This window comes from Bradyrhizobium iriomotense (assembly GCF_018130765.1).
Classification (GTDB): domain Bacteria; phylum Pseudomonadota; class Alphaproteobacteria; order Rhizobiales; family Xanthobacteraceae; genus Bradyrhizobium; species Bradyrhizobium iriomotense_A.
Genome location: NZ_JAFCJZ010000019.1, coordinates 1 through 56791, shown reverse-complemented (window position 1 = coordinate 56791; position 56791 = coordinate 1). Strand labels below are relative to the sequence as shown.

Sequence of the window (56791 nt, the reverse complement as noted above, 5' to 3'; positions counted from 1 at the left end):
GTCGACACCTGGGCCACCGTCGGCTCCTGCGCGCAGATCGGCAAGCGCGTGCACATCTCCGGCGGCGCCGGCATCGGCGGCGTGCTCGAACCGCTGCAGGCCGAGCCCGTGATCATCGAGGACGACTGCTTCATCGGCGCGCGCAGCGAGGTCGCCGAGGGCGTGATCGTGCGCAAGGGCGCGGTGCTGGCGATGGGCGTGTTTTTGGGTGCCTCAACCAAGATCGTCGACCGCGAGACCGGCGAGGTCTTCATGGGCGAAGTGCCGGAATATTCGGTGGTGGTGCCCGGCGCGCTGCCCGGCAAGCCGATGAAGAACGGCCAGATCGGCCCGAGCACCGCCTGCGCCGTCATCGTCAAGCGCGTCGACGAGCGCACGCGCTCGAAGACCAGCATCAACGAGCTGCTGCGGGATTAAGACTCTCTCCTCCCCCTCTCCCCGTTCTTGCGGGGAGAGGGTTGGGGTGAGGGGCCTCTCTCCACGGATGAGATGGCCGCGAGACCTGTACCCCCTCACCCGGATTGCTTCGCAATCCGACCTCTCCCCGCAGGCGGGGCGAGGTGAAGAGAGCCCTATCGAACCCTCCCTCCTTCCATCGCGACCAATATCCGGGCGGCTCCTCCCGCCCGGAGCCCCTTCGCATGGACTGGACCTGGTATCTCTTCCGCTTCGACGGCCGCATCAACCGCGCTTTGCTGTGGCAGGCGCTGCTGATCGTCGCGCTGCTGGCGGCCCTGCTTGGGGTGATCGGTCAGGTGATTCACCTCATCAGCGCCGAGGGGGCGTTGAAGCTATCCCTGAAACTCGATTTCGACTTCGGCCTCGACGATCTCTTCAAGCTGGTCGATCCCCGGGCCTATCGTTCGCTGGCGTCCCTCGACCGCACGGACCTGATCCTGAAGGCATCTGGCCTCGCGCTATTCTCATGGATCTTCCTGGCGACGGCGATCAAGCGGCTGCACGATCGCGACAGGAGTGGCTGGTGGATCGTTCTGTTCTTCTTCCTGCCCGGCCTGTTCAGCCAGTTCGCGGACCTGCTGCCCAAGTTGAGCTGGATTCTTTCGCTCAGCCTGCCCTTCTCCATCCTGTGGCTGTGGGGCTTCGTCGAAATGTTCTGCCGGCCCGGCACCTCGGGCCACAACCGCTTCGGCCCCGATCCGCTTCTCGAGATCGAGGACAGTTCGGCATCGGCCGCGCCATCCGCGAAAAGGTGGGACCAGAGCCACGAGATCGAAATTGTCCCGCCCAGTGCTAGCCCACCCGGCGGCATGCATGTTAAGCGGGGCGCATGACCGATGCTCTCTCGATTGCCCGCGATCTCATCCGCTGCCCCTCGGTAACCCCGGCCGACGCCGGTGCGCTGGGAGTGCTTGAAAAAGCCCTCGGCGCCGCCGGCTTCACCTGTCACCGCGTGACCTTCAGCGAGGAAGGCACCGCCGACGTCGACAATCTCTATGCGCGGATCGGCACCGAAGGCCCGCACATCACCTTCGCCGGGCACACCGACGTGGTGCCGCCGGGCGACGAGAGCGCCTGGAGCGTCGGCGCGTTCTCCGGCGAGGTGAAGGACGGCGTGCTGCACGGCCGCGGCGCGGTCGACATGAAGGGCGGCATCGCCTGCTCCGCCGCCGCGGTGCTCGAGCATCTCGCGGCCAACGGCGGCAAGCCTCGCGCCGATGGAAAAGGTTCGATCTCGTTCCTGATCACCGGCGACGAGGAAGACGTCTCCATCAACGGCACCATCAAGCTCTTGAAATGGGCCGCGGAGCGAGGCGAGAAGTTCGACCATTGCGTGCTGGGCGAGCCCTCCAATGTCGAGACGCTCGGCGACACCATCAAGGTCGGCCGCCGCGGCTCGCAATCCGGCACGCTGTATGTCGACGGCGTGCAGGGCCATGTCGCCTATCCGCATCGCGCGGCCAATCCGGTGCCTGACATCTCGCGGCTGATCGTTGCGATCTCCGACGAGCCGCTCGACCATGGCAGCGCCCAGTTCCAGGCCTCCAATCTCGAATTCACGTCCGTGGACGTTGGCAACAAGGCCTCCAACGTCATCCCCGGTGAGGCCCGCGCGAAATTCAACATCCGCTACAACGACAACCACACCCAGGCGAGCCTGCGCGAGCTGGTCGAGACGCGCCTCGCCAAAGCCTGTGGCAACCGCATCAAGGCCCGCATCGTGTGGGAGCCGTCGAACTCCAACGTGTTCGTGACCAAGCCCGGCCCGTTCACCGATCTGGCGGTGTCCGCGATCGAGGAGGTGACGGGACGCAAGCCCGAGCTGTCGACCTCGGGCGGCACGTCGGACGCGCGCTTCATCTCGAGCTATTGCCCGGTGATCGAATTCGGCCTGGTCGGCCAGACCATGCACCAGGTCGACGAGCGCGTGCCGGTGACGGATCTGGAAAAGCTGACGAAGGTGTATCGCGGGATCCTGACGCGCTATTTCGCGTAAGGCGCACGCGCCCTACAGAGCTGAATTCGCCGCCTACTTCTTCTTGCGCCCCTTCGGCTCGGGCGAGAGCGCCTGCGGGTCGAAGCCGACGTAGAAGATGTAGGAATCGGCGGTCGCAGCTGACGGCACCGGATAGACCAGATCCTCGACGACCATGGTGAAGGGCACGCTGCCGCCCTCCGACATCTCGACCGTGGTCCGGTAGGCCTTCGAGGCGATCACCTTCTCGCCGACGCCGCCCTGCACCACGGCGACGCGCAGGGGAACCTCGACCGTGGCAGGCGCCCCGGCGGGACCGGCGATGACGCGGCCCTGGATGCCGATCCGAGCCGTGATATCACCGCCGCTCCGGATGCATTCGCGTGCCATCTTGGTGATCGTGGCCTGGTAGCGCACGTCATTGCCGGCGGCCGGCTTGCCGCCGGCGCCGACCGCGTAGGTGGAGGCTCCGGCACGCACCGTGACCTGCGGGCAATCGACGTCGTCATCGGCCGCGGGCTGGCCGGGCGCGGGCGCCGGCTTGGGCTGGGCGGGCTGCTCGTCGGACTTGCCGCCGAACAGGCTCTTGAAGCGGTCGCTCAACGATTGGGCCGCCACCGGCGAGACCGAGGCGAGCGCAACCGACAACGCCAGCGCGACCGCCGTCCCCCGCCGCAACGTCGTCCGCGACGACCGAAGCTCCTTCACCATCAACGCCCATACTCCATGACAATGTTCCGGCCGGGTTATATCGCCAAAATCGGCGAACCCAAGGCAGCAAAAAGGGATTTGGCTACACGAATCGGGCGGCTCAGCCGCGGAAATCCTCGTGCAGCAGGCCGAACAGCAGGTGGTCCTGCCAGACCCCGTTGATGCAGAGATAGCGGCGTGCAAGGCCCTCGCGGGAGAAGCCGCACTTCTCCAGCACCCGGATCGACGGCGCATTGGTGGGGATGCAGGCGGCCTCGACCCGGTGCAAATTGAGCTCGCCGAACAGCGTCGGCAGCAACACCCGCAGCGCGGCCGTCATGTAGCCGCGATGGGCATGGGGCTGGCCGATCCAATAGCCGATGGTGCCGGCCTGCACGATGCCGCGCCGGACATTGGCGAGCGTGATGCCGCCGACCATGGCGCCGTCGAGCTCACGGAAGATCAGGAAGGGGTAGGAGCGGTCCGCGGCGATGTCCTCGGAATAGCGGCGCAGGCGGCGGCGGAAGCCGGAGCGCGTCAGATCGTCCGACGGCCAGATCGGCTCCCAGGGCGTGAGATAGTCGCGGCTGGTCTCGCGCAGGTGAGCCCATTGCAGGAAATCCGACATCTGCGGCGCGCGCAGCAACAGACCGTTGCCGCGGGGGGCGAGGGCAGCGGGTCCACTGGACGGCAGGCGAAAGAGGGCCATGGTGATGCTTCCCGGGGCGGGGGCTCCCTAACGCGGCTCCTAATGCAGCCGCGCCTTGGCACGCGCCCGAGTCAATCCTTCCGCAAAAGACACCGCCGTGTCCAGACCCCTGCCGCTGCCTAATGCGACAACTGCAGGGCGGCTGCGCGAAAGCAGTGCACGCGCGGCGTCCCGGGTCGATTCGACGCTGACGGCGTCGATCCGGGCCACCAGTTCCTGCACCGTCTGCGGCCGGCCATAGGCGAGCACGTGCCGGGCGAGCTGCTCGGCGCGGGACGAGCAGCTCTCCAGCGCCATCAGGAGCCCTGCCTTCATCTGCGCCTTGGCGCGCGCGATCTCGGCCTCGGTCAGCGTCTCCACCGAATCGTTCATGATGTCGACCACGACCTCCATCATCTCCGGCGCGTCGGCCGGATCGGTACCAGTGTAAAGGCCGAAGAAGCCGGTATCCGTATAGGGCGCGTGGAACGAGTAGATCGAGTAGCAGAGGCCACGCTTCTCGCGCACCTCCTGGAACAGCCGCGACGACATTCCGCCGCCGAGGACGTTGGTGAAAACCTGAAGCGAAAAAAGCGACAGGTCGTTCTGCGGCACGCCTTCCAGCGCCAGCGTCAGATGCGCCTGCTCGAGCTCGCGATGCACCACCTTGGCGCCGCCCTTACCGAACTGGGCGGATTGCGGCTTCGGGCCCGGCGTCGCCTCGAAGCTCGCAAAGCGCTTCTCGACCTCGGCGACAACCTGGCCGTGATCGACCGCGCCGGCGGCCGCCACCACCATGTCGGGGCCGCGATAATGCGTCGAGAGATAGCCGCGCAGCATGTCGCGGTTGAAGCTGCGCAGCGTCTTGGCGGTGCCGAGCAGCGAACGCCCCATCGGCTGGTCGGGATAGCAGAGCTCGTTGAGATGCTCGAACACGACGTCGTCGGGCGTGTCCTGCGCGGCGCCGATCTCCTGCACGATGACGTTCTTCTCGCGCTCCAGCTCATCCGGCTCGAAGGCGGGATTGGCCAGGATGTCGGCGAGCACGTCGAGCGCGAGCGGCACGTCGGCCTTCAGCACCCGCGCATAATAGGACGTGGTCTCGGTCGAGGTGCCGGCATTGAGGTCGCCGCCGACCGCCTCGATCTCCTCGACGATCTCGCGCGAGGAGCGTTTCGTCGTGCCCTTGAACGCCATGTGCTCCAGGAGATGCGAGATGCCGTGCTCGTTGGGCTTCTCGTCGCGTCCGCCGACGCCGGCCCAGACGCCGAGCGCGGCGGTCTCGAGATGAGGCATCTTGTCGGTGACGACGGTGAGGCCGGACGCAAGCTTGGAAATCTCGACGCTCATCCGGCAACTCCCTGCTTTGCGGCGCGGCTGACCGACAGCACGAACCGCTCGACCTCGGCCTGATCGTTCTTCATCACCTTGATGTGTTCGGATTTGGTCATGAGACCGTCGAGCCAGGCCGGCAGTTGCGGCCGCTGGCCGCAGGCCGCTTCGACCGCATCGGGGAATTTGGCCGGATGGGCGGTGGAGAGCACGATGCTGGGCACCGTGGTGTCGGTGGTGTCGCGGTCGGCGACGGCGAGCGCCACCGCGGTATGGGGGTCGACCAGTTCGCCTGCCTCGCGCCAGGCGGCGCGGATCGCGGCGGCAGTCTCGGTCTCGTCGGCGCGCCCGGCGTCGAACTCCTCGCGGATCCCGGCCAGCGTTGCGTCAGGCAGCACGAAGCGTCCGGACTGCTTCAGCGACTCCATCAGACGGCGCACGCCGGCGGCATCGCGCCGGCCGGCCTCGAACAGCAGCCGCTCGAAATTCGAGGAGATCTGGATGTCCATCGACGGCGACGCCGTCGCGTGCACCTCGCGCACCTCGTAGATGCCGGTCTTCAGCGTGCGCGCCAGGATGTCGTTGACGTTGGCGGCGATGCGCAGGGTGCGCACCGGCAGGCCCATGCGCTTGGCGACGTAGCCGGCGAAGATGTCGCCGAAATTGCCGGTCGGCACCACGAAATCCACCGCGCGCGCCGGCGCACCGACGGCGACGGCGGAGGTGAAGTAGTAAACCACCTGGGCGACGATGCGCGCCCAGTTGATGGAGTTGACGCCAGAGAGCGAGGTCGCATCGCGGAAGCGATGGTTGTTGAACATGCCCTTCACGAGTGCCTGGCAGTCGTCGAAAGTGCCTTCGATGGCGAGCGCATGGACGTTGGCCGCGCCCGTCGTCGTCATCATCCGCCGCTGCACCTCGGAGATGCGGCCATGCGGGAACAGCACGATGAGGTCGACGTTCTCGAGCCCCGCGAAGGCTTCGACCGCGGCGCCGCCGGTGTCGCCGGAGGTGGCGACCACGATGGTGGTGCGCTGGCCGCGCTTGGCGAGCACGTGATCCATCAGCCGCGAGATCAGCTGCATCGCCACGTCCTTGAAGGCCAGCGTCGGACCGTGGAACAACTCCAGCACGAACTGGTGCGGCGACATCTGGCGCAGCGGCACCACGGCCGGATGACGGAAGGTGGCATAGGCTTCGTTCGCCATGCGGCCGAGCTCGGCATCGGAGATCTCGCCTGCGGCGAAGGGACGGATCACGTCGACCGCGACCTCCCAATAGGGGCGGCCGAAGAAACCGGCGATGGTCTCGGCCGGGAGCTGGGGCCACGTCGCCGGTACATACAGGCCGCCGTCACGGGCGAGCCCGGTCAGCATCACGTCGCAGAAGCCGAGTTCAGGGGCCTCGCCCCGGGTCGAGATATAACGAGTCAAACTGCCCTCCAAAGGCCGGCCGAGCCTGAGCCAGATCCGTAAGCCTTTGATTTTACGAAATTACTTGTCAACAGCCAGAGGCCTCGGGCCACCATAAAGTGTTTTGCGGCATCGGGAAACCGCTTCCCGCCTGGGCTCTTCACGCGAAAAGGGCTGCGGCGATGCCGCAGCCCTCTCTTGGAAGGTCTGTCGTTGATATGTGCAGACCGGTTTGACTCGTCCGGGGCGCCTCCCCGCTAAAACTGTTGGCGCAAGCTTTCGTCGCCTGTCACGAAATCGTCAAGGGTCAAAACCGCGCATATTGGCAAATGTTCCTATTTCTCCCGGTGCGCGCGAATACCGCTGCTGCAGACGCGCGCAGACCAGAAGATGGTTTGCCGGTTTTTCCCGAATTTCCGATCAAGACAGGAACGAATGCCGCCTCGGCCCATTGTGTCGGCGGATGGGCGTCCGCTGCCGGCCATGCATTGCCCGCCGGCGGAGGCGCCGATCCGTCGGCCGAACCGCTGCATCCTGGAGCAGCCGGTTCGGTCGCTGGCGGCAGGTCAGCCCATCCCGATTTCCACTGCGATCCGGATCAGGTCGGAATGGTTCTTGGCGCCAAGCTTCTGCTTGAGCAGCGACGTGGTGTTGGCGACGGTCTTGTAGGAGATGCCGAGCGCCTCGGCGACCTCGACGATCTTGTCGCCACGGCCGAGCAGGCGGAGGATCTCCAGCTCCCGCGGCGTCATCTGCGAGGCCGGATTGGCCTTGATCGCGGCACCGGAGAAGGTCACGGCCTCCGCGAGCTGCGGCGAGATGAAATTGTCGCCCGCGACCACCTTGCGCACCGCTTTCAGCAGGATCCGGGGATCGTCGCCCTTGGAAACATAGCCCTGGGCTCCAAGCTCGACCGCCCGCACCACGAAGGCCGGATCGTCATTCATGCTGAACATGATGATCTTGGCCTCGGGATCGTCCTTGCGTATGCGTCGCATAAGCTCGAAGCCGGAGACGTCGGGCAGGCTGATGTCGATCACGGTGACGTCGGGCCGCTTGCTGACATAGGCGCGGTGACCGGATTTGGCGTCGCTTGCCTCTTCGATCCGGATCGAATTGTCGGAGGCAAACAGGGTGCGGCAGCCGGACAGCACCACCGGGTGGTCATCGACAATGAGAATCCGGGTCGCCGGCTTGGCAATATCTTGCATCGCGCGCTCTCTTGTTTTGCGACTCATAGACCGGCGGGAACAAATGGAAAGAGTAAATCACGCCGATGCGCGTTAGAATTGACCTAATGTGGCAACGACTTTCATTCAGGACGCAACTGTTTCTTCCGCTCGGCGCAAGTTTTCTCGCGGCGCTGGTCCTGGGCGGCATATTGCTGCAGATATTTGCAACCGGTCAACTGGCCGACGAGAATGAGCCGGCCCGACGCTCGACCAAGACGATCGCCGCCGCGCTCAATAACACGCTGCGCGCCTCGGACGATCCGCAAAAGACCCTTGAGGCGTTTGTCCAATCCCTGGACACCTCCTCCGATATCCAATTCCGCACGGTGGAGGCGGGTCCCGTGCCCTCCGCGAAGGACGGCCTGCACAACCTCCAGACGGTTCCGCGGTGGTTTCTCAACCTCTTGACCCTGCCGGACATTGACGCTGCGTCGCCGGTGGTCATTGACGGCAGGCATGTCGGCGACATCGTGTTCGTGCCGGACCTGTCGGCGGACCTGTTCGAGAAGTGGATCGGCTTCCTCGCGCTGACCAGCCTTGTCGTCGTGCTGATGGTGCTCACCGGCACCATCGCCTATCTCTTCGCGGGATCGGTGGTGGGCCCGCTGCAATATCTCGGCGAAGGACTGACGCGAATACGGCGCGGCGACTACGCGACGCCGATCCCGGTCGGAGGACCGCCGGAGATCCGGCGCAGCTGCGAGGCGGCGAACGCCCTGTCCGCAACGCTCGCGCAATTGAGCCAGGACAATCGCGACCTGTTGCACCGCCTGGTATCGCTCCAGGACGACGAGCGGCGCGATCTCGCCCGCGAGCTCCACGACGAGCTCGGCCCGCTGCTGTTCAGCATCCGCGCCGGCACGATCTCGCTGATCGAGGCCTCCCCACCGGCAGGAAATCTCGGCAATTCGGCGGAGGAGGTGCTGCAGTCGGTGGAGGCGCTGCAGCAGACCAACCGCCGCATCCTCGACCGGCTGCGCCCGCTCTACATCGAGGAATTGGGGCTGGAGACGAGCGTGCAGACGCTGCTTCAGAACTTTCGCAAGCAGGCACCGCATGTCGGCCTGACCGCCACGATTGATCCGGGCCTCAACGCGATCGACGGACCGCTGGCCCAGACTGTCTATCGCGTGATCCAGGAGGCGCTGACCAACGTGCTGCGCCATGCCGGAGCGAGCAATGCCGATGTGCAGGCGGCTATCGTCGGCGAGGCGCTCGTCATCGAGGTCTCCGACGACGGCGGCGGATTTCCCGAGGGCAATGTGTTCGGCCGCGGCCTGACCGGCATGCATGAGCGCGTGCGCGCGCTCAGCGGGTCGCTGTCATTGCTGCGCGCGGACGACCGAACCTATGTGCGCTGCCGCCTGCCCATGGAGAGGGCGCGAGACGCGCCCGCGTGATGCGCTAGCACGCGCAGCCGTCGTGCGCGTTCTGTCGCGAGGGCGTGCACAGCGTGCTGTAGATCTTGCCTTCGGGGCTGAAGCGAAACGAGGCGTGAATACGCAGTGCGCCCGCGACGGAATATTCGAGATCGACGCCGTGCGGCGCCGGCTCGATCTCCTCCAGACCGAAACCCGCCGCCAGGTAGGCGTTGAGCCGCGATCCCCAGTAGCGTTCGAGCTCGCGCCGGCCGCGATGATAATGCTGCGTGCCGTTGCACGTGCACTCGACCTCCGCGTCGTCCGCATAGAGGTCGAGCAACATCACAAGGTCGCCGTTCCTGCAGGCATCCACCCAGTCGACGACAATTCCCATCTGATCGAAATCGCTCACGCCGCATTCCCTGTCTGCCGCGGACAAACTCGAACGCGGCTTGGGATTACACTCGTGAATCCAAACTGAATAATAAACCCCGGACGATTCCGGGTTCCGTCCGGGAACCTACGGGCGTCGTTAACCTTCGCGCCGGGCTCTCACCCAAACGCCGAACGCGATCAGCACCGCTCCTGCGAGCGTGAACCAGGTGATGGCGTATTGCAGGTGGTCATCCTTCAGATGCACGTCCAGCGCACCGGGGCGCGGAATTCCGTTTTGCGGCGCCGGCTGCTCCAGGTCGACATAGAACGGCGCCACCGCGCCCCAGCCAAGCGCGCTTGCGATCGCGAGATGATCGCGCACGAACCAGAGCCGCTTGTCGCGATTCTCCGCCGGCGTCATCCAGCCAGGTGCCTCGGGGAAGCGGAGATAGCCGGTGAGCGCGATCGGCTGTCCGGTGACGAGCTTCTTCACCGCACGATCCTCGACGCTGCGATCCTGCATCGTGTTCTCGATGAAGCCCGCATCGATCACGACCATCTCGCCGGCCGCAAGCCGCGCCGGCAGGAAGGCCCAGGTGCCGGGACCTGAAGCGTCCTTGCGTACGGCCGAGCCGGACGAATAGACCATCGCGTCTGGCAGCGGGGCATAGGTCGCGGTGAAGCTGACGCGGCGGAATTCATCGCGGGCGGGATTCAGCGCAGCCCATTGTCCAGCCGGCGGCAGCGCAATGGGAGCCGCTGCCAGACGCTCGGTGAGCGCCGCGATCAGCTCGTGCTTGGCGGTCCGGCGCTGCAATTGCCAGACGCCGAGCGCGACGAAGGAAGCGGTCAGGGCCAGCGTGAACAGCGCGAAGCCGGCCACGCGGGGCTTGCGCGCAGTCTCTCTCATTTCGCGCGGTCGATCAGCCGGCCCGGCGCCGCCTTGTGGTGGAATTGCAGCGCGATCAGCAGCGACTTCATCGAGCGCAGCGGCAGCAGCGTGGTGGCGAGGATCAGCGGCAGCCAGAGCACCGCATGCAGCCAGAACGGCGGCTGGTACTTGACCTCGACGACGAGCGCGCAGCCGACCACGATGGCGCCGGCCAGCATGATGATGAAGATCGCGGGGCCGTCGCCGGAGTCGATGAAGGCATAGTCGAGGCCGCAGCGATCGCAAGCGGGGGCGAGGTTGAGGAAGCCCGCATAGAGCTTGCCCTGGCCGCAGCGCGGACATTTGCAGGCAAGCCCGCGTAGCGCGCTTTGCAGGACGGTGGTTTGGGGCTCGGATGGACCGGCGGTATCGTTCATGACGGCCTACTTTATCACATTTTCCGCAGAATCTTTCGGCGACCGGAAAGCGAAAGGGCGGCCCTGCGGCCGCCCTTTCCAATCAATCCATCACAGCTCAGTGCGCGCCGTGAGCCATGGTCTCGGCACCGTGTCCCCACACATAGATGCAGAGGAACAGGAACAGCCAGACCACGTCGACGAAGTGCCAGTACCAGGCGGCAAACTCGAAACCGAGGTGCTGCTTCGGCGTGAAGTGGCCGGCATAGGCGCGCGCAAGGCACACGATCAGGAAGATGGTGCCGACCAGCACGTGGAAGCCGTGGAAGCCGGTCGCCATGAAGAAGGTCGCGCCATAGACGTTGCCGGCGAAGGAGAAGGCCGCGTGGCTGTACTCATAGGCCTGCACGCAGGTGAAGAGCGCGCCGAGCACGACGGTGAGGATCAGGCCGTATTTCAGGCCCTGGCGATCGTTCTCGAGCAGCGCGTGGTGGGCCCAGGTCACGGTGGTGCCCGACGTCAGCAGGATCAGCGTGTTCAGGAGCGGCAGGTGCCAGGGATCGAAGGTCTCGATGCCCTTCGGCGGCCAGGTGCCGGGGACCGCGCAGGCGCCGGCCTGGGTGCCGAGGCCGCAGCCGAACACGGCATCGCGGGTGGCGTGGACGGCGTCGGCCGGAAACAGCGCCGCGTTGAAATAGGCCCAGAACCAGGCCACGAAGAACATCACCTCGGAGGCGATGAACAGGATCATGCCGTAGCGGTGATGCAGCTGCACGACGCGGGTGTGGTCGCCCTTGTACTGGGCTTCCTTGATCACATCGCCCCACCAGCTTGCCATGGTGTAGAGCACGCCGACGGTGCCGACGCCGAACACGATCGGGGCGGCCGCGAACATGTGATGCATCCAGGCAATCGCGCCGACCGCCATGATGAAGGCCGAGAGCGAGCCGACCGCCGGCCACGGAGAGGGATCGACGAGGTGATAGTCGTGATGCTTGCCTTGCGCCGTAGCCATTTCCGTCTCTCTCCTCAATCCCGTGCCTATCAGGCACTTATCCCCTTGTTTCCAACCTTTCGGGCGTAAGCCCGGCGGTCAGAGATTTCCCTTGCGTCTGTCGGCTTCGCCCGATGCGAGCGGCTTCACCACCGGATCCTTCACCGGATAGAACGTGTAGGACAGCGTGATCGTGCCCAGCCCGTCGTTCTCGTGATCGTCGGCGATCGAGGGATCGACGTAGAACACGACCGGCATCTCGCGCTTCTCGCCCGGCGCCATGGTCTGCTCGGTGAAGCAGAAGCAGTTGATCTTCTGGAAGTAGGAGCCGACCGTCAGCGGCGCGACGTTGTAGGCCGCTTGCCCTGCGGTGGTGCGCGCGGCCTGGTTGGTCACGGTGTAGAAGACGGTTACGACCTGGCCGATATTGACCTCGATCTCGTTCTGCTCCGGCTCGAACTTCCAGGGCAGGCCGGGCGCGACGTTGGAATCGAAACGCACCGCGATCTTCCGTGCGATCGGCCCGGTGGCCGGTGCGGAGGTCGCGACCTGCGTCGTGCCGTTGAAGCCGGTGGCGCGGCAGAACCAGTTGTAGAACGGCACCGCCGCATAGGAGGCGCCGACCATCAGCGCAACCACGCCGCCGCAGATGGACGCAACCACCACATCACGGCCCAGCCCGCGGCCTTTGGCCGGCTTGGCGCTGACGTCCCGCGATATGGTCGGCTCGTGATCCATGTTTCCTACATCGGCCGGACTAGCACTGCCGGTCCCTTGACCAGGGTGACGGCAAAGAACAGCACCACGAGCACGCCGAGCGCCAAAGCAATGGCAATGGAGCGCTGACGACGGCTCTTCTGCTGCGCCTCGGTGAGGACGATTCCATCTGGCTCGGGTTTGTCAGCCATTCCTGCCTCATGCGCCCCCAACCATCGGAGCAAGCGCCCGGTAGACGACCTCGGCCAGCAGGGTCGCGAACAGCGCGAACAGATACAGGATCGAGAAAGCAAACAGTTTTCGCGTCGCACGCAGCGACTGGCTGCGCTCGCGGCGCAGATAGACGTTGATGGCGAGCACCAGCATGCCGGCGCCGAGGATCAGCGAGACCACGCCATAGACGGCATCGAAATAGCCGAGCGCCCAGGGCGCAGCGGCCACCGCGATCAGCACGATGGTGTAGAGCAGGATCTGCAGACGCGTCGCGTCGGGGCCGGCGACGTTGGGCAGCATCGGAATGCCGGCGCGCGCATAATCGTCGGAGCGGAACAGCGCCAGCGCCCAGAAGTGCGGCGGGGTCCAAAAGAAGATGATGGCGAACAGCAGCAGCGGCTCGACGTCGACCGTGCCGGTCACCGCGGCCCAGGCCACGACCGGCGGCAGCGCGCCGGCGGCGCCGCCGATCACGATGTTCTGCGCGGTCCAGCGCTTCAGCCACATCGTGTAGATTACGACATAGAAGAAGATGGTGAAGGCGAGCAGCGCGCCCGCGATCCAGTTGACGAGGATGCCGAGCGTCATCACCGAGAAGAAGGCGAGCGTCGTGCCGAACGCCATCGCCTCGGGGCGGGTGATGCGGCCGCGCGGGATTGGCCGGTTAGCCGTGCGCGACATCTTGGCGTCGATGTCGCCTTCGAGCGCCATGTTGAGCGCGCCGGAGGCGCCGGCACCGACTGCGATGCAGAGCAGCGAGGTGATCGCGAGCACGGGATGGAAATGCCCGGGCGCCATCGCCATCCCGACCAGCGCGGTGAAGATCACCAGCGACATCACCCGCGGCTTGAGCAGCGCGATGTAGTCGGCAACCTCCGCTTCGGAGATGCGGGGATTGATGTCGGCGGCGTTGTGGTCGAGGACGGACACTTAATTCAACTCGCTTCGTTATAGAGCCGCGGCGCCCGTCACGGGCGCCGCGGGAGATCGATCACTGCACGCGGGGCAGCACTTCGAACTGGTGGAAGGGCGGCGGCGAGGGCAGCGTCCACTCCAGCGTGGTCGCGCCCGCCCCCCAGGGATTGGCGCCCGCCGGCACCTTCTTCATGAAGGCGTCGATCACGCAGTAGAGGAAGATCAGCACGCCGAAGCCGGAGATGTAGGAGCCGACCGAGGAGACCAGGTTCCAGCCTGCGAACGCGTCGGGATAGTCGACGTAGCGGCGCGGCATGCCCGACAGGCCGAGGAAATGCTGCGGGAAGAACACCAGGTTGACGCCGATGAAGGTGACCCAGAAGTGCGCCTTCGCGAGGCTCTCGTTGTACATGTAGCCCGTCATCTTCGGGAACCAGTAGTACCAGCCGGCGAAGATCGCGAACACCGCGCCGAGCGACAGCACGTAGTGGAAGTGCGCGACGACGTAGTAGGTCTCCTGCAGCACGCGGTCGACGCCGGCGTTCGCCAGCACGACGCCGGTGACGCCACCGACCGTGAACAGGAAGATGAAGCCGACCGCCCAGATCATGGGAGCGCGGAATTCGATCGAGCCGCCCCACATCGTGGCGATCCACGAGAAGATTTTGACGCCGGTCGGAACCGCGATCACCATCGTGGCGGCGACGAAATAGGCCTGCGTCGCCGAGGACATGCCGACCGTGTACATGTGGTGCGCCCACACCACGAAGCCGATGCCGCCGATCGCGACCATGGCGTAGGCCATGCCGAGATAGCCGAACACGGGCTTGCGCGAGAAGGTGGAGACGATCTGGCTGATCATGCCGAAGCCGGGCAGGATCAGGATGTACACTTCGGGGTGGCCGAAGAACCAGAACAGGTGCTGGAACAGCACGGGATCGCCGCCGCCGTCGGGCGCGAAGAACGTCGTGCCGAAATTGCGGTCGGTGAGCAGCATGGTGATCGCACCGGCGAGCACCGGCAGCGACAGCAGCAGCAGGAACACCGTCACCAGGATCGACCACACGAACAGCGGCATCTTGTGCAGGGTCATGCCCGGCGCGCGCATGTTGAAGATCGTGGTGATGAAGTTGATGGCACCGAGGATCGACGAGGCGCCCGCCAGATGCAGCGACAGGATCGCGAAGTCGACGGCCGGGCCCGGATGGCCGGAGCTCGACAGCGGAACGTACATGGTCCAGCCGGCGCCGACGCCGTTGGCACCCGGCTCGCCCTCGACGAAGGTCGACATCAGCAGCAGGCCGAAGGAGGCCGGCAGCAGCCAGAACGAGATGTTGTTCATGCGCGGGAACGCCATGTCGGGCGCGCCAATCATCAGCGGCACGAACCAGTTGCCGAAGCCGCCGATCATCGCGGGCATGACCATGAAGAAGATCATGATCAGGCCGTGCGAGGTCACGAAAACGTTGTAGGTGTGCGTTTCGTGGAAGATCTGCACGCCCGGATACATCAGCTCGGCCCGGATCGCGATCGACATCGCGGCACCGATGACGCCGGCGATGACCGCGAAGATCAGGTACATCGTGCCGATGTCCTTGTGGTTGGTCGAATAGACGTAGCGCCGCCATCCGGTCGGATGGGCGTGCTCGTGGTCATGTCCGTGGTCTTGCGCGTGATCGCCGTGTGCCGCTGCGCTCGTTGCCATTTTCAAATCCTGCCTTGCGTCCCAATCGGACCTTTGGAGGTCCCGCCCTTTTATCTCGCTTTCAGTCCCCTCGAGCCTTGCCCGGCGCTTACTGCGTCGGGCCGGCCGCGGAGGCGTAGGTGCTGGTGCCGCCGCTGGCGAACTTCTTCTTCGCCGTCTCGACCCAGGAGGCGAACTCCTGGTCGCTGACCACGCGGATCGCGATCGGCATGAAGGCGTGATCCTTGCCGCAAAGTTCAGAGCACTGACCGTAATACATGCCGGTCTTGGTGGCCTTGAACCAGGTCTCGTTCAGCCGGCCCGGGATGGCGTCGATCTTGACGCCGAAAGCCGGCAGCGCATAGGCGTGGATGACGTCTGCGCCGGTGACCTGGACACGAATCACCTTGTTGACCGGCACCACCATCTCGTTGTCGACGCCGAGCAGGCGGGGCTGCTTGTCCTGGGCCATCAGCGAGTCGAACTCGAACTTGCCGTTATCAGGGTAGGCATACGACCAGTACCACTGCTTGCCCGTCGCCTTCACCGTCAGATCCGCCTTCGGAATGTCGAGCTCCAGGAACAGGAGGCGGAACGACGGCACCGCGATGCCGACCAGGATCAGCACGGGAACCAGGGTCCACACCACCTCGATCAGCGTGTTGTGGGTGGTCCGCGACGGCACCGGATTGGCCTTCGCGTTGAACTTGATGACCACGACGATCAGCAGCGCCAGGACGAACAGCGTGATCAGGGCGATCAGCACAAACAGGAAGTTGTGGAACCAGACGATATTGTCCATCACCGGCGAGCCGGACTGCTGGAGCGTCCACTCCCACGGCGCTGGCTGCCCTAGCTCGGCAAAAGCCGCGCCGCCCGTCGCCAGCGTCAGGCCAGCAACGGCCAATCCCAGCAAATGCCGGCCTACCCGGCCCATCGACATCCTCATGCCGTTCGCGCTCCCCTTACGAAATCACCCCAAGTGCATTCCCCTGTTTCCGGGAAACGCTTATTCGATCCGTCCGTCTGACAAACCGCCGCTCAAGAATACCTCTAAGAGGAATTGGGGCCAGATCGCTAGAACGCCGAAATCAAGCTTCTCAAACCATAATTCTTGATCTATCGCAATGCAGTCTTGCGCCCCCTCTGCCAGCGATCACCCGCAAGATATTTCCTAGTAACATCAGACAAAAATACCGTTTCCCGGGATGCCGCGGCTTGACAGCGGAATTGCCCGCTGTAGGCACTTGCGAACGGCCGCACAGGAACCTGATTCGTGCCGGCGGTGGCGGCCTCGGCGGCGCGGAATTTGCTTGGGAATTGCCTTCAAGACGCCGTCATTTCCGTATCAGTCCACCCGCGCAAGCGACCCAAGCGAGCAGAGGGACCGACCCCGATGGGGCTTTCGAGATGCATGGCAAGGCAGGCTGACGGCCTCACGGCGCTGGCGGCCCTGCTGGCTGCGGTCGTTCTCCTGGCACTTCCGGGCCTTGCCCATGCGCAGGGCGCGGTGCGCTCCGTCCATGGCGACTGGCAGATCCGCTGCGACACCCCGCCGGGCGCGCAGACCGAGCAATGCGCCCTGATCCAGAGCGTGGTGGCGGAGGACCGCTCCAATGCCGGCCTGACCGTGATCGTGCTCAAGACCGCCGACCAGAAAAGTCGCCTGATGCGGGTGGTCGCCCCGCTCGGCGTCCTCCTGCCCTCCGGCCTCGGCCTCAAGCTCGACAATCAGGACGTCGGCCGCGCCGGCTTCGTGCGCTGCCTGCCCAATGGCTGCGTCGCCGAGGTCGTCATGGACGACAAGCTGCTCGGCCAGCTCCGCAGCGCCAAGACCGCGACCTTCATCATCTTCGAGACGCCGGAAGAAGGCATCGGCTTCCCGCTCAGCCTGAACGGGCTCGGCGAAGGCTACGACAAGCTGCCGTAGGTAGTCGGGGTCGAACAGCGACGCCGTCGCGCCCTAGAACAGCACCGCCATCTGGATCACGCTCTCATACACGCCGTCGATCCTGACCGCGTTGCGTGACAATCCCTCGACGGCAAAGCCGACCCTCATGTAGAGCGCGATCGCGCTCCGATTGTCCTCGCGAACGGACAGTTCGACCCGCGACAGGCCGGCGGCCCGCGCGGCGGCGAGCGTCGTCGTGATCAGCCGCGTTCCGAGCCCCTGGCCTCGAAACGGCTGCAAGAGGCCCATCCCGAGGATGCCGGCATGGGCGTAGATCGGCCGCGGATGGCGCCTGATATCGCACCAGCCGACGACGTCGCCGCCGGAAAGCGCAACAAATTGCGGATTCCCCTGCGCGATCATGTCGAGGACGAAGCTGCGCGTCGCCTCCAGCGGAGGCGCCTCGAGAAAGGCCAGATAGCGCCGCTCCCGCGCAACGGTGTCGAGCGCGCGATGGAAGCTTTCGATCTGCGCTTCGGATATGGCAATGATTTCAATCATGTCGTTTCGGTAATGTGACGCACCGCCCTCTCGCCGAACGGTCCCGAAGCCATTATCTTGCCCGACATCTCTCCGACAATGGGTGATCGATGACCAACCCCGCCACAACCTCCCTGCTCGACCGTGCCAATCTCGACCGCGACCAGGTTCGCAACGAGGTTGCGCGCGGGCTCGCCGGCGCCGACGACGGCGAACTGTTCCTGGAATACAGCCAGACCGAAGCGCTGATGTTCGACAATGGGCGGCTGAAGCAGGCGACCTACGACACCTCGCAGGGTTTTGGGCTTCGCGCCGTCAAGGACGACGCGGTCGGTTACGCGCACTCCTCCGACGTCTCGCTGCCGGCGCTGATTCGCGCCGCCGACGCGGTCGCGGCCGTGCGCGGCGGCTATTCCGGCAGCTTCGCGGCTCCGCCGGCGCATACCAACGTGCGGCTTTATAGTGACGACAATCCGCTGGATGCGCCGGGCTTCGAGACCAAGGTCAAGCTGCTCGCCGAGATCGACGCATACTTGCGCGACAAGGATCCGCGGGTGCGGCAGGTCAGCGTGAGCCTCGGCGCGACCTGGCAGGTCGTCGAGATCCTGCGGCCCGACGGCGAGAGCTATCGCGACATCCGTCCGCTGGTGCGCGTCAACGTCTCCGTCGTCGCCGGCCAGGGCGACCGCCAGGAGAGCGGCAGCAAGGGCTATGGCGGCCGCGCCGGCTATGCCGAATTCATCGAGAGCAAGAACTGGCGCGACGCCGCCGACGGCGCGCTGCGTGAGGCCCTGGTCAATCTGGAATCGATTCCGGCCCCCGCCGGCGAGATGGACGTGGTGCTTGGCGCCGGCTGGCCCGGCGTGATGCTGCATGAAGCGGTCGGCCATGGCCTCGAAGGCGACTTCAACCGCAAGAAGACCTCTGCGTTCGCCGGCCTGATGGGCCAGCAGGTCGCGGCCAAGGGCGTCACCGTGGTCGACGACGGCACCATTGCCTCGCGCCGCGGCTCGCTGTCGATCGACGACGAGGGCACGCCGACCAACCGCACCGTGCTGATCGAGGACGGCATCCTGGTCGGCTACATGCAGGACCGCCAGAACGCTCGCCTGATGAACATGAAGCCGACCGGCAACGGCCGCCGCCAGGGCTACGCCCACGTGCCGATGCCGCGCATGACCAACACCTACATGCTCGCGGGCGACCGCGATCCGGCCGAAATCCTCGCCTCCGTCAAGAACGGCGTCTTCGCCGCGAATTTCGGCGGCGGCCAGGTCGACATCACCTCGGGCAAATACGTGTTCCAGTGCACCGAGGCTTACAAGATCGAGAACGGCAAGATCGGCGCGCCGCTGAAGGGCGCGATGCTGATCGGCAACGGGCCGACCGATTTGCATCGCATCCGCATGATCGGTAACGACCTCGCGCTCGATACCGGCATCGGCACCTGCGGCAAGAACGGTCAGGGCGTGCCTGTTGGCGTCGGCCAGCCGTCGCTTCTGATGGAACGCATCACCGTGGGTGGAACAGGCGCATGAGTGTCGAGAAGGTAACCGTCCCCGCCAAGCGCAAGAGCAGCGGCTGGGGTGGGCAGATCGTTCAGCTCGCCGGCATCGTTGCCGCGGTGTTCATCGCCAAGGGCGCGCTCGCCGAGCCGTTCTACGTGCCGTCGGGCTCGATGGAGCCGACGCTGCTGATCGGCGACGCGCTGCTCGCCTCGAAATTCCCCTATGGCTACGGCACCTCGTCGCTGCCGATCCAGATCAACCTGCCCGAGAGCGGCCGCGTCTTCGCGGAGACGCCGAAGCAGGGTGACGTCGTGGTGTTCCGTTGGCCCGGCGATCGCTCGCAGGCCTGGGTCAAGCGCGTCGTCGGCCTGCCCGGCGACCGCATCCAGATGCGACAGGGCCAGCTCTTCATCAATGACCGCCCCGCCGAGTTGAAGCCTGACGGCGTCGGCTCTGCCGAGGACGACAATGGCGGCAGCGAGCCCGCCTATCGCTACGTCGAGACGCTGCCGAATGGCGTCTCGCACCTGATCTTCAAGATGCGCGACAACGGCCCGCTCGACAACACTCCCGAGGTGACGGTGCCGCCTGGCCATCTCTTTGTGCTCGGCGACAACAGGGACAACTCCGCCGACAGCCGCGTGCCGCTGCGCTCCGGCGGCGTCGGGCTCCTGCCGGTCGACAATCTGATCGGGCGCGCCGACGCCGTGGTCGGCTCCTGGGATCTTGGCATGCGCAGTCAGCCGGTATGGACCTGGCTGTCCGGTTTCCGGCTCGCGCGGTTCTTCACCGCGGTGCATTGACGGAATCGTAGATCGTAGGGTGCGCAAAGGCGCGTCCGCCTTCGCTCGTCGAGCTCCGGCGACCGCGTTGCTCACCGTACGATTTCCGATGACCCACGACGAATTTCTCGCTCTCGCCCTGCGCAATCCGGTCAACGCAGCGATCATCGACGAGCTCGCGCATCTCGCCCTTCCCGACGCCTGGCTGGTCGCAGGTTGCCTGGTGCAGACGGTGTGGAACGCGCTCACGGGCCGCGCCATCGATCACGGCATCGCCGATTACGATGTCTTCTATTTCGACTCCGACACGTCATGGGAGGCGGAGGACGCCGTGATCCGCAAGCTGCAGGCGCGCCTGGCGCATCTCGGCACCAAGGTCGAGATCCGCAACCAGGCGCGCGTACATCTGTGGTACCCCGGCAAGCACGGCCTGCCCTATCCGCCGTTAACGCGCTCAACCGACGGCATCGACCGCTTCCTCACGGAGAACACGCAGTTCGGTATCCAACCCACGGGCGGGGATTTCGACGTCTATGCGCCGCACGGGTTCGACGACGTCGCAAGATTGATCGTGCGGCCCAATCGTGCACTGAATTTTTCCGCGGCCAATTACGCGATGAAGGCCGCGCGATGGAAGGCACTATGGCCGGAGCTCACGGTGATCGCGGCGGAGTGAGATCTCGTAGGGTGGATTAGCGAAGCGTAATCCACCACTGTTTATCTCCGCGGAGACAGAAGAGGTGGGTTACGCGGCGCGGACTGCGCTTCGCGCAGCCGCACAGCTAACCCACCCTACGGCACCCTGCCTATCTCACCACGCCCGAGGTGAATCCCGCCTTCCTGCGCGGCGGCTTGATTTCCTTTTTCAGGAAGCAGCGCGCTTCGCGCCCGGTGTAGCCGGGACGGGCGTAGGTGAAGGCGCGGCACTTGTTGTCGGCGGTACAGGCGGCCTTGCAGGCCTCTACGCTTTCGCCGTCCTTGAGCTCGAAATTGCGCAAATCGCCACCGGGGCGGTCGATCGACGTCTCCACGCCTTCGACGCGCGGCTCGATCACGCCGGCGCCGCGGACGCCGGAGATGCAGCAACTGCCGGGCACGCGCGGCGGCACAGTGTTCTTGAGCCAGCACACCGCCGCGGCGCCATCGATGTCGGGATAGCTGAAGCTCCAGGAGCGGCACTTGCGGTCGCGCTCGCACAGCAGCGCACAATCCTCGGGGTCGCCCGACGTGACCGGCGTGCTGAAATAGTCGCCGCCGGGCCGGTCGAATGCCGTCTGGGCGCGCGCCGGCACGCTCGCAAACACGAGCAAAAGCAGCGTGACGCATGCCACGACGCTTGCCAAGCCCCTTGCCATGACGGCCCCGGACAGGCGGCCCTTCCCCATCGGAACAGCTTTCGAGTTATTGACGACGCTCAGGTTTTTTCAGCCGATCATTTGATCGCCGCAAACCTGTATGGGCGATGAACGGCCTAAATCCTGGTCGTCGCGTATCGAATTAGAACGCGTATTCCGCGTAAGCCGGTTCCACCGAGCCCTTCCATGGGCCGTTGAACTTCTCGAGCATTTCCTCGGCCGGCGTCCGGCCGGAATCGATGATGCGGTCGAGCGGCTCCAGATGCCGGGTCTCGTCGCGTCCGAGCTGGTCGATCCGGCCGCGGCGGCGCAGGCCGGCATGTGCCAGAACGAGGCATTCCTTGGCGATCTCGAACAGATAACGGTCCTTGATCCGCGACTTGAAGCCGAAGCGCGGCACGTCGTCGCGGAGGGCCTGACGCTCATGCGCGCTCCAGTGCTTCACCATGTCCCAGGCGGCATCGAGCGACACATCGTCATAGAGCAGCCCGACCCAGAAGGCCGGCAGCGCCGGCAGGCGCCCCCACGGTCCGCCGTCGGAGCCGCGCATCTCGAGATAGCGCTTGAGCCGCACTTCCGGGAAGATCGTCGAGAGATGGTTGGCCCAGTCAGACAGCGTCGGGCGCTCGCCGGGAAGGTTGTTGTTGCGGCCGTCGAAGAAGGCGCGGAACGAGGAGCCCGAGACGTCGATGTACTCCTCGTCGCGCTTGACGAAATACATGGGCACGTCGAGCGCGTAATCGACATAGCGCTCGAAGCCCATGCCGTCCTCGAACGCCCATGGCATCATGCCGGCGCGCGCATTGTCGGTGTCGCGCCAGATCTCCGAGCGGAAGGAGAGGAAGCCGTTCGGCTTGCCCTCGGTGAACGGCGAGTTGGCGAACAGGGCGGTCGCGACCGGCTGCAGCGCGAGCGACACGCGCAGCTTCTTGACCATGTCGGCTTCGGAGGAGAAGTCGAGATTGGTCTGCACCGTGCAGGTCCGGTACATCATGTCGAGGCCGTACTGGCCGACCTTCGGCATGTAATTGGTCATGATCTTGTAGCGGCCCTTGGGCATCACCGGGATGTCGGAGCGCGACCAGGACGGCGTCATGCCGAGACCGAGGAAGCCGATGCCGAGCGGCGTTGCGATCTCGCGCACCTGGGCAAGGTGCGCCATCAGTTCGCTCTGGGTCTGGTGCACGTTCTCGACCGGCGCGCCGGAGAGCTCGAACTGTCCGCCCGGCTCGAGCGAGATCGCGCCGCCGCCGGTGACGTCGTAGAGGCCGATGATGTTGCCCTTCTCCATGATCGGCTCCCAGCCGAGCAGGAGCTTCATGCCTTCGAGCAGCGCGCCGATGCCGCGCGCGCCCTCATAAGGCACCGGACGATGGCCTTCGAGCGTGAACGGGGTCTTCTCGTGCTCGGTGCCCATGCGGAATTCGGACGGGTCCTTGCAGCCGGCCTCGAACCACGCGACGAGTTCGTCACGTGACTGCAGCGGCGTCATATCGATCTGGTCTCGCGCCATATCAAACTCTAATCAAAAGCGCTTCGACCGAACGCGCGCGGGGTGAAGGGGATCGTCCGCGAACCACCGGGTGCGCGGACGTGCTGGTTTGCCGCGCGATCATCGCGACGGCGTGCTTTCGTTGACGTTGGCGACGGGCGGCAACTTCATCTCACCGCACGAGCAGCCCAGCCGGTCGAGCAGACCGCTGAGCTTGACGGCGTCGGCATCGGACAGTTTCGAGCCGACATATTTCTCGATTGCGGCCGAATAGGCGCCCCACATCCGCTTCTGCAATTCGCGGCCGGCTTCGGTGATCTCCACGAACTGGCCGCGCTTGTCGATCTTGCATTCGCGCCGGGAGGCGAGCCCCTCGTCGACCAGCCGGTCGATCAGGCGCGAGGTGGAGTATTGCGGGATCAGCATCTGACGTTCGAGTTCCACCGGCCGCAGCTCGCCGGAAGGCGCGCGCGACAATTCGAGCAGCGCGTCATACCAGGCCAGCGGCGGGAATCCCGCCTTCTTCAGGTCCTGCTCGACGCAGTCGAGCACGCGGCTCTGCACCCGCATCAGGCGGATCCAGGCGGAGGTTGCCTCGGTCGATGGTTTGCGTTTCATGGTCCCGCTCAAGGTCGTCGCCCGTCTCTTACCTCACTCGATGCACCTGCATCAATCTTGACTATTGCATGCAGATGCATGTAGGCGTTCCTTCGCCGCAGCCAAGCGTCAAGAGGAGGAAATTCCATGAAGCTCTATTATTCGCCCGGGGCCTGCTCCCTGTCCCCCCACATCGCGCTCCTGGAAGCCGGCCTGCCCTACGAACTGGTCAAGGTCGATATCCGGGCCAAGAAGCTCGAAAATGGTGAGGATTATCTGAAGCTGAACCCCAAGGGCCAGGTCCCTGCGCTGGGCCTCGACAGCGGCGAGATCGTGACCGAAGGTCCGGTGATTGTCCAGATAATCGCCGATCAGGCCTCCACCAAGGCGCTGGCGCCGGCCCATGGCAGCGCCGAACGCTACAAGCTGCTCGAATGGCTGAATTTCCTCACCTCCGAGGTGCACAAGAGTTTTGGCCCGCTGTTCGCCCCCGCCCTGAACGACGAGGCCAAGGCCTTCTTTAGGGATCGCGTCATGGGCAAGCTGAAATACATCGACAGCCAGCTCGCCGGCCGCGACTACCTCATGGGCAAGCAGTTCACGGTGGCCGACGGCTATCTCTTCACGATGCTGACCTGGGCCGACCGGATGAAGTTCGACTTCGCCGCGATGCCGAACCTTGCCGCCTACAAGGCCCGCGTCGCGGCGCGCCCCCAGGTGCAGGAGGCGCTAAAAAAGGAAGGCCTGATCCAGGCCGCCTGAGACGCGGCAGCGATCAATCTCCCTAGGCGCGATGAGGTTTGGATGAATCGTCATCGCGCTTCAAGTTGTTGTTTACGCATGATCTTTCCGGAAAACCGCTTCGCACTTTTCCGGATCATGCTTGAGGGGCCGGGTCGATGATCCGGCCCTTTTTGTTCCCACATCAAAGCACCGCACGGATCCATCTCCTCCGCGGATCATTGCACCTTGATTAGACTTATGAACTACTGTTCGCCAAATGTAAGTGGTGCTGTCTTGTCAGCACGGGCAAAGCGCGCGAGCTTGGCGCAATTTATTGAAGATAGTTTGCACTTTCACCGGAGTTGACGTTGACGATTGCCATCGTCCTGATCGTTGCAAGTGCGTTGGTGGGAATAGCGACCGGTCACGTGTTCCGGATCTGGGCGCTGGTCGTGATCTCGCCATTGATCGCGGTTGTCTCGGCGATCATTCTTCGCGTGTACGATTTCGGAATGATGGGGGGCGTGACCGTCATTGCCATCTGTCTCGCCGTCTCCCAACTCGCCTATTTCGCGACATCGTATCTGCTGCACGCTCGCGCGGTCTCACCCCATGACGAGGTCGACGGCGAGCCAGGCGAGATAGGCCAGCAAAAAATCCGCCGCCAGCACAAGTAGCGCCAACGCGGCCCAGAGCGCCGGGCCCTTGCGGCGCAGGCGCGCCGGCTTCTGCTGCGATGAGGATCGGCCGGTTGCGGACGCAACAGCATATTTCGTGGCAAGATCGCGACCGAGCGCGGTCTTGCGCAGCACCAAGGAGTTCATCAAGGACAACTTTCTTTTCGTCTTCGGCTTGCCGATGGGATCGGCAAGTGTCCCAACGCGATTCGTGACCCTGACCCGCAGCAAGACTAGTGCCAGGGCCGAGCAAAAGAACGGCGCCGCTTTGACGCGCCTATGACAATTGCGCGACGCTGCGGCAGCGGGGACTCTGGCACGGTTCCTATCCCGATTCTGTGAGCGGTTCCACAACCTGGAACAAATCTGATGCAACCGTGAGGATGCGCAAAAGAAAAAGGCCGGATCGGTGATCCGGCCTTTCCGTTTCGAATCTGCAGCCCGTCAAACAATCAGGCAGCTGCCGCCTTCTTCGGCGCGAACCGCCCGTAGAAGGTTTCGCCCTTCGCGGCCATCTCCTCGAGCAGCTTCGGCGGCGTGAAGCGCGAGCCATACTTCGCTTCCAGCTTGTGGCAGAGCTCGACGAACTTCTTCGTGCCCATGAAGTCGATATAGGACAGCGTGCCGCCGGTGAACGGCGCGAAGCCGAAGCCGAGGATCGAGCCGACATCGGCCTCGCGCGGATCGGTGATGACGTTGTCCTCCACCGTGCGCGCGGCTTCCACGGCCTGAACCACCAGGAAGCGCTGCTTCAGCTCCTCGATGTCGAGCGTATCGGGGTCGAGCTGCTTCGGCTGCAGCGCGGAGAGACCCGGCCACAGGCTCTTCTGGCCCTTGCCTTTCTCGGGATAGTCGTAGAAGCCCTTGCTGTTCTTTCGGCCGAGACGGCCCTGCTTCTCGACCATCTCCACCATCAGCTTCTTCTGATCGGGATTGATGGCGTTGGGGCCGAGATCGGCTTCGGTCGCCTTCATGATCTTGAGGCCGAGGTCGAGCGCGACTTCGTCCGACAGCGAGAGCGGGCCGACCGGCATGCCGGCCATCTTGGCGCAGTTCTCGATCATCGCCGGCGGCACGCCTTCGAGGAACATCTCGTTGCCCTCGGCGACGTAGCGGCCGACGCAGCGGTTGGCGAAGAAGCCGCGAGAGTCGTTGACCACGATCGGCGTCTTGCCGATCTGACGGACGTAGTCGAGCGCGGTCGCCAGCGCGACGTCGCCGGTGTTCTTGCCGAGGATGATCTCGACCAGCATCATCTTCTCGACCGGCGAGAAGAAGTGGATGCCGACGAACTTGCCCTGGTCCTTGAAGGATTCAGCAAGAGAGGTAATCGGCAGCGTCGAGGTGTTCGACGCGAAAATCACGTCCGGCTTCAGATATTCCTGCGCCTTGGCGAAGGTCTCGGCCTTGACCTTGCGGTCCTCGAACACGGCCTCGATGACGAGATCGACGTCCTTCAGCGCAGCATAGTCGGCGGTCGGCGTGATGCGCGCGAGCAGCGCTTCGGCGTCTGCAGGCTTGGCGCGGCCCTTCTTGATCTGGTCCTCGATCACCTTCTGCGCATGCGCCTTGCCCTTGTCGGCGCTCGCCTGGTCGCGGTCGATCAGGACGACGTCGAGGCCGGCGCGGGCCGAGACGTAGCCGACGCTCGCGCCCATGAAGCCGGCGCCGATCACGGCGATCTTCTTCACCTTGGTTGGGGCTACGTCCTTCGGACGGCGCGCGCCCTTATTGAGCTCCTGCATCGACAGGAACAGGCTGCGGATCATCGCGGCCGCTTCCTTGGAGCGCAGCACCGAGGTGAAGTAGCGCGACTCGACGCGGAGCGCAGCGTCGATCGGCAACTGCAGGCCCTCATAGACGCAGCTCATGATCGCGCGCGCGGCCGGATAGTTGTCGTAGGTCTCGCGGCGATAGATCGCATTGCCGGCCGGGAACATCATCATGCCGGCCTTGGAGAACACCGGGCCCCCGGGCAGCCTGAAGCCCTTCTCGTCCCAGGGCGCGACCGCCTTGCCGCCGCCCTTGATCCAGTCCTTCGCGGCCTTGATGAGGTCGGCGGCGGGAACGATGGCGTGGATCAGGTTCAGCGCCTTCGCCTTATCGACCGTGACCGGATCGCCCTTGAGCAGAATGGTCATGGCGTCCTGCGGCGGCACCAGGCGCGGCACGCGCTGCGTGCCACCGGCGCCGGGGAACAGGCCGACCTTGACCTCGGGCAGGCCGAGACGGGTCTTGGGGTTCTCAGCCGCCACGCGGTAATGGCAGCACAGCGTGATCTCGAAGCCGCCGCCGAGCGCGAGGCCGTTGATCGCGGCGGCCCACGGCTTGCCTGACGTCTCGATCGAGCGCAGCACCAGCGAGAAGCGCCGGCTCTGGTCGAACAGCATCTGGTTCGCCGCGGTCTCGCCCTGCTCCTTGAACACCTTTGCGTAGGCCTGGTTCATGCCCTCGAGCATGGACAGATCGGCGCCGGCGCAGAACGCTTCCTTGGCGGAGGTGATGACGACGCCCTTCACGGCGGCGTCGGCGGTGGTCGCCTTGACGATCGCGTCCAGCTCATTGGTCGAGGTCTCGTCGAGCACGTTCATCGAACGGCCCGGGATGTCCCAGGTGACGAGCGCGATACCGTCGGTGTCGGTCTCAACCTTGAAGTTCTTGTAAGACATGTTGGTTGCTCCCTACCCTTAGACGCGCTCGATGATGGTCGCGGTGCCCATGCCGCCGCCGATGCACAGCGTGACGAGGGCGGTGGACTTGTTGGTGCGCTCGAGCTCGTCGAGCACGGTGCCGAGGATCATCGCGCCGGTCGCCCCTAACGGATGGCCGAGCGCGATCGCGCCGCCATTGACGTTGATCTTGGCGTTGTCGATGTCGAAGGCCTGGATGTAGCGCAGCACGACCGAGGCAAAGGCCTCGTTCAGCTCGAACAGGTCGATGTCCGACTTCTTCATGCCGGAGCGCGCGAACAGCTTTTCGGTGACGTCGACCGGGCCGGTCAGCATCATCGCAGGCTCCGAGCCGATGTTGGCGAAGGCGCGGATTTTTGCGCGCGGCTTGAGGCCGTACTTGCTGCCCGCTTCCTTGCTGCCGAGCAGCACGGCACCGGCGCCGTCGACGATGCCCGAGGAGTTGCCGGCGTGATGCACGTAGTTGACGCGCTCGATCTCCGGGTGCGACTGGGTCGCGACGCCGTCGAAGCCGCCCATCTGCGCCATCATCGTGAACGACGGCTGCAACTGCGCCAGTGACTGCATCGTGGTCGAGGGACGCATGTGCTCGTCCTTGGCCAGAATGGTGAGGCCGTTGATGTCCTTCACCGGCACGACCGATTTGTTGAAGCGGCCCTCGTCCCAGGCCTTAGCCGCGCGCTGCTGGCTCTGCACCGCGTAGCCGTCGACGTCGTCGCGCGAGAAGCCGTATTTGGTGGCGATCAGATCGGCCGAAACGCCCTGCGGCATGAAATAGGCCGGCACCGCCATCGAGGGGTCCATCGGCCAGGCGCCGCCGGAGGCACCGATGCCGACGCGGCTCATCGATTCGGCGCCGCCGCCGATCACCAGCTCATGCTGGCCGCTCATCACCTGGGCTGCGGCAAAGTTCACGGCATCGAGGCCGGAGGCGCAGAAGCGGCTGATCTGCACGCCAGGCACGGCCTCGCCGAGACCAGCCTTCAGCGCGGCGAAGCGCGCGATGTCGCTGCCGGCTTCGCCGACCGGATCGACCACGCCGAGGATGACGTCGTCGACGGAATCCTCCGGCAAATTGTTGCGGTCCTTCAGCGCCTTCAGCGGCACGGCGGCGAGCGCGAGCGCGGTCACCTCGTGCAGCGCGCCGTCCGGCTTGCCGCGGCCGCGGGGGGTGCGGACGTGGTCGTAGATATAGGCATCAGCCATGGGAGCCTCCTGATTGCAGTTATTGGTTACGACCGCGGTGCGATCGGATCATTGGTGAAGCGAGAAGCCTCAGAACGCTTCCGCCGGCAATTCCATGATGGTGGCGCAGCCGGACTGGATGCGCGCGAGATTGGCCGCGGTCTCCGGCAGCATCCGCTCCATGAAGAAGCGGCCGGTGACGAGTTTCGTGGAGAGATAGGGCGTGGCACCCGACTCGGCAATCTTGGCATTCGTCACTTTCGCCATCTTCGCCCACATGTAGCCGAGCGCGACGAAGCCGAAGAGATGCATGTAGTCGGTCGCGGCCGCGCCGGCATTGTCCGGCTTCATCATCGCGTTCTGCATCAGCCACGTCGTGGCCTGCTGGAGATGGCCGAGCGAGGCCGAGAGCGGGGTGATGAAAGGCTTCATCGCCTCGTCGCCGCCGTTCTCCTTGGCGAAGGCCATGACCTCGCCGAAGAAGGCCATGATGGCGCGGCCGCCGTCGCGCGGCAGCTTGCGGCCGACGAGGTCGAGCGCCTGGATGCCGTTGGCGCCTTCATAGATCATGGCAATGCGGGCATCGCGCACGAACTGCTCCATGCCCTGCTCGGCGATGTAGCCGTGGCCGCCATACATCTGCTGCGCCTGCACCGCGTTGGCAAAACCGTACTCGGTGAGGAAGCCCTTCAGCACCGGCGTCATCAGGCCCATGTGGTCGTCGGCGGCCTGGCGATCCTTCGGGTCTTCGGAGCGATGGGCGACGTCGCTCTTCAGCGCGGTCCACATCACGAAGGCGCGCGCGGCCTCGTTGAAGGCGCGGATCGAGAGCAGCGTGCGGCGCACGTCGGGATGCACGATGATCGGGTCGGCCGCCTTGTCCGGTGCCTTGGCGCCGGTGAGCGCGCGGCCCTGGATGCGCTCACGGGCATAGGCGACCGCGTTCTGATAGGCGACCTCGGACTGCGCGAGGCCCTGCACGGCGACGCCGAGCCTTGCCTCGTTCATCATCACGAACATGCCCTGCATGCCCTTGTTCTCTTCGCCGATCAGCCAGCCGGTGGCGTTGTCGTAGTTCATCACGCAGGTGGAATTGCCGTGGATGCCCATCTTGTGCTCGATCGAGCCGCAGACGACACCGTTGCGGGCGCCGACCGAACCGTCGGCATTCACGAGGAATTTCGGCACCACGAACAGCGACACGCCCTTGATGCCGGCGGGTGCGCCTTCGATACGCGCGAGCACGAGGTGGATGATGTTGGGGGCGAGATCGTGCTCGCCGGCCGAGATGAAGATCTTGGTGCCCGTGATCTTGAAGCTGCCGTCGGCCTGGCGCACCGCCTTGGTGCGGAGCATGCCGAGGTCAGTGCCGCAATGCGGCTCGGTCAGGTTCATGGTGCCGGTCCACTCACCCGCGATCATCTTCGGCACGTAGGTCTTCTTCTGGTCGGGCGTGCCGTGCACCAGCAGCGCCGCGGTCGCACCCATGGTGAGGCCGCCATACATCGAGAACGCCATGTTAGCGGAGATCTGGAATTCGTTGACCGCCTGCGAAAGCGTCACCGGCAGGCCCTGGCCGCCGAACTCGGTCGGAGCCGACAGGCCGAGCCAGCCGCCTTCGGCGACCTGCTTGAAGGCGTCCTTGAATCCCTTCGGCGTGGTGACGCTGCCGTCATCGGCGCGCTTGCAGCCTTCGAGATCGCCCACGCGGTTCAGCGGCTGCAGCACCTCTTCGGCGAGCTTTGCAGCTTCGCCCAGGATCGCATCGCGCACGTCGCTCGACGCATCGGAGAAGCCGGCGAGGTTGTCGTAGCGGTCGATCTGGAAGACGTCGTTGAGCAGGAAGTTCACGTCTTCGACAGGGGCTTTATAGATCGGCATAGCGTTCTCCCGGCATGGGGCTTGAAGTGAGGATGTTGGGCTTATGATTGAGCGGCGGCAAGCTGCTCCGCCATCAGGCGGTGCAGCATGTTGATCGCCTTGAGCGGACGCACCATCACCTTGAAATGCGTGATGCGCCCCTCGGTATCGAAGGTGATGATGTCGACGCCGTTGATCTCGATGCCGTCGATGACATTCTTGAATTCGAGCACGGCGCCATCGGCGCTCTTCCACTCGCCGACATAGGTGAAGCCGGGACCGCCGAGCACCTTCTCGGCGCTGGAGAGGTATTTGAAGGTGATGTCGCGGCCGCGCTGCGGCGAATGCACGACGGGGCTTTCGAACACGGCGTCGGGATGCAGGAGGTCCCAGAGCGCGGTACGGTCATGAGACTTCATGTAGGCGTACCAGGAATCGAGGCCGGTCATTCTCGGGTGCCTCCCTAAAGGGCTTTCCAGGAGCCTTGGCAAAAAAACGCGAAAACAACCCCATGCACAGTAGCGCCCAGCTCGATTTTGCTGGGTTTTCGGGCGGGGTCTTTGGCCCCATCCCTGATCTGCCTCATATGCACATTGACGCATATGCGCCGATGCGCATAAAGTCAAGCGAGTTGGTCAAGGTCGAAGAAGGAGGCCAGTCATGGCACTGGGCGACGCAATCCTCGCATGCCTGACGGAACGGCCGATGACGGGCTACGAGCTCGCCAAGACGTTCGATTCCTCGATCGGCTTCTTCTGGAAGGCCGACCACCAGCAGATCTACCGCGAGCTCTCCAAGCTGCGCGACCGCGGCTACATCCAGGGTCGCGAGGTCGTGCAGACAGGCAAGCCCAACAAGCTGGTTTATACGCTCACGCCCGAGGGTAGAACAGCGCTGCGGCACTGGGCCGCGCGGCCAAGCACGCCAGCCTCGACCAAGGACGACCTCCTGGTTCGCCTCCATGCGCTCGACAGCATCGACATCGAGCCGCTGCGCACCGACCTGATGGCCCGCCTGGAGCACCACCGCGACCGTCACGCCAATTACGAGCGCATCCTGAAGAAGCGTTTTCCGGACGGCACGGCGGAAGGCCGGCTCGATCTCGGCAACCTGCTCCTGCTCCGCTTAGGGGCCCGCCACGAGCAGATGGTGGCCGATTTTTGCGAGGAGGCCCTCGCGGCGCTGTCGACGATGAGCGGCAAGGCCGCGGTGGTGCCGATCGAGGATGGCAAGCGCGAGGGGAAGGGCTGAGCGCGCAGGCGGTGCCGGTCACCTCTCCCGCTTGCGGGAGAGGTCGGCGCGAAGCGCCGGGTGAGGGCTCTCTCCTCTTGGGGGTTCTCGATTGCGGAAGCACCCTCTCCCCCGCCCTCCCCCGCAAGCGGGGGAGGGAGCGCACCGACCATGGTGCATGTCCCCAAGCTCCCGCCGCCCAACTTTAAGACACCCGCGCCACGTTCCTTAACCCGTTATTTACCGTAACAGGAAAAAGTCGGTTTTCGAGGCAGACGACCCGCGCCAAATTCGATTGTCTTTGCAACCGGCACGCGTGGGGAGGCTGGAGGCGCCGGGTGGGGCGCCGGAGTCGGAACCGGACAGAGTCATGAATTCGCGCGTATCGTGGAGTGTTGACGGCATCGATCCATCCGTGAGGGAGCGGGCCGAAGCTGCTGCGCGTCGCGCGGGCATGTCACTCAACGATTGGCTGAACTCCACGCTCGGCGAGACTGCGCCGCCAAACTTTCGCGGACCTTACGACCAGCGTCAGGATCAACGCCCGCAACACATGCCGAGTCAGGAGAGCCGCGAAGTCGCGGACATCCACCAGCGGCTCGACGCGATCACCCAGCAGATCGAACGGATTTCAAAGCCCGCCCCGCGCCAAGACTCTTCTCGTGAAAGAGAAGTCTCGCGCGAGCAGGGCGTCGCGCGCCAGCTCAACGACGCGATCTCGCGGCTCGACGCACGCCTGTCGCAAATCTCCCGTCCGCAACAACCTCAAGCGCCGCGGCCAGCCCCCGCGCCGTCACCGATTGAGGCGCGCCAGCGCCAGGCCGATGCGGTCGAGCGCGCGGCAGCTCAGGTCTATCGCAACTCACCGCCCTTGAGCCCTGCCTCGTTCGACGTCGCGGTTGCCGAGATCACCGCGCGCCAGAGCGAGCTCGACGGTTTTGCCCCCAGGCAGATGCCGCCGCGCTCAGCGCCCTCGATTGCACCCGCAGCACCTTACGCACCTCCCATGGCGCCGCCCGCGCCTGCCTATGCCCCGCCGCCACCGCAAGCAGGGCCGGATTTCTCGGCGCTCGAGCGCCATCTGCTCAAGATCACGAGCCAGATCGAAGCGCTGCAGCGCCCTGATAATACCGAGCAGGCGATCAATGCCTTCCGCAGCGAGCTTGCGGAGATCCGCACCGCCATCACCGAGGCGATGCCGCGGCGCGCGATCGAATCGATCGAGAACGAGATCCGCTCGCTGCATCGGCGCATCGACGAGACCCGCTCCAACGGCACCGACGGCCAGGTGCTGTCAGGCATCGAGCGCGCGCTGTCCGACATCAAGCAGGTGCTGCGCACGCTGACGCCGGCCGAGCAGCTCACCGGCTATGACGAGGCGATCCGCAATCTTGGCGCCAAGCTCGATCTGATCCTGCGCGCCAATAACGATCCCTCGACGGTGCAGCAGCTCGAAGGCGCGATCGCGGCGCTACGCGGCATCGTCTCCAACGTCGCTTCCAACGAGGCACTGGCACGGCTGTCCGAGGACGTGCAGCTGCTGTCGTCCAAGGTCGACCAGATCACCCGTTCGTCCGGCCACAGCGACAGTTTCGCGGTGCTGGAGCAGCGCATCGCCGCGCTCACTGCCGCGCTCGAAACCCGCGAACGGCCGCAGCCGTCAGAGAGCACCGAGCATCTGGAAGCCGCGATCCGCGCGCTGTCGGACCGTTTCGACCGCATGCAGGTCGGCAACGATTCCGCCTCGACCTTCGCGCATCTCGAACAGCGCGTCTCGTATCTGCTGGAGCGGATCGAGGCCGCCGCCGATCCGCGCAACGGAAATTTGAGTCGCGTCGAGGACGGCCTGCACGACATCCTCAGGCACCTGGAACGGCAGCAGGCGACCTATTCAGCGCTTGCCGAGAGCCGCAACTCCGCACCGCCTGTCGATTCAGGCGTGGTCGATCTCGTCAAGCGCGAGCTCTCCGACATCCGCTTCAGCCAGGCCGAGACCAACCGCAGCACGCAGGACTCGCTCGACGCCGTGCACAGCGCGCTCGGCCACGTCGTTGATCGCCTCTCCATGATCGAGGGCGATCTGCGCGCGGTGCGCACCGCACCGCCGGCCCCTGCGCCGCAGACGATGGCGATGCCGATGGCCGCGCCGATGGAGCCCGCGCCGGTGGCGCGTGAGCCACGGCCGCAAGCACAGCCGCCGAAATACGATCCGAAGCCGGAGCTGCCGAACCCGGCCGCCATGCAGCAGCCGCCGCACTCCGCCTTCGTCGCTGCGCCGCGTGAATTCCATGCCGCCGCACCGGCTGCGCCGCCGCCGGTGCCGCCACCGCCGCCGGTGCCATCGCGCGCCATCAGCGAAATCCTGGAGCCGCATACGGCGCCCGCACGCGCTGCGATCGCGCCGGAATTGCCGCCGGATCATCCGCTCGAACCGGGCACGCGGCCGGGCGGCCGCGTTGCCACGCCATCGGAGCGGATTGCCGCCTCCGAGAGCGCGATCAGCGAGATCCCCGCCGCACCGAAAGAGCCGGTGTCGTCGTCGAGCTTCATCGCGGCCGCGCGCCGCGCGGCGCAAGCTGCCGCTGCGCAGCCGCCCGAGAAGCCGGCCCGTGGCGCCAAGGCCGCGATCGCCCGCGCCAAGGAGAAGGGCCAGGAAGGCGGCTCGACTATCACCTCAAAAATCCGCTCGCTGCTGGTCGGCGCGAGCGTGGTCGTGATCGTGCTCGGCACGTTCAAGATGGCGATGAACCTGCTCGAAGGCAGCAGCGCGCCGCCGGCGCCGCAGGCGATGCAGGATACTCCGAGCCAGCCGGCCCCGCAGGCGCCGCCACCGCCGGTCGAGACCAAGCCGGCCGCGCCGGAGCAGATCACGCCGTCGATGACCTCGCCGACGCCGATCGGGCGGCAATCGCAGAACAATGCTGCGCCGGTGCCCACTCCCAATTCCGGCAGCTCGGCCTCGGTCGAGATCCCGCAGGCGCCTGCCACGGCGGTGCCGCCGCCTGCTGCGAGCAGCGACATCACCGGCGCGCTGTCAGGCACCAGCCGTGCGCGGCTCGGCCTTGTCCAGGTGCCGCCGAGCGAGAAGCTGCCTGACGGCATCGGTGGTCCAGCCCTGCGCACCGCCGCGATGAAGGGCGATGCGACCGCGGCCTACGAGATCGGCGTGCGCTTTGCCGAAGGCAAGGGCGTCGCCACCAATTACGACGAAGCGGCTAAGTGGTACGACCGCGCGGCGCAGGCCGGCGTGGTGCCCGCGACCTTCCGCCTCGGCACGCTCTATGAAAAGGGCCTCGGGGTGAAGAAGGACGCCGACATCGCGCGCCGCTACTACACCCAGGCCGCCGAGCGCGGCAACGCCAAGGCGATGCACAACCTCGCCGTGCTCGATGCCGACGGCGGCGGACGCGGCGCCAACTACAAGAGCGCGGCGCAGTGGTTCCGGAAAGCTGCCGATCGCGGTGTCGCCGACAGCCAGTTCAACCTCGGCATCCTCTATGCCCGCGGCATCGGCGTCGAGCAGAACCTCGCCGAGTCCTACAAATGGTTCAGCCTCGCGGCCGCGCAGGGCGATGCGGATGCCGCCGGCAAGCGTGACGACGTCGCCAAGCGGCTCGACCCGCAATCGCTCGCCGCCGCCAAGCTCGCGATCCAGACGTTCAGCGCCGAGCCGCAGCCCGACGACGCCGTCAACGTCGCGGCCCCGAACGGCGGCTGGGACAGCGCGCCGCAGGCGACCGCGAAGCCCATGCCGAAGCCGGTTGCGGCCAAGCGCTCGGCGTCAGCGGCGCACTGAAGCGCGATGCGATAGCGCTCCGCGAACAGGGTCCCTCGCACTACGGCGGCGTGTCCCAGGCAAGCCTGTCGATCTTGCCGAGCGGCGCTATTTGATTCGACAGGAATATGACCGCGCGCAATCCATCGGTGTAATAGGGGTCGCCTGTCAGATTTGCACGCGGCGCGGATGGTGGTGCGGCTCCGACGCCATTGACGTAACCGAATCGCTCGGTGAATCCGGACATGATGAGATCCTGAAGAAAATAGGCCCGATCGAAATCGACGTCGGGCGCAATCTTGTGCGTGGTCAAATTCCATGTCTGATCGGTCAGGCGGACACCAATATCCCGGCTCACATGGCCGACCCATACCCTTCGATTATCGAAGGTGTACGGCGTCAGCCAAAATCGGGCGTGAATGCGCTCATTGATGGTGGACCGGGCTTTCTGAACGACGACGTCTTCCCTGCGGCCGAACACGTAAAGCGGGCTCACAGGCGACGTCTGATACGGATCTCGAAGCAAGAATGCGCGCGCGGTCTCGATCGCGCTTGCAAAATCGAGCTGTCTGGCAAGGTGCCATCCGCGGGCAATAAGAGGGACGATGGGGTCTTGCTTGCTTTCGATGATGACGAGATTGAGCGGATCACCATCACGTTTCCCCTCAGGCCCTTTAGTACAGCAGGCGAAGTTTGCAAATCTCTCCCGTAATGACGAAAGATCGAGTTCCTCGATCTTCGTGCCGGGATAGACTTTCTCGGCCCGAATATTGGTGCCGACAAACGGCGGCCCTGGAACCAACAGCGCAAGGTCGAAACTCTCCACGCGGTTCTTCCCGACGATCATGATGTGCGCATATTTGATGCCGGCATCCAGAACCCCGTAGACGAAGCCCGTCGTCTTGCTGTGCGGCGCAAGGTCGCTCGGCATCTGGCGCTTGAGAAAGAATTCTTCACGGGCGCGGTTGGCGAACCATGACAGAGCGCCGTGGAATCTGTAGGAGACCTCATAGGCAGAATAATAATCGGGATCCATGGCGACCGGGAGAAGCGCCAATGCCTCATCGGTCTCGTTCTCGATCGACAGCCAGACGGGTTGAATGTTGTAGCCGGCCAGATTTTCGCCAAAACTCCTTTCGCTCTCATCCGCTCCGAGTGCGCTCGCACTCACCTTGATTCCCGGTACGGACTTCTGCTGGGCGCGGTTGATGAAACTTGCATCTCCGCTCGGATCTGGTGAAAATCGAAATGAGTTGACGACCGCTATCAACGTCAGCGCGAGAGCCAAAAACGCGACACTCAGGATCTTGTGCGCCCTGATCGTTTTGATGGGGTTGAGAAGAGCGACGACATTCCCGTTCATCTTGTCACCCGGCCTTTTCGTCAGGACGATGTGGATCAGGCTGCGTTCACGTCCCTTTACCTCGGTTATCGTCGCGGGCTGACGATGCTCGGCTATTGATCTGCATCAACGCTTCGGACCCTTTCGATGGCGGCAATCGCCAGTTCGGGTGCCACAAAGGAGCACAAAGATGGGCATTCTCAACTGGTCGCGCAGGCAAGACGATCGTTGTCCAAACCAGAGAACCAACATGCAGGCGGCCGCGCTGGTCGTCCTCTCGCTGGGAATGCCGGGTACGTCCACCGAGGCTCTCGCCGCCTCGTGCTCGTCTTACTACATTTCGGAAATCACTCTTGTATCGGCGGTCGACACCGAGGCCGGTCGTGTACAGACGTTTGTTGGATTTGGAATGTCGAAGGAAGAGGCCGAGAAGAACGCCTTGGGGTCGTGCTCGCGCATCCAGCAAGACCTCCAAACATGCCTGGACTCGGATCGCATGCTGGGTCGTAATGCCGCTTCGGACACGGCAAACAGCTCGCTTCATCTGAAGTACACAAAGGCGGTCCAGCGCATCACTGGCTGCGATTAGCGCGACCTTCGCCGCCCGCATCGCTGTTCAGGTGTGTATGGAGGCACGCCGTTCGCTCGAGCCGCAACCGGGCTGGGCTATTTCCAGGCAAAAGAAGCCGCAGATGCAGTGCCTTGAATTCGGCTCAGGGCACAGGTTTGTTGCGAAAAACGCCGCGCCGTGTTCAATTCGTTGTCCCGCGGCGCGGCGTTTTCGGCTATGTGAGGAACGCGGCAATCGCTCGTCCTGCGCGAGCATTCCGCAGTCTTCGATCGTCCGCCGGACCAGGCTCAATGCAGCTCTACCTCCCGATCGCCGATCTTCCGGTCAACGTCTTCCTGGTGCTGGCGATGGGCGCGGCGGTCGGCTTCGTCTCCGGCATGTTCGGGATCGGCGGCGGATTCCTGATGACGCCACTCCTGATCTTCATCGGCATCACCCCGGCGGTCGCGGTCGCTTCCGTGGCGAGCCACATCGCGGCCTCCTCCTTTTCCGGCGCCCTGACTTATTGGCGGCGGCGTGCGATCGACCCGGCCCTGGCGAGCGTCCTTTTATCCGGCGGCGTGACCGGGACGGCGCTCGGCGTTTGGACCTTCACGCAGCTTCGCGCGCTTGGGCAGCTCGATCTGATGATCGCGCTCTCTTACGTGGTGCTGCTCACCACCGTCGGCAGCCTGATGTTTCTGGAAGGCCTGCGCGCCCTGATGCGGACCCGGCGCGGCGCGGTGCCGCCGCGGCGCCAGCACAACTGGATCCACGGTCTGCCGCTGAAGATGCGGTTCAAGCGCTCGAAGATTTATCTCTCGGTCATCCCTGTGCTCATCGTCGGCACCTTGATCGGCTTCATCGGCGCCATCATGGGCATCGGCGGCGGCTTCATCCTGGTGCCGATCATGATCTATCTGCTCAGGGTGCCAACCTCGACCGTGATCGGGACGTCGATGGTCCTCACCCTCGTCACCATGCTGGTCGCGACCATGCTGCACGCGGCGACAAATCACCTGGTCGATGCCGTGCTGGCGCTGATCCTGATGGTCGGCGGCGTCACCGGGGCGCAGTTCGGGGCACGTGCCGGCCAGAAGATCCGCGGCGAGCAGCTGCGGCTGCTGCTGGGCCTGCTCATCCTCTCGGTCGGCGTCCGCTTCGCGGTCGAGCTGGTGATCCGGCCCGATGATCTCTTCACCATCCGTGAGTTAGGGGTGAGCAGCTGATGCGCGTCCTCCTCGCCCTCCTTGTCGTCCTGCTGCTCGGATCAGTCGCGCGCGCCGAGCGGCTGATCGTGTCGGTCTCCAACCATCGCGTCACGGTGACGCCGAATTATTCCGGCGAGGAGCTGGTGCTGTTCGGCTCGGTGGAGAAGGACGCGACGACGCCCGCCGACCGCACCGCCTACGATCTCGTGGTCACCGTGATGGGCCCGCGCGCCGACATGGTGACGCGGCGGAAAGAACGCACCTTCGGCATCTGGATCAACACCGACTACCGGCAGTTCCTGCAGGTGCCGAGCTATCTGGCGCTGTTCGCCAACCGTCCCTTCGACGCCATCACCTCGCCCGAGATCGCGCGGCGCCAGCAGATCGGCCTCAACAACGTGCTGCTGACCCAGCGGGTCAGCGGCGACTTTGCCGACGTGGTGCCGAACGATGCGTTCCGCTCGGCCTTCATCCGCCTGCGCACCCAGCGCGGGCTCTATCGCGAAGACCCGAGCGCGGTGACATTCCTGACGCCGACACTGTTCCGCACCGGCATTCCGCTGCCGGCGGAGGTGCCGATCGGCACCTATGAGGTCGAGATCAAGCTGTTCGCCAACGGCGCGCTGGTCACCAAGACCGAGACCGCCTTCGAGATCGTCAAGGTCGGCTTCGAGCAGTTCGTCGCCACCACCGCGCGGCAGAACGGGCTCGTCTACGGGCTCGCCACGGTGGCGATGGCGCTGATGACGGGGTGGATGGCATCGATCGTGTTCCGGAAGGATTGAGGAGGTTGTCATTCCGGGGCGCGCGGCGCGCGAACCCGGAATCCATCGATCAGCGGAGTTGGTGGCGTGATGGATTCCGGGCTCGACGCTTCGCGTCGCCCCGGAATGACAGTCTCACGACCCCGCCTTCGCCGGTCGCGTCACCAGATAAATGCCGAGCGCGACCGGGATGATGCCGAGCAAATCGCGCGCCTCGACATGCTCGCCGAGCACGATATACGCGAACAGCATGCCGAGCGGCGGCATCAAGAAGTGATAGGCGCTGGCGGCGGTGGCGCCGCAGACTTTCAAGAGATGAAACCAGAGCCAGTAGGCGAGGATCGAGCCGCCGAGCACGAGGAAGGCGAAAGCCCCGATCAGGCTGGGCGTATAGTCGATCGCGTGGACATCGGCGAAGGTCAGCGCGACCGGCGTCAGCACGAAGCCGGCAGCCAGGTTCTGCACGCCATTGCCGATCCACAGGGATCCCTTCGGCGCCAGCAGCTTGAACAAAATGGTGCCGGCGACGATCGAGGCCAGCGAAGCCAGCGTGAAGACGATGCCGTGAGCAGAGTCGGTGCCGACCGAGAGGCGATGCCAGACGATCGCCGTCACCCCGATGATGCCGAGCAGAAGGCCGGCCGCCTTTCGCCAGGTCATGCCTTCGCCCAGCAGCAGCGTGGCGAGCGCCGCCGTGAACACCGGATTGGCCGAGACGATCAAGCCGCCAAGGCCGGCGGAGACCGATTGCAGGCCGGTGTAGCCGAGCCCGAGATAGAGCGCGTTGTTGGCGATGCCGAGCACGGCGAAGATCGCGACATCGCGCCAGGACAGCGACCAGGCCTCGCCGCGGATCAACGTCGCACCCAGGATCAAAATGCCGGCGAACGAGAAGCGCGCGGCGAGCAGGATCAGCGGCGGACAATGGGTGACGCCGATCTTGCCGGCGACGAAGGCATAGCTCCAGAGCAGGCAGAACAGGCCGATGGCGAGCGGCAGCGTGTTGAAGCGGCTGCGGGGTGCGGGAAGCGAGGTGGCGAGGGACATGGCATTCTCGGATGTTTTTTCTTCTGGCCCTCGATCTAGGGACGCCGCTTGTCATTTGGAAATTAAATGATTAACTTCCGATCAGTTGGTTTTCGAATGGAGGCAGCGATGCTCGATCTCGAGCTTCTGCGCAGCTTCGTCTCGGTGGTCGAGGCCGGCGGCTTCACCCGCGCCGGCGAGCGCGTCCACCGCACGCAATCGACCGTGAGCCAGCAGATCAAGCGGCTGGAGGAGGATGTCGGCCAGGTGCTGCTGCATCGCGACGGCAAGGACGTGCGTCCCACCGAGGCCGGCGAGCGGCTGCTGTCCTATGCGCGGCGGCTGCTGTCGCTTGCGGAAGAAGCGCGCGACGTGCTGCGCCAGCCCGATAGCGAAGGCGCGATCCGGCTCGGCATTCCCGAGGATTTCGCGGCCTACCGGCTGGCGAAACTGCTGGGGACGTTCTCGCGTTCGCACCCGGGCCTGCGCCTCGACGTGCGCGCCGACCAGAGCAAGAACCTCGCCCGCGATCTCGAACGCGGCGAGCTCGATCTCGCGCTCTACAAGCGCGCGGCCGGCGAGAAGGGCGCCATCGCGGTGTGGCCGGAGCGGGTGCACTGGGTCACCAGCAAGAGCCACCCGATCGACGTCGACGCGCCATCGGTGCCGCTGATCGGCTTTCCGACCGGCTGCCTCTATCGCGCCGGCGCCATCCACGCGCTGGAAAGCGCCGGACGCGCCTGGCACATGGCCTATTCGTCGTCGAGCCTCGCCGGCATCCAGGCCGCGGTCGCCGCCGGCATGGGCTTGAGCATCCTGTCCGAGATGTCGATCCAGTCCGACCACCGCGTGCTGACCGCGAAGGACGGCTTCGCCCCGATCAACAAGACCGAGGTGGCGCTGATGGCCTCGCCCCACGCGAGCCCCGCAACGCTGCGGCTCGCGGACCGGCTGGCGGAGTTCTGCGAGAACGTGCAGGCGAAGGCGGCGTGACGGGATGCGATCGCGATCTGCCGCCGCGATATCGGTGCGTTCCCTCCCCCTTGCGGGGGAGGGCTAGGGAGAGGGGTACCACACGGGGACTCTCTCGGTTCGCGCGTGCTGCACGAACGCAGATGGATGGACCGTTTCCTCGGCTACCCCTCTCCCCCGCCCTCCCCCGCAAGGGGGAAGGGAGCGCAGTTGTGCGCGTGGCGCGCAGCGCGCCCGCTTCAATAACACCGCGACGCTGCAATGGCGTGCACGCGGCGGTCGCCGAGCAGATGGGCGACAAAGCCGTTCTGCGGGAAGATCCTTGCGAACGCGGCGTCGCGGATGCTGAGGCCGCCGGCATAGGCGCCGAAGGCGGGCATCACGGCGCGCATGCCGTCACTGGCGAAGCAGCGGCGCTCCATCGAGCGGCCGCGCGCGGAGATGCGGGCCTTCGGATGCAGATGGCCGGCGATCTCGCCATGCGCCCCGGTCGGCTCGTGGCGGAAGGTGATCGGGCCGATCGCGATTTCGTCGGCAATGGCGCCGCCGAGATCGCGCGGCAGCATCGGATCGTGATTGCCCGAGATCCAGATCCAGTCGCGGCCGGTCTGCAGCGCAGCGACGGCGTCGCGGTCCTCGGGCGACAGGCGCTCATGCGCGGTGCGGTCGTGAAAGCTGTCGCCGAGCGCGATGACGGTTCGCGGGTCATGGCGGGAGATGACAGCAGCGAGCCGGCCAAGTGTCGCGACGGTATCGTAGGGCGGCAGCAGCACGCCGCGCGTGGCGAAGCTCGAGCCTTTTTCCAGATGCAGGTCGGAGACGACGAGCAGGCGCTGCTCTTCCCAGAACAGCGCGCCGGAGAGATCGGCCGCGAAGGTCACATCGCTGATGGTGACCCTGGAAACGCGCATGTCCTCGCCATCCCCTGAAACCAGCGCGCCTGCCGTCACGTCGAAACCTGCTGCTATCCCATCGCCTCTTTGACCAGCTCGTCGGCAGCTTCCGCCAACAGCTCGTCTGCAGCTTCGCCATAGACTGACTCGCGGCCGATTTCCAGCATCACGGGCACCGCGAGCGGGGAGACGTGGTCGAGTTCCCGGTGCGTGATGCGGCCCTGGATGCGGGCGAGCATGCCGCCGAGGCGGCGCAGATCGAGTAGGCCGGTGGCGGCATCGGCGCGCGCGGCGCGCAGCAGGACGTGATCGCCCTGATGCTTGTGCAGGACATCGTAGACGAGATCGGTCGAGAACAGCACCTGGCGGCGGCTCTTGTCCTCGCTGGTGAAGCGGCGCTCGATCAGGCCGGAGATCAGCGCGCAATTGCGGAAGGTGCGTTTCATCAGCGCGGATTCGGCGAGCCACGCCTCCAGATCGTCGCCGAGCATGTCAGGATTGAACAGCGCGTCGAGATCGAGCTCGCCGTTGCGGATCATGAAGGAGGCATCGCCGAGGCCCCAGATCGCCACCGCATATTCATTGGCGACGAAGCCGAGCGGCCGGGCGCGCATCCGCTCCAGACGACGCGTCAAGAGCATGCCGAGCGTCTGGTGCGCGAGACGTCCCTCGAAGGGATAGCAGATGAGGTAATGCTTGCTGCCGCGTGGAAAAGTCTCGACCAAGAGCTCGCGCACGCCGGGCACGCTGCTGACGTCCTTCTGCAGCGAGAGCCAGTCGCGCACCTGTTCGGGCAAACCGTTCCAGGCGCGGCTGTTATCGAGCAGGCGGCGCACGCGCTCGGCCAGATAAGTCGAGAGCGGAAATTTTCCGCCCATGTAGGACGGCACCTTCGGATCCTTGTCGTTGGCGCGCGAGACATAGACCTGGTCTTCTGCCAAAGCTTCGTAGCGCACGACCTCGCCGCCGAAGACAAACGTGTCGCCGGCGGTCAGGCCCTCGATGAAATATTCCTCGATCTCCCCGAGCACGCGGCCGCCACGCGCGATGGCGCCGGTCGATCCGCTTCCGGTGGAACGGCCGCGCACCAGCCGCACCTTCAGCATCGGCTCCTCGACGATGGTGCCGACATTGAGGCGATAGCTCTGCCGCACTTTTGGATTGGCGACGCGCCAGCGCCCCTGCTTGTCCTGCTTGATGCGGGCAAAGCGCTCATAGGTCTTCAGCGCGTAGCCACCGGTGGCGACGAAATCGACGACGTCATCGAAGTCCTGCCGCGCGAGACCCGCGTAAGGCGCGGCGGTGCGCACTTCCGCGTAGAGGTCGTCACTGAAGAACGGCTCGCCGCAGGCGCGGCCGAGCACGTGCTGGGCCAGCACATCGAGCGCGCCGGTGCGCAGCGGCGGCGTATCCTGCGCATTCTCAGCGATGGCATCGATCGCGGCCCGGCATTCCAGCACCTCGAAGCGGTTGGCCGGCACCAGCACCGCGCGCGAGGCTTCATCGAGACGGTGGTTGGCGCGGCCGATGCGCTGCATCAGGCGCGAGGAGCCCTTGGGCGCGCCGATATTGACGACCAGATCGACGTCGCCCCAGTCGACGCCGAGATCGAGCGAGGAGGTGCAGACCACGCCGCGCAGTCTTCCCGCCGACATCGCGTCCTCGACCTTGCGGCGCTGCGCGACGTCGAGCGAGCCGTGATGCAGAGCGATGGCAAGGCCGTCGTCGTTCATGCGCCAGAGATCCTGGAACAGCATCTCGGCCTGGCTGCGGGTGTTGACGAAGACCAGCGTGGTCTTGTTCTGCTTGATCAGGTCGTAGACTTCGGCGAGCGCGTGACGTGCGCTGTGGCCGGCCCAGGGCAGGCGCTCACGCGTGTCGAGCATCTCGACCAGCGGCGGTGCGGCGCCGCCGGCGATGACGATGTCGGCGGCCGCCTCCTTGCCGCCGGGCTGCGGCACCAGGACGCGCGCCAGTTGATCCGGCTCGGCCACGGTCGCCGACAGACCGATCGCGCGCACCTCGGGCGCCAGCCGCCACAACCGTGCAAGGCCGAGCGAGAGCAGATCGCCGCGCTTGGACGTCACCAGCGCGTGCAGCTCGTCGAGCACGATGCGCTTGAGCGAGGAAAACAGGAACGGCGCATCGTCGGAGGACAGCAGCAGCGCGAGCTGCTCCGGCGTCGTCAGCAGGATGTCGGGCGGATAGCGCCGCTGGCGCTGCCGCCGCGACACCGGCGTGTCGCCGGTGCGGGTCTCGACCTTGATCGGGAGACCCATCTCGGCAATGGGACGCTCGAGGTTGCGGGCGATGTCGACGGCGAGCGCCTTCAGCGGCGAGATGTAGAGGGTGTGGAGGCCGGCGCTGCGCTGCACGGAACGGCCGGTGGAGACCACCGATTTCGTCGAAGCCGTGGACGCAGAACTCAACTCCACCAGCGTCGGCAAAAACCCCGCCAGCGTCTTGCCGGCGCCGGTCGGCGCGATCAAGAGCGCGCTAACGTCCTCGCGCGCCTTCTCGAGCAGAGCCAGCTGATGCTCACGCGGCGACCAGCCGCGGGCCGCGAACCACGCGTTGAAGCGGTCGGGCAGCAGCGTGGCCGGCTCGGCCGGGATTTTGAGGATGCGGGGCGGCACGGCATCACAGGTAAGCCGTGCCGGTGGGTTCGTCGAGGGGGGTGCTTACGCGATTGGCGGGACGCCGCTCTTCCCTCTCCCCTTGTGGGAGAGGGTGGATCGCCGCGTAGCGGCGAGACGGGTGAGGGGTCTCTCTCCACGGGCGAGCCTCTTGCATTTGAACTCGCTGAACCAACCCCTCATCCGGCGCTTCGCGCCACCTTCTCCCACAAGGGGAGAAGGAAGAAAGTCCACCCTACTCCGACATCGGCTTGTCGGAGATGTCCCAGTCCTTGCCGGTGAAGGTGGAGATGAACAGCGTCTTCATCGGCGTGTAGTCCTCGGGCGTGTAGCTGTAGGTGACGCCGTCGAGGAAGTAGGGCGAGTGGAATCCGGCGAGCGTCGAGGCCTGCTTCAAGACGTTGGCGCGGGTGAGGTCGTCGCCGCAGCGGCGCAGGATCTCGCCCATGGTCACCGCCTGGCCGTAGCCGGCGAAGGCGATGGTGTTGTCGGGGTCGATCGCCGGCGTGTACTTCTTGCGCAGCTCCTCGAACGCCATCACGTCCGGATCCTTCTCCCATTTGGGCAGGCCGACCTCCTTGTTGTAGCGGATGGCGACGATGCCGGCGGCGTTCTCGAGGCCGGCGGCGTTGAGGATCGAGCGGCCGGTCGAGCCCGCGGACAGAAGTTGCAGCGGCTTCCAGCCGAGCTCGGCGACTTTGCGGATCGACTGCGACGACGCCTTGCCGGTCGAGATGTTGTAGAAGACGTCGGCGCCGGACTTGGAGAGATTGATGAGCTGGGAATCGACGGTCGGCTCGGTGAGATCATAGGTCTGCTCCATGATCACCTGCGCGGTGCCGCCGGCATCCGCCAGCACCTTCTTGAAGGGACCGAGGAAGTCGCGGCCGAAATCGTCGTTCTGGTAGAGGATGCCGATCTTCGCGTTCGGCTTCACGGCAACGACGTGCCGCGCCAGGATGCGCGCCTCGGTCGGATAGAGCGGCAGGCCCGCCATCGTCCATTTGAACTCTTTCGGGTTGTTCCACTTCGACGCGCCGGTGTTGAGCAGCAGCTGCGGCACGCCCTTGGAATTCAGGTATTTGTGCACGGCGGTCTGCGGCGCGGTGCCGAGCGAGCCGTACAGCGCGAGCACCTCCTCCTGCTCGACGAGGCGCCGCGTCGCCTCGACGCATTTCGGTGCGCTGTAGGCGTCGTCCATGGTCAGGAACTTGACCTTGCGTCCGTTGATGCCGCCCTTCTCGTTCAGCATCTGGAAATAGGCTTCGCCGACGCGCCCGAGCACGCCGTAGAGCGAGCCGGGACCGGAATGCGGCACGGTCTGGCCGATCTTGATCTCGGTATCGCTGGCGCCGGCATCGTATTTCTTCTCGGCGGCCCAGACGTAAGGCGCGGGCAATGTCGATGCGGCGATGGTGGCAAGCGCGGCGGCGCTGAAATCGCGCCGCGATGGATTCTTCGTCATTATTTGTTTCTCCCTAGTGCGCGCATTGTGCTGGCTTCGCAGCACGCGCCGCAAGTAGGAAGTTTGTCGCTTTGCGACGCAATGACGCCCAGATTGCAGTGAGCTAGCGCCTAGACTCAAGTTTTCTCGGCGACGACGACGAGGCCGCGCACCGGCTCGTTGTTCTCGTTGCGCGGCGAGGCCGGCTCGAGCGTGAGAAGCTTGAGCCCGGCTTTCGCGATGGCACCGCGCACATATTCCGCGGAGTGGGCATAGCGCAGGCCTTCGCCGAGCACGATGCCATCGCCCGCATGCGTCTCCAGCGTGAAAGCGAGCACGCCGCCTGATACGAGCACGCGCCTGGCTTCGGTCAGCACCGGCGCGAGATCGGAGAGATAGACGAACGCATCCGCCGCGACGACGAGGTTTGCGCATCCGTCACTCTTCGTGCGCAGGCCCTCGATCATGTCGGCGACTTCGAGCTCGGCATAGAGGTTCGTCGCGCGCGCTTCCTTGATCATGCCGGGCGACAGATCGATGCCGATGAAATGATCGACCTGCTTTGCGAAGGCGGCGGCCGCGAGCCCGGTGCCGCAACCGAGATCGATGGTGCGCTTGAAGAAGGCCGGCTTCTTGGCGGCGACGCGCGCGGCCAGCACCGCCTTGAAGATCAGGCTAGGGGCGCGATAGCCGAGATCGTTGATCAGCGCATGCTCGAAGCGCGGCGCGTACTGGTCGAACAGCGCCTGCACATAGGCTTTTGGCATCTCCGTCATCTCAGTGTCGCCGAGCCGCATCAGGTGCAGGCCGGCGCCGTGCTGATCCTCCGGATCGGATCGCCGCGCTTCACGGAAGGCCGCGATCGCCTTGTCGCGCTCGCCGAGCTGCTGGCGGATCTCGCCGAGCGTGAACCAGGCCGAGGTGAAGTTGGGCGCGAGCTCGATCGCCTGTTCGATCAGGTCGGCAGCGGCGGGCAGGTCGCCCTTGAGCTGGAGGTCGCGTGCGAACTCGAAACGGCGGTCGGCCATGAGATCGCCGGAGGTCAGGAACAGGCGGAGCGGCATAGAGGAACCAACACTCGTCATTGCCGGGCACCCGGCAATCCATCAAAAAAGGAACTGTTTAGGGCGATGGATGCGCGGGTCAAGCCCGCGCATGACAGGTGAATATCGGGGCACCGCTGCCTATATGACCCCGATGCGTCCGCAAGACATCCTGCTGCCAGCTGCTGCCGGCCTGTGCTGCAAGCCCGGCGGCTTCCATATCGACCCTGTCCGCCCGGTGGAGCGCGCCGTGATCACCCACGGCCATTCCGACCATGCCCGCGCCGGCCATGGCGCGGTGCTGGCGACGCAGGAAACGCTTGATATGATGCGGCTGCGCTATGGTGAGAATTTTGCCGGCTCGACGCAAGCCATCCGCTATGGCGAGGAGATCAGGCTCGGCGACGTCAGTGTCAAATTCCACCCCGCCGGTCATGTGCTGGGCTCGGCGCAGATCGCGGTGACCTGCAAGGACACCTGCATCGTCGCCTCCGGCGACTACAAGGACGCGCTAGATCCGACCTGCACGCCGTTCGAGCTGGTGCCATGCGACGTCTTCATCACCGAGGCGACGTTCGGCCTGCCGGTGTTCCGGCATGGCGATGCGGCCGACGAGGTAAAGAAGCTGCTGGCCTCGGTCGCCCTGTTTCCGGAACGCGCGCATCTCGTCGGCGCCTATTCGCTCGGCAAGGCGCAGCGCGTGATCGCGCTGCTGCGGCAGACCGGCTACGGCGCGCCGATCTATCTCCATGGCGCCATGGAGACGATCACCGAATACTATCAGAGCCGCGGCATTGACCTCGGCGAGCTCCGGCCGGTGAAGGGCGTGAAGAAGGCGGCACTTGCCGGCACCATCACGCTGGCGCCGCCGTCGGCGACCTCAGATCTCTGGACTCGCCGTTTTCCCGATCCCGTCACCGCATTTGCCTCGGGCTGGATGCGCGTGCGCGCCCGGGCGCGGCAGCGCGGCGTCGAGCTGCCGCTGGTGATCTCCGATCATGCCGATTGGGACGGCCTCACCGCGACCATCGCGGCGACCGGCGCCGGCGAGATCTGGGTCACCCACGGCCAGGAAGAAGCGCTGGTGCATTGGTGCCGGAGCAAAGGCCTGAAAGCGCAGCCGCTCGACCTCGTCGGCTATGGCGACGAGGAGGAGAGCGAGACGCCGATTGCCGACGGGACTGAGGCATGAACCGCTTCGCCGAACTGCTCGACCGCCTCGCCTACGAGCCCGGCCGCAACAACAAGCTGCGGCTGATCACCGGCTACTTCCGCGAGGTCGGCGATCCCGACCGCGGCTATGCGCTGGCCGCGCTCACCGGCGCGCTCAGCTTCAAGCACGCCAAGCCGGCGCTGATCCGCGATCTCATCGCGTCGCGGACCGATGAGGTGCTGTTCGGATTGAGCTACGATTATGTCGGCGATCTCTCGGAAACGGTCGCGCTGATGTGGCCGAAGAGCGTTGTCGACGACAACCAATCTTTCCTGGGCCACCCCTCTCCCCCGCCCTCCCCCGCAAGGGGGGAGGGAGCGCAGTTGCGCGCGGGGCTGCACACGGGCTCGACGACTGATGGTGATTCAGCGCGTGATGGACGCACCACTCTCACCGTTCCCTCCCCCCTTGCGGGGGAGGGTCAGGGAGGGGGGGACTCCGGGCGAGATGCCAACGATGCGCTCCACCCAAGCAACCATAACAACCCACCGCCCCCCACCCTCACCGAGGTCGTCACCACGCTGCGTATGCTCGGCAAGACCGAGCTGCCCAAGCAGCTCGAACGCTGGCTCGATGAGCTCGACGAGACCGGCCGCTGGGCGCTACTGAAGCTCGTCACCGGCGCTCTGCGGATCGGCATTTCCGCGCGGCTGGCGAAAACCGCGGCCGCTGCGCTCGGCGACAAGGACCCGCATGAGATCGAGCTGATTTGGCCGGGCATCGCTCCGCCCTATCTCGACCTGTTCGCCTGGCTGGAAGGCCGCGGCGAAAAGCCGGTCAATCGCGATCCCGCGCCGTTCCGGCCGGTAATGCTGGCGCATGCGATCGAGGACGGCGATTTCGCCGCGCTCGATCCCGCCGACTATATCGCCGAATGGAAATGGGACGGCATCCGCGTGCAGGCAGTCGCCGGCCGCGATGACCGCGGGCACATCACCGCGCGGCTCTATTCGCGCACCGGCGAGGACATCACAGGAAGCTTTCCCGATCTCGTGCCATCGCTGCGCCTGCCGGGCGCGATCGACGGCGAGCTCTTGATCCTGCGCGACGGCCGCGTGCAGAGTTTCAACGTCCTGCAGCAGCGCCTCAACCGCAAGGTCGTGTCGCCAAAGCTGATCAAGGAGTTTCCGATCCATTTGCGCGCGTACGATCTGCTCGGTGATGACGAGAATGATCTGCGCGAGTTGCCCTTCGCGGAGCGGCGCGAACGGCTGGAGACATTCGTCAGGAAGCTTAGCGATCCCCGCATCGATCTGTCGCCCACCGTCCCCTTCGCAAGCTGGGACGCGCTCACCGCCGCGCGCGCCGATCCCGCGAGTGTCGGCGCCGGGGAAGACGCGGACGCTGTCGAGGGCGTGATGCTGAAGCGGCGCGATGCGCCCTATCTGCCGGGGCGGCCGAAGGGGCAATGGTGGAAGTGGAAGCGCGATCCGCACATCATCGACGCCGTGCTGATGTATGCGCAGCGCGGCCACGGCAAGCGCTCGTCTTATTATTCCGACTACACCTTTGGTGTCTGGACGGCAGGCGCTGATGGCGATGAGCTGGTGCCGGTTGGAAAAGCCTATTTCGGCTTCACCGACGAGGAACTGCTGCAGATCGACCGCTTCGTTCGCCGCAATACCACGGAAAAATTCGGGCCCGTCCGCCATGTCGTGCACGAGGGCGACAAGGGGCTGGTGCTGGAGGTCGCCTTCGAGGGCCTGCAGCGCTCGCCGCGGCACAAGTCCGGCGTCGCCATGCGCTTTCCCCGCATCAGCCGCCTGCGCTGGGACAAGCCGCCGCGGGAGGCGGACCGGCTGGAGACGCTGGAGAGGATGTTGAAGGCGGAGCCGGCGGAGATTGAGATGTGAGGTGTGAGGTGTGAGGTGTGGATCTAGCCGCGATGGCGGTGCGCTCCCTCTCCCGCTTGCGGGAGAGGGGTGGGGAGAGGGTGTCTCCGCAGTGGGATTCCCCCAGAGGAGAGAACCCTCACCCGGCGCTACGCGCCGACCTCTCCCGCAAGCGGGAGAGGTTAGGGAGCCCGCGGCGCCCCGCCCGAATTAAACTCCCGTAACCCGATTGACGCCCCGTTGCGGGTTCCCCATGTGCCTCGCCGTGCCCTATAATGGGGTCGAATCCGCCCGAGGAGTTTTGCGATGGTCCAAGACGTCAGAGATTTGCCGGCCGGCCGCAGCGACGGCCTGAACCGCTTTCTCGGCGGCTCGCCGCTGGCGGTCGCATTTCGCCTGGTCCTGCTCTCGATCCTGGTCGGCGTCGTGCTTGCCGCGATCGGATTCGACCCCTGGAACATCATCTACAGCATCCGCCTGTTGTTCCAGCGTCTGTGGGATCTCGGCTTCGATACCATCAACTGGCTGTGGCGGTACTTCCTGCTCGGCGCGGTCATCGTGATCCCGATCTGGCTGCTCTCGCGCGTGTTCGGCGCGCCGCGCGGCCGGTGACCTCAAGGAGTTGCGCAGCCGATGCAACTGCGTTTCGTCGGCTGCGGTGACGCCTTCGGCTCCGGCGGCAGGCTCAACACCTGCTTCCATGTCTCGGGGCGCGAGACCAACTTCCTGATCGATTGCGGTGCGTCGGCCCTGCCGGCGCTGAAGCGACTGGAGATCGATCGCAGCGACATCGACCTCATTCTCATCACACACTTCCACGGCGACCATTTTGCCGGCCTGCCGTTTGTTCTGCTCGACGCGCAATTCTCGCGGCGGACGCGGCCGCTGACGATCGCGGGTCCGCGAGGCATCGAGACGCGGCTGACGCAGGCAATGGAGACGCTGTTCGAACATTCCTCGAAGACAAAACAGCGCTTCGAGCTCAACGTTGTCGAGCTCGCGCCCGAGCAACGCCAATCCTTTGGCGCCGTGACCGTGACACCCTACCCGGTCGTGCACGGCGACTCCGGCGGTCCCTTCCTCGCCTACCGCGTCGAGGCCGAGGGCCGCACGCTCGCCTACAGCGCCGATACCGAATGGACGGAGACGCTCATTCCGCTGGCGCATGGCGCGGACCTTTTCATCGCCGAAGCCTATATGTACGAGAAGGTGGTCAAGAACCATCTCAGCCTGAAGACCTTGGAACAGCATCTGCCCGACATCGGTGCCAAGCGACTCGTCCTCACCCATATGAGCGACGACATGCTGTCGCGCCTGGACGACGTGCCGCATCTTGCCGCCGAAGACGGCATGGTGCTGGTGTTCTGAAAGATGCACGCCCCCGTTCATCCCCGTGTCGGCAGCCGGCAGGTGTTCGCCATCGCCGGTCCCGCAATGGTCGCGAACCTCACGACGCCCCTGATCGGCGTGGTCTCGACCACCGCGATCGGCCGGCTCGACGATGCGGCGCTACTCGGCGGCGTCGCGATGGCCTCCGTGATCTTCGACTGCCTGTTCTGGCTGTTCGGCTTCCTGCGCATGAGCACGCTCGCCTTCACCGCGCAGGCGCTCGGCGCGGGCGAGACGCGCGAGCAGACCGTGATCCTGGTGCGCGGCTTCATCGTCGCCGGCCTGATCGGCGCGGCGCTGATCGCGCTGCAATTGCCGCTCGCCGCCGTGTTGTTCGACCTGATGGGCGGCAGCGAAGGCGTGACGCGGGCGGCAAAGACCTATTTCATGATCCGGATCTGGTCCTCACCCTTCGCCTTCGCCAACTACGTCATCCTCGGCTGGCTGGTGGGACAGGCCCGCGCCAATCCGGCGCTGCTGCTGCAGGTCGTCATCAACCTCATCAACATGGCGGCGACGATTTTTCTGGTGCTGGTCTACGACACCGGCATCGCGGGCGCGGCGATTGCCGCGCTGGTGTCGGAGACGGCAGGCTTCGTGCTCGGCGTGATCGTCTGCCGACGCCACGCCGACGGCGGTTTCAAGGTGCCCCGCGCAACGCTGTTCGATCGCGCCAAACTGATGCGGCTGCTGGCGGTCAACACCGACATCCTGATCCGCACCGCGGCGCTGATCGCCGTGTTCCTGTTCTTCACCGCCAAGGGCGCGCGGGCCGGCGACGTCACGCTTGCCGCGAACTCGGTGCTCAACAATTTCCTGCTGGTCAGCGCCTTCTTCCTCGACGGCCTCGCCAATGCGGCGCAACAGCTCTGCGGCCGCACCTTTGGCGCGCGCGACGCCAGGGGTTTTTCGGATTCGACCCGGCTGGTTCTGCTGTGGGGGCTCGGCTTCGCGCTGGTCGTCGCGGTGCTGTTCGCGCTGTTCGGACCTGACATCATCAATTTCATGACGGCGAGCGAAGACGTCCGCCGCGCCGCGCGCGACTTCCTGCCGTTCATCGTGCTCGCGCCCATCCCCGGTGTGTTCGCCTTCGGCTTCGACGGCATCTATGTCGGCGCGACCTGGGCGCGCGAGATGCGCAATCTGATGCTGGTCTCGCTCGCGATCTTCTTCGGCGTCTGGCTGGCGCTGCAGTCGTACGGCAACACCGGGCTGTGGTGCGCGCTGATCGCGTTCTATGTGGCTCGCGGCGGATTGCAGGGCGCAAAGTATCCGGCGCTGTACGGGGCGACGTTCTCGAAACCATAGCTCTCGTGTCCCGGACGCGCAGCAGCGTGAAACGCTGCTGCGCAGAGCCGGGGCCCAGGAGCTTGCACAAACGGTTAGATGGGCCCCGGCTCTGCAGCGCACCGCACCGCACCGGACGATGCTTCGCATCGCCGGGAGCGCTGCGCTGCGTCCGGGGCACGAGCCTGAGCTACATCCCCGGCCAGTCTTCCGCGGTCAGCGTCGCCGCATCGGAGCCCACGATTTCGGACAACGAATCCCGGCCCGTGCGCAGCAATGTCGAGGTGAGGTCGCGTTTGATCTCGTCGACGAGGCCGAGCCCCTTGTAGATCAGCGACGAATAGAGCTGGATCAGGCTGGCACCGGCGCGGATCTTCGTCAGTGCGGCCCCTCCGGAATCGACGCCGCCGACGCCGACCAGGGGGAACGCGCCCTCGACGCGCACATAGGTCTCCGCGACCATCCGCGTCGAGAGGCGGAACAGCGGCCGGCCGGACAGGCCGCCCTGCTCCTTGGCGCGCATCTCCTCGCGCAGCGTGCTCGGCCGCGCGATCGTCGTGTTCGACACGATCATGCCGTCGACCTTGCGCGAACGCGCGACCTGCACGACGTCGTCGAGCTGGGCGAGGCTCAAGTCAGGCGCGATCTTGAGCAGCACCGGCGTATCGCCAGCCTTCTGCCGCACCCGCTCGCGCGCATCGATCACCCGCGCGAGGAGATCGTCGAGCAGCGCGCCTTCCTGCAAGTTACGCAGGCCCGGCGTGTTCGGCGAGGAGACGTTGACCGTAAAATAGCTCGCGACCGGCGCAAAGGTCTCGATCAGCTTGACGTAGTCGTCGACACGGTCCGGCGAATCCTTGTTGGCGCCGACATTGACGCCGACGATGCCGCCATGCTGCGCGCGGGCGGCGAGACGGCGCAGCACGACCTCCGCGCCGTCATTGTTGAAGCCCATGCGGTTGATGACGGCTTCGTCGCGCTCGAGCCGGAACAGCCGCGGGCGCGGATTGCCTCCTTGCGGCTTCGGCGTCACCGAGCCGATCTCGACGAAGCCGAAACCGAGCCGCAGCAGCGCATCCGGCACCTCGGCGCTCTTGTCGAAGCCGGCGGCCATGCCGATCGGATTGGGAAAGTTGAGCCCGAAGGCGCGCACCGCGAGCTTGGCATCGTCAGGGCGCGGCTTGACCGGCGGCAGGAAACGCAGGCCCTGGATCGCGAGGCGATGCGCATCCTCCGGATCGAGCCAGCGCAGCACGGGCAGCGAGAGAGCATCGAAAGCGCGGATCACGGGGCAAGCTCCGGAACATCGTGGCCGCCGTCGGAGCGCATGTTGAGGTTTATCACCGAAATCACCGCACCGAGATCGAGTTCCCCGTAGAGGTGCGGAAACAGCTCGTCATTGCGCGAGCGCTCCCAGCGCAGGTCGCGGCCGAGCGCATCGCCGTCGACCTCGACCAGGAACAGCGCCCGCTGCCCGGCGAAGTGCTTGCGCAAGGTCTCGGGAACCTGGGCGGCCGTCGAGAAATGGATGAAGCCGTCGCGCGAATCGTCCGCGCTGCCCTGGTACACGCCGTGCCGTTCCGCCTCGCGCCAGGCCGAGGCCGGACAGATTTTGTAGATCTTGACCACCGCTTACGCAGCCCTGTTTGCCCTTTGAGACAGCTCTTTGAGTCTCTTGGGTTTTTTCGTCTCTTGGGGTCCCTGAAACCCCGGGCGCGACCGTAAAGGCCGCTCCTTCCGAACTCAAGACTTAGAGCCTATTCCGTCCCGATGAAATCGGAACGGGACTTCAGATTCCTGTTTTGACGCGTTTTCCTTGCCACGAACGGGTATTCCCTCCGCCCGACAACCGCTTTCGCGCCACCCCTTGCGCAAAAAACGGAAAACCGGTTGATTTGAGGACAGTTTTCCTGGGTTGCGACGGGCTGGACCTTCCATGGTCAGACAGGCCAAAGCGCAGAGGATGCTGACTCACGACCAGATCTGGGTCGCGCTGGATCGGCTGGCGGCGCGTGCCGGCCTGTCGCCGTCCGGCCTTGCCAAGCGCGCCGGGCTCGATCCCACCACCTTCAACAGGTCCAAGCGCGTCACCCCGGACGGCCGCGAGCGCTGGCCCTCGACCGAATCGATCGCGAAAGCGCTGGCGGCGACCGGCGACTCCATCGACACCTTTGCAAGGCTGATCGACGACGAGCCGGGCGACGGCCGTTCGGTGCCGCTGCTCGGCCTGGCGCTGGCCGGCGCGAGCGGCGCCTTCGACGAGTCCGGCCTTCCATCGGGCAAGGACTGGAGCGAAGTCGCGCTTCCCGCCGCCGAGGACAGCCAGACGTTTGCGCTGGAAATCGCCGGCGATGCGCTTGCGCCCGCTTATCGCGACGGCGACGTCATCCTGGTCTCGCCCGGCGCACCGATCCGCAAGGGCGATCGCGTCGTGGTGAAGTCCAGAGCGGGGGAAGTGACGATCGCAACCCTGACGCGCCGCACGGCAAAGGCGCTGGAATTGCAGCCGCTCGATGCCTCGCAGGCCGAGCACACGATGGCGACGGGTGAGGTCGCGTGGATCTCAAGGATCGTGTGGGCAAGCCAATAGATTGAGCGCGCGATCGCCATTGCGACTCACCGCCCCTCTCGCCTAGGTTGCGCGCGAAATTGCCGATCAAATTCATCGGAGGGGGACTATGATGAATCGCCGTCACGCATTGAAAGCACTCGCGGGTCTTGCGCTTTGTCCGTTGTGCAAGCCGGCCTTCGCCGCCGAAGGCGCGCATTGGAGCTATGAAGGCGCCGGCGGTCCGGGCAAATGGGGCGAGCTCGATGCAGCCAACAAGGCCTGCGCGGTCGGCCTGCAACAGTCGCCGATCGACATCGAGACGACGGTGAAATCGCAATTGCCCGCGCTGAAGCTGAACTGGGGCAAGAGCGCCGACACCATCGTCAACAACGGGCACACGATCCAGCTCAACTTCGCCGAGGGCAGCACGCTCACGCTCGGCGACGTCAAATACAAGCTGCTCCAGGTGCACTTCCACCGACCGAGCGAGCACATGATCGGCGGCAAGAATTTTCCGATGGAGGCGCATTTCGTCCATCGCAACGATGCCGGCGGGCTCGCCGTGGTCGGCGTGCTGATGACCGAGGGCAAGCCGAACCCGGCCTTTGGCAAAATCATCAAGACCATGCCGACGGCGGAAGGCCCCGCGGTGAAGGCGGATGCGAGCATCGATCCGCTCGCCCTGCTGCCGACGAAGCTCAGCTACTACCGCTATCCCGGCTCGCTGACGACACCGCCCTGCTCGGAAGTGGTCGAATGGCTGCTGCTGACCACGCCGATCCAGGTGTTGTCGGCCGACGTCGCCGCGTTCGCAAAGCTCTACCCGATGAACGCGCGCCCGGTGCAGAAGGATAACCGGCGTTACGTGCTGCGGTCGATTTGAGGCGTGACTCCAATCAGCGCCGTCGTCCCGGCGAACGCCCTAGGGCATGCACGTATCTAGTGCGGCGGATTGACTCGGGTTGGCCACAGGGGATTCCAGAATCGGAAGTCTGTGTG

53 protein-coding genes (1 of these 53 cut by a window edge) are annotated in these 56791 nt (G+C 65.3%); 23 read left to right on the top strand and 30 right to left on the bottom strand.

Annotated elements, in window-relative coordinates; all coding sequences use genetic code 11:
• The 3 genes from dapD to dapE all read left to right on the top strand — a co-directional run.
• Positions 1 to 417 carry the end of a 2,3,4,5-tetrahydropyridine-2,6-dicarboxylate N-succinyltransferase gene (dapD, locus tag JQ635_RS27975; protein WP_211412998.1) on the top strand. Its footprint begins 429 nt before the window's first position, so 417 of the gene's 846 nt are visible here — the last part of the coding sequence; its start codon lies off the left edge, out of view; its stop codon occupies positions 415 to 417.
• Positions 418 to 641: 224 nt separating this feature from the next.
• The gene (locus JQ635_RS27970) at positions 642 to 1292 is read left to right on the top strand and encodes a DUF805 domain-containing protein (protein WP_211412997.1); all 651 of its coding nucleotides are present in this window, start codon (positions 642 to 644) and stop codon (positions 1290 to 1292) included.
• Positions 1289 to 2455, top strand: a complete 1167-nt coding sequence (dapE, locus tag JQ635_RS27965) for a succinyl-diaminopimelate desuccinylase (RefSeq protein WP_211412996.1) — start codon at positions 1289 to 1291, stop codon at positions 2453 to 2455. Before JQ635_RS27970 ends, dapE begins: the two co-directional genes overlap by 4 nt.
• A gap of 33 nt (positions 2456 to 2488) precedes the next feature.
• On the opposite strand, the gene JQ635_RS27960 is transcribed toward dapE, so the two are convergent.
• The 5 genes from JQ635_RS27960 to JQ635_RS27940 form a co-directional block, all read right to left on the bottom strand.
• Positions 2489 to 3145 (bottom strand): hypothetical protein, encoded by a 657-nt coding sequence (locus JQ635_RS27960; protein WP_211412995.1) that lies wholly within the window; start codon positions 3143 to 3145, stop codon positions 2489 to 2491.
• A 100-nt stretch (positions 3146 to 3245) separates the two neighbouring features.
• On the bottom strand, positions 3246 to 3833 hold the full coding sequence (locus tag JQ635_RS27955; RefSeq protein ID WP_100177964.1) for a GNAT family N-acetyltransferase: 588 nt from the start codon (positions 3831 to 3833) through the stop codon (positions 3246 to 3248).
• Positions 3834 to 3872: 39 nt separating this feature from the next.
• Complete coding sequence (locus JQ635_RS27950; RefSeq protein WP_211412994.1) at positions 3873 to 5162, bottom strand: M16 family metallopeptidase; 1290 nt, start codon at positions 5160 to 5162, stop codon at positions 3873 to 3875.
• Positions 5159 to 6577, bottom strand: a complete 1419-nt coding sequence (thrC, locus tag JQ635_RS27945; RefSeq protein WP_211412993.1) for a threonine synthase — start codon at positions 6575 to 6577, stop codon at positions 5159 to 5161. The genes JQ635_RS27950 and thrC overlap by 4 nt, the downstream gene beginning before the upstream one ends.
• Positions 6578 to 7122: 545 nt before the next feature.
• Positions 7123 to 7767, bottom strand: coding sequence for a response regulator transcription factor (locus JQ635_RS27940; RefSeq protein WP_211412992.1), 645 nt, complete (start codon positions 7765 to 7767; stop codon positions 7123 to 7125).
• A gap of 86 nt (positions 7768 to 7853) precedes the next feature.
• Here JQ635_RS27940 and JQ635_RS27935 point away from each other — a divergent pair, with 86 nt between their 5' ends.
• The gene (locus tag JQ635_RS27935; RefSeq protein ID WP_211412991.1) at positions 7854 to 9188 is read left to right on the top strand and encodes a histidine kinase; all 1335 of its coding nucleotides are present in this window, start codon (positions 7854 to 7856) and stop codon (positions 9186 to 9188) included.
• Between the two features lie 4 nt (positions 9189 to 9192).
• On the opposite strand, the gene JQ635_RS27930 is transcribed toward JQ635_RS27935, so the two are convergent.
• The 9 genes from JQ635_RS27930 to coxB all read right to left on the bottom strand — a co-directional run bounded on the left by JQ635_RS27930 (position 9193) and on the right by coxB (position 16283).
• Positions 9193 to 9561, bottom strand: coding sequence for a nuclear transport factor 2 family protein (locus JQ635_RS27930; protein WP_211412990.1), 369 nt, complete (start codon positions 9559 to 9561; stop codon positions 9193 to 9195).
• A 120-nt stretch (positions 9562 to 9681) separates the two neighbouring features.
• Complete coding sequence (locus tag JQ635_RS27925; protein WP_211412989.1) at positions 9682 to 10434, bottom strand: SURF1 family protein; 753 nt, start codon at positions 10432 to 10434, stop codon at positions 9682 to 9684.
• Complete coding sequence (locus JQ635_RS27920) at positions 10431 to 10832, bottom strand: DUF983 domain-containing protein (protein WP_211412988.1); 402 nt, start codon at positions 10830 to 10832, stop codon at positions 10431 to 10433. Before JQ635_RS27920 ends, JQ635_RS27925 begins: the two co-directional genes overlap by 4 nt.
• A 97-nt stretch (positions 10833 to 10929) precedes the next feature.
• Complete coding sequence (locus JQ635_RS27915; RefSeq protein WP_211412987.1) at positions 10930 to 11826, bottom strand: cytochrome c oxidase subunit 3; 897 nt, start codon at positions 11824 to 11826, stop codon at positions 10930 to 10932.
• A gap of 78 nt (positions 11827 to 11904) precedes the next feature.
• Entirely contained in the window at positions 11905 to 12543 is a 639-nt protein-coding gene (locus tag JQ635_RS27910) for a cytochrome c oxidase assembly protein (protein WP_211412986.1), read from the bottom strand.
• 5 nt (positions 12544 to 12548) lie between these two features.
• Positions 12549 to 12713: a CoxF protein gene (locus tag JQ635_RS27905; protein ID WP_211412985.1), complete on the bottom strand. Its 165-nt coding sequence runs from the start codon at positions 12711 to 12713 to the stop codon at positions 12549 to 12551.
• A 7-nt stretch (positions 12714 to 12720) separates the two neighbouring features.
• On the bottom strand, positions 12721 to 13665 hold the full coding sequence (locus JQ635_RS27900; protein WP_211412984.1) for a heme o synthase: 945 nt from the start codon (positions 13663 to 13665) through the stop codon (positions 12721 to 12723).
• 61 nt (positions 13666 to 13726) lie between these two features.
• Complete coding sequence (gene ctaD, locus JQ635_RS27895) at positions 13727 to 15355, bottom strand: cytochrome c oxidase subunit I (RefSeq protein WP_211412983.1); 1629 nt, start codon at positions 15353 to 15355, stop codon at positions 13727 to 13729.
• 88 nt (positions 15356 to 15443) lie between these two features.
• Positions 15444 to 16283, bottom strand: a complete 840-nt coding sequence (gene coxB, locus JQ635_RS27890; protein ID WP_211412982.1) for a cytochrome c oxidase subunit II — start codon at positions 16281 to 16283, stop codon at positions 15444 to 15446.
• Positions 16284 to 16730: 447 nt separating this feature from the next.
• On the opposite strand from coxB, the gene JQ635_RS27885 reads away from it, so the two are divergent.
• Positions 16731 to 17264, top strand: coding sequence for an invasion associated locus B family protein (locus JQ635_RS27885; protein ID WP_211407083.1), 534 nt, complete (start codon positions 16731 to 16733; stop codon positions 17262 to 17264).
• A gap of 33 nt (positions 17265 to 17297) precedes the next feature.
• Here JQ635_RS27885 and JQ635_RS27880 read toward each other — a convergent pair whose 3' ends face one another.
• The gene (locus JQ635_RS27880; protein WP_211412981.1) at positions 17298 to 17786 is read right to left on the bottom strand and encodes a GNAT family N-acetyltransferase; all 489 of its coding nucleotides are present in this window, start codon (positions 17784 to 17786) and stop codon (positions 17298 to 17300) included.
• Between the two features lie 89 nt (positions 17787 to 17875).
• Between JQ635_RS27880 and tldD the strand changes: the two genes are divergently transcribed.
• From tldD to JQ635_RS27865, 3 genes are all read left to right on the top strand, one after another.
• Positions 17876 to 19303, top strand: coding sequence for a metalloprotease TldD (gene tldD / locus JQ635_RS27875; protein ID WP_028151631.1), 1428 nt, complete (start codon positions 17876 to 17878; stop codon positions 19301 to 19303).
• Positions 19300 to 20076, top strand: coding sequence for a signal peptidase I (lepB, locus tag JQ635_RS27870; RefSeq protein ID WP_211412980.1), 777 nt, complete (start codon positions 19300 to 19302; stop codon positions 20074 to 20076). The genes tldD and lepB overlap by 4 nt, the downstream gene beginning before the upstream one ends.
• A gap of 88 nt (positions 20077 to 20164) precedes the next feature.
• Positions 20165 to 20731 carry a nucleotidyltransferase family protein gene (locus JQ635_RS27865; protein WP_211412979.1) on the top strand — a complete coding sequence of 189 codons (567 nt, stop codon included), beginning with the start codon at positions 20165 to 20167 and terminating at the stop codon, positions 20729 to 20731.
• A gap of 130 nt (positions 20732 to 20861) precedes the next feature.
• Here the strand turns inward: JQ635_RS27865 and JQ635_RS27860 are convergent, their stop codons facing one another.
• The 3 genes from JQ635_RS27860 to JQ635_RS27850 all read right to left on the bottom strand — a co-directional run bounded on the left by JQ635_RS27860 (position 20862) and on the right by JQ635_RS27850 (position 23520).
• Positions 20862 to 21440, bottom strand: a complete 579-nt coding sequence (locus JQ635_RS27860) for a PAN domain-containing protein (protein WP_211412978.1) — start codon at positions 21438 to 21440, stop codon at positions 20862 to 20864.
• Between the two features lie 112 nt (positions 21441 to 21552).
• The gene (locus JQ635_RS27855) at positions 21553 to 22923 is read right to left on the bottom strand and encodes a glutamate--cysteine ligase (RefSeq protein WP_211412977.1); all 1371 of its coding nucleotides are present in this window, start codon (positions 22921 to 22923) and stop codon (positions 21553 to 21555) included.
• Positions 22924 to 23022: 99 nt separating this feature from the next.
• Positions 23023 to 23520, bottom strand: coding sequence for a MarR family winged helix-turn-helix transcriptional regulator (locus tag JQ635_RS27850; RefSeq protein WP_018644966.1), 498 nt, complete (start codon positions 23518 to 23520; stop codon positions 23023 to 23025).
• A 126-nt stretch (positions 23521 to 23646) separates the two neighbouring features.
• Here JQ635_RS27850 and gstA point away from each other — a divergent pair, with 126 nt between their 5' ends.
• Both gstA and JQ635_RS27840 read left to right on the top strand, forming a co-directional pair.
• Complete coding sequence (gstA, locus tag JQ635_RS27845; RefSeq protein WP_211412976.1) at positions 23647 to 24261, top strand: glutathione transferase GstA; 615 nt, start codon at positions 23647 to 23649, stop codon at positions 24259 to 24261.
• 329 nt (positions 24262 to 24590) lie between these two features.
• The gene (locus JQ635_RS27840) at positions 24591 to 24899 is read left to right on the top strand and encodes a hypothetical protein (RefSeq protein WP_211412975.1); all 309 of its coding nucleotides are present in this window, start codon (positions 24591 to 24593) and stop codon (positions 24897 to 24899) included.
• Positions 24900 to 25351: 452 nt separating this feature from the next.
• On the opposite strand, the gene JQ635_RS27835 is transcribed toward JQ635_RS27840, so the two are convergent.
• The 4 genes from JQ635_RS27835 to JQ635_RS27820 form a co-directional block, all read right to left on the bottom strand.
• Entirely contained in the window at positions 25352 to 27568 is a 2217-nt protein-coding gene (locus JQ635_RS27835; protein ID WP_211412974.1) for an FAD-dependent oxidoreductase, read from the bottom strand.
• Positions 27569 to 27586: 18 nt separating this feature from the next.
• A complete protein-coding gene (locus tag JQ635_RS27830; RefSeq protein ID WP_211412973.1) occupies positions 27587 to 28795 on the bottom strand; it encodes an acetyl-CoA C-acetyltransferase in 1209 nt (402 codons plus the stop codon).
• A 69-nt stretch (positions 28796 to 28864) separates the two neighbouring features.
• Positions 28865 to 30655, bottom strand: a complete 1791-nt coding sequence (locus JQ635_RS27825; RefSeq protein WP_211412972.1) for an acyl-CoA dehydrogenase C-terminal domain-containing protein — start codon at positions 30653 to 30655, stop codon at positions 28865 to 28867.
• Between the two features lie 41 nt (positions 30656 to 30696).
• Positions 30697 to 31083, bottom strand: a complete 387-nt coding sequence (locus JQ635_RS27820) for a nuclear transport factor 2 family protein (protein ID WP_211412971.1) — start codon at positions 31081 to 31083, stop codon at positions 30697 to 30699.
• A 211-nt stretch (positions 31084 to 31294) separates the two neighbouring features.
• Here JQ635_RS27820 and JQ635_RS27815 point away from each other — a divergent pair, with 211 nt between their 5' ends.
• Both JQ635_RS27815 and JQ635_RS27810 read left to right on the top strand, forming a co-directional pair.
• The gene (locus JQ635_RS27815; protein WP_211402636.1) at positions 31295 to 31885 is read left to right on the top strand and encodes a PadR family transcriptional regulator; all 591 of its coding nucleotides are present in this window, start codon (positions 31295 to 31297) and stop codon (positions 31883 to 31885) included.
• Between the two features lie 349 nt (positions 31886 to 32234).
• Positions 32235 to 35660, top strand: a complete 3426-nt coding sequence (locus tag JQ635_RS27810; protein WP_211412970.1) for an SEL1-like repeat protein — start codon at positions 32235 to 32237, stop codon at positions 35658 to 35660.
• A gap of 40 nt (positions 35661 to 35700) precedes the next feature.
• Here JQ635_RS27810 and JQ635_RS27805 read toward each other — a convergent pair whose 3' ends face one another.
• A complete protein-coding gene (locus JQ635_RS27805; protein WP_211412969.1) occupies positions 35701 to 37002 on the bottom strand; it encodes an LssY C-terminal domain-containing protein in 1302 nt (433 codons plus the stop codon).
• A gap of 169 nt (positions 37003 to 37171) precedes the next feature.
• Here JQ635_RS27805 and JQ635_RS27800 point away from each other — a divergent pair, with 169 nt between their 5' ends.
• From JQ635_RS27800 to JQ635_RS27790, 3 genes are all read left to right on the top strand, one after another.
• Positions 37172 to 37570, top strand: coding sequence for a hypothetical protein (locus tag JQ635_RS27800; RefSeq protein WP_211412968.1), 399 nt, complete (start codon positions 37172 to 37174; stop codon positions 37568 to 37570).
• A gap of 272 nt (positions 37571 to 37842) precedes the next feature.
• Positions 37843 to 38760 (top strand): sulfite exporter TauE/SafE family protein, encoded by a 918-nt coding sequence (locus JQ635_RS27795; RefSeq protein ID WP_211412967.1) that lies wholly within the window; start codon positions 37843 to 37845, stop codon positions 38758 to 38760.
• Positions 38760 to 39527: a TIGR02186 family protein gene (locus tag JQ635_RS27790; RefSeq protein ID WP_211412966.1), complete on the top strand. Its 768-nt coding sequence runs from the start codon at positions 38760 to 38762 to the stop codon at positions 39525 to 39527. Before JQ635_RS27795 ends, JQ635_RS27790 begins: the two co-directional genes overlap by 1 nt.
• A 114-nt stretch (positions 39528 to 39641) precedes the next feature.
• Here the strand turns inward: JQ635_RS27790 and JQ635_RS27785 are convergent, their stop codons facing one another.
• Positions 39642 to 40553 (bottom strand): DMT family transporter, encoded by a 912-nt coding sequence (locus JQ635_RS27785; protein ID WP_211412965.1) that lies wholly within the window; start codon positions 40551 to 40553, stop codon positions 39642 to 39644.
• A gap of 108 nt (positions 40554 to 40661) precedes the next feature.
• Here JQ635_RS27785 and JQ635_RS27780 point away from each other — a divergent pair, with 108 nt between their 5' ends.
• Positions 40662 to 41525, top strand: a complete 864-nt coding sequence (locus JQ635_RS27780) for a LysR family transcriptional regulator (RefSeq protein ID WP_211412964.1) — start codon at positions 40662 to 40664, stop codon at positions 41523 to 41525.
• A gap of 218 nt (positions 41526 to 41743) precedes the next feature.
• Here JQ635_RS27780 and pdeM read toward each other — a convergent pair whose 3' ends face one another.
• The 4 genes from pdeM to JQ635_RS27760 form a co-directional block, all read right to left on the bottom strand.
• Positions 41744 to 42415, bottom strand: coding sequence for a ligase-associated DNA damage response endonuclease PdeM (gene pdeM / locus JQ635_RS27775; RefSeq protein WP_211412963.1), 672 nt, complete (start codon positions 42413 to 42415; stop codon positions 41744 to 41746).
• Between the two features lie 53 nt (positions 42416 to 42468).
• Entirely contained in the window at positions 42469 to 45033 is a 2565-nt protein-coding gene (locus JQ635_RS27770) for a ligase-associated DNA damage response DEXH box helicase (protein WP_211412962.1), read from the bottom strand.
• 235 nt (positions 45034 to 45268) lie between these two features.
• Positions 45269 to 46498: an ABC transporter substrate-binding protein gene (locus tag JQ635_RS27765; protein WP_211412961.1), complete on the bottom strand. Its 1230-nt coding sequence runs from the start codon at positions 46496 to 46498 to the stop codon at positions 45269 to 45271.
• 116 nt (positions 46499 to 46614) lie between these two features.
• A complete protein-coding gene (locus JQ635_RS27760) occupies positions 46615 to 47541 on the bottom strand; it encodes a class I SAM-dependent DNA methyltransferase (protein WP_211412960.1) in 927 nt (308 codons plus the stop codon).
• Positions 47542 to 47674: 133 nt separating this feature from the next.
• Between JQ635_RS27760 and JQ635_RS27755 the strand changes: the two genes are divergently transcribed.
• From JQ635_RS27755 to JQ635_RS27735, 5 genes are all read left to right on the top strand, one after another.
• The gene (locus tag JQ635_RS27755; RefSeq protein ID WP_211413093.1) at positions 47675 to 48712 is read left to right on the top strand and encodes a ligase-associated DNA damage response exonuclease; all 1038 of its coding nucleotides are present in this window, start codon (positions 47675 to 47677) and stop codon (positions 48710 to 48712) included.
• Positions 48709 to 50586, top strand: coding sequence for an ATP-dependent DNA ligase (locus tag JQ635_RS27750; RefSeq protein WP_211412959.1), 1878 nt, complete (start codon positions 48709 to 48711; stop codon positions 50584 to 50586). The genes JQ635_RS27755 and JQ635_RS27750 overlap by 4 nt, the downstream gene beginning before the upstream one ends.
• A 285-nt stretch (positions 50587 to 50871) precedes the next feature.
• Complete coding sequence (locus JQ635_RS27745) at positions 50872 to 51177, top strand: DUF6460 domain-containing protein (RefSeq protein WP_018644944.1); 306 nt, start codon at positions 50872 to 50874, stop codon at positions 51175 to 51177.
• Positions 51178 to 51198: 21 nt separating this feature from the next.
• Positions 51199 to 51933 carry an MBL fold metallo-hydrolase gene (locus tag JQ635_RS27740; RefSeq protein ID WP_211412958.1) on the top strand — a complete coding sequence of 245 codons (735 nt, stop codon included), beginning with the start codon at positions 51199 to 51201 and terminating at the stop codon, positions 51931 to 51933.
• Positions 51934 to 51936: 3 nt separating this feature from the next.
• Complete coding sequence (locus JQ635_RS27735) at positions 51937 to 53262, top strand: MATE family efflux transporter (protein WP_211412957.1); 1326 nt, start codon at positions 51937 to 51939, stop codon at positions 53260 to 53262.
• 169 nt (positions 53263 to 53431) lie between these two features.
• Here JQ635_RS27735 and JQ635_RS27730 read toward each other — a convergent pair whose 3' ends face one another.
• Complete coding sequence (locus tag JQ635_RS27730; protein WP_211412956.1) at positions 53432 to 54529, bottom strand: quinone-dependent dihydroorotate dehydrogenase; 1098 nt, start codon at positions 54527 to 54529, stop codon at positions 53432 to 53434.
• Complete coding sequence (locus tag JQ635_RS27725; protein ID WP_211412955.1) at positions 54526 to 54870, bottom strand: DUF952 domain-containing protein; 345 nt, start codon at positions 54868 to 54870, stop codon at positions 54526 to 54528. The genes JQ635_RS27730 and JQ635_RS27725 overlap by 4 nt, the downstream gene beginning before the upstream one ends.
• 307 nt (positions 54871 to 55177) lie before the next feature.
• Between JQ635_RS27725 and JQ635_RS27720 the strand changes: the two genes are divergently transcribed.
• Positions 55178 to 55831, top strand: coding sequence for a S24 family peptidase (locus JQ635_RS27720; RefSeq protein WP_211412954.1), 654 nt, complete (start codon positions 55178 to 55180; stop codon positions 55829 to 55831).
• 91 nt (positions 55832 to 55922) lie between these two features.
• Positions 55923 to 56675: a carbonic anhydrase gene (locus JQ635_RS27715; RefSeq protein WP_211413092.1), complete on the top strand. Its 753-nt coding sequence runs from the start codon at positions 55923 to 55925 to the stop codon at positions 56673 to 56675.
• Positions 56676 to 56791: the final 116 nt, after the last annotated feature.

Coding starts and splice junctions, on each gene's coding strand:
- coxB (WP_211412982.1), bottom strand. CDS start 16,283: ATGAGGATGTCGATGGGCCGGGTAGGCCGGCATTTGCTGGGATTGGCC.
- JQ635_RS27785 (WP_211412965.1), bottom strand. CDS start 40,553: ATGTCCCTCGCCACCTCGCTTCCCGCACCCCGCAGCCGCTTCAACACG.
- JQ635_RS27885 (WP_211407083.1), top strand. CDS start 16,731: ATGGGGCTTTCGAGATGCATGGCAAGGCAGGCTGACGGCCTCACGGCG.
- JQ635_RS27795 (WP_211412967.1), top strand. CDS start 37,843: ATGCAGCTCTACCTCCCGATCGCCGATCTTCCGGTCAACGTCTTCCTG.
- JQ635_RS27720 (WP_211412954.1), top strand. CDS start 55,178: ATGGTCAGACAGGCCAAAGCGCAGAGGATGCTGACTCACGACCAGATC.
- JQ635_RS27820 (WP_211412971.1), bottom strand. CDS start 31,083: ATGACCGGCCTCGATTCCTGGTACGCCTACATGAAGTCTCATGACCGT.
- JQ635_RS27935 (WP_211412991.1), top strand. CDS start 7,854: ATGTGGCAACGACTTTCATTCAGGACGCAACTGTTTCTTCCGCTCGGC.
- JQ635_RS27765 (WP_211412961.1), bottom strand. CDS start 46,498: ATGACGAAGAATCCATCGCGGCGCGATTTCAGCGCCGCCGCGCTTGCC.
- tldD (WP_028151631.1), top strand. CDS start 17,876: ATGACCAACCCCGCCACAACCTCCCTGCTCGACCGTGCCAATCTCGAC.
- JQ635_RS27910 (WP_211412986.1), bottom strand. CDS start 12,543: ATGGATCACGAGCCGACCATATCGCGGGACGTCAGCGCCAAGCCGGCC.
- JQ635_RS27830 (WP_211412973.1), bottom strand. CDS start 28,795: ATGGCTGATGCCTATATCTACGACCACGTCCGCACCCCCCGCGGCCGC.
- dapE (WP_211412996.1), top strand. CDS start 1,289: ATGACCGATGCTCTCTCGATTGCCCGCGATCTCATCCGCTGCCCCTCG.
- JQ635_RS27855 (WP_211412977.1), bottom strand. CDS start 22,923: ATGGCGCGAGACCAGATCGATATGACGCCGCTGCAGTCACGTGACGAA.
- pdeM (WP_211412963.1), bottom strand. CDS start 42,415: ATGCGCGTTTCCAGGGTCACCATCAGCGATGTGACCTTCGCGGCCGAT.
- JQ635_RS27865 (WP_211412979.1), top strand. CDS start 20,165: ATGACCCACGACGAATTTCTCGCTCTCGCCCTGCGCAATCCGGTCAAC.
- JQ635_RS27745 (WP_018644944.1), top strand. CDS start 50,872: ATGGTCCAAGACGTCAGAGATTTGCCGGCCGGCCGCAGCGACGGCCTG.
- JQ635_RS27955 (WP_100177964.1), bottom strand. CDS start 3,833: ATGGCCCTCTTTCGCCTGCCGTCCAGTGGACCCGCTGCCCTCGCCCCC.
- JQ635_RS27915 (WP_211412987.1), bottom strand. CDS start 11,826: ATGGCTACGGCGCAAGGCAAGCATCACGACTATCACCTCGTCGATCCC.
- JQ635_RS27750 (WP_211412959.1), top strand. CDS start 48,709: ATGAACCGCTTCGCCGAACTGCTCGACCGCCTCGCCTACGAGCCCGGC.
- JQ635_RS27740 (WP_211412958.1), top strand. CDS start 51,199: ATGCAACTGCGTTTCGTCGGCTGCGGTGACGCCTTCGGCTCCGGCGGC.
- JQ635_RS27960 (WP_211412995.1), bottom strand. CDS start 3,145: ATGGTGAAGGAGCTTCGGTCGTCGCGGACGACGTTGCGGCGGGGGACG.
- JQ635_RS27950 (WP_211412994.1), bottom strand. CDS start 5,162: ATGAGCGTCGAGATTTCCAAGCTTGCGTCCGGCCTCACCGTCGTCACC.
- JQ635_RS27940 (WP_211412992.1), bottom strand. CDS start 7,767: ATGCAAGATATTGCCAAGCCGGCGACCCGGATTCTCATTGTCGATGAC.
- JQ635_RS27860 (WP_211412978.1), bottom strand. CDS start 21,440: ATGGGGAAGGGCCGCCTGTCCGGGGCCGTCATGGCAAGGGGCTTGGCA.
- JQ635_RS27905 (WP_211412985.1), bottom strand. CDS start 12,713: ATGGCTGACAAACCCGAGCCAGATGGAATCGTCCTCACCGAGGCGCAG.
- lepB (WP_211412980.1), top strand. CDS start 19,300: ATGAGTGTCGAGAAGGTAACCGTCCCCGCCAAGCGCAAGAGCAGCGGC.
- JQ635_RS27850 (WP_018644966.1), bottom strand. CDS start 23,520: ATGAAACGCAAACCATCGACCGAGGCAACCTCCGCCTGGATCCGCCTG.
- JQ635_RS27735 (WP_211412957.1), top strand. CDS start 51,937: ATGCACGCCCCCGTTCATCCCCGTGTCGGCAGCCGGCAGGTGTTCGCC.
- JQ635_RS27835 (WP_211412974.1), bottom strand. CDS start 27,568: ATGTCTTACAAGAACTTCAAGGTTGAGACCGACACCGACGGTATCGCG.
- JQ635_RS27815 (WP_211402636.1), top strand. CDS start 31,295: ATGGCACTGGGCGACGCAATCCTCGCATGCCTGACGGAACGGCCGATG.
- JQ635_RS27790 (WP_211412966.1), top strand. CDS start 38,760: ATGCGCGTCCTCCTCGCCCTCCTTGTCGTCCTGCTGCTCGGATCAGTC.
- JQ635_RS27800 (WP_211412968.1), top strand. CDS start 37,172: ATGGGCATTCTCAACTGGTCGCGCAGGCAAGACGATCGTTGTCCAAAC.
- JQ635_RS27760 (WP_211412960.1), bottom strand. CDS start 47,541: ATGCCGCTCCGCCTGTTCCTGACCTCCGGCGATCTCATGGCCGACCGC.
- ctaD (WP_211412983.1), bottom strand. CDS start 15,355: ATGGCAACGAGCGCAGCGGCACACGGCGATCACGCGCAAGACCACGGA.
- JQ635_RS27715 (WP_211413092.1), top strand. CDS start 55,923: ATGAATCGCCGTCACGCATTGAAAGCACTCGCGGGTCTTGCGCTTTGT.
- JQ635_RS27825 (WP_211412972.1), bottom strand. CDS start 30,655: ATGCCGATCTATAAAGCCCCTGTCGAAGACGTGAACTTCCTGCTCAAC.
- JQ635_RS27755 (WP_211413093.1), top strand. CDS start 47,675: ATGCGTCCGCAAGACATCCTGCTGCCAGCTGCTGCCGGCCTGTGCTGC.
- JQ635_RS27970 (WP_211412997.1), top strand. CDS start 642: ATGGACTGGACCTGGTATCTCTTCCGCTTCGACGGCCGCATCAACCGC.
- JQ635_RS27810 (WP_211412970.1), top strand. CDS start 32,235: ATGAATTCGCGCGTATCGTGGAGTGTTGACGGCATCGATCCATCCGTG.
- JQ635_RS27805 (WP_211412969.1), bottom strand. CDS start 37,002: ATGAACGGGAATGTCGTCGCTCTTCTCAACCCCATCAAAACGATCAGG.
- JQ635_RS27880 (WP_211412981.1), bottom strand. CDS start 17,786: ATGATTGAAATCATTGCCATATCCGAAGCGCAGATCGAAAGCTTCCAT.
- gstA (WP_211412976.1), top strand. CDS start 23,647: ATGAAGCTCTATTATTCGCCCGGGGCCTGCTCCCTGTCCCCCCACATC.
- JQ635_RS27925 (WP_211412989.1), bottom strand. CDS start 10,434: ATGAGAGAGACTGCGCGCAAGCCCCGCGTGGCCGGCTTCGCGCTGTTC.
- JQ635_RS27780 (WP_211412964.1), top strand. CDS start 40,662: ATGCTCGATCTCGAGCTTCTGCGCAGCTTCGTCTCGGTGGTCGAGGCC.
- JQ635_RS27920 (WP_211412988.1), bottom strand. CDS start 10,832: ATGAACGATACCGCCGGTCCATCCGAGCCCCAAACCACCGTCCTGCAA.